Here is a 57,671-nt window from a genome sequence, read left to right on the forward strand (position 1 = left end):
AGCCGGATCGGCTACGGCTCGGCGATCGCCGTGGTCCTGCTGGTCATCTCCCTCGCGGTCATCATCCCCTACCTGATCGCCACCTTCCGGAAGGAGCGGCAGGCATGAGCACCCCGAGCGCCGCCGCGCCCGCCACCACCGCCACGTCGGCCAAGCAGCGCACTCCGCTGCGCCCGGCCCGCGTCCTGCTGCACGTGTTCCTGGCCGGCACCGCGCTGGCCTGGCTCGCCCCGCTGCTGTGGGCCGTCTTCGCGGCCCTGCGCCCCTACAGCGAGACCAGCAACAAGGGCTACGTCTCCTGGCCCGACACCCTCAACTTCGACAACTTCAAGAACGCCTTCACGCAGTCGGACATGCTCCACTACTTCGGCAACACGCTGCTCATCGCGGTCCCGGCCGTGCTGATCACCCTGCTGCTGTCGTCGATGGTCGCGTTCTACGTCTCCCGGTTCGACTTCCGCCTCAACATCGCGCTGCTGCTCGTCTTCACCGCGGGCAACCTGCTGCCGCAGCAGGTCATCATCACGCCGCTGTACCGCATGTACCTGCTCATCGACCTGCCCGGCATCACCATGAGCGGCAAGCTCTACGACTCCGCCCTGGGCCTGGTCCTCATCCACGTCGCCTTCCAGTCCGGGTTCTGCGCCTTCGTCCTGTCCAACTACATGCGCATGCTCCCGCACGAGCTGACCGAGGCCGCCCTGGTCGACGGTGCCTCGGTGTGGCGGATGTACTGGCAGATCGTGCTGCCGCTGTGCAAGCCCGCGATGGCGGCCCTGGGGACGTTGCTGTCCATCTGGATCTACAACGACTTCTTCTGGGCCATCGTGCTGATCTCCACCGGCGAGAACATGCCGATCACCTCGGCGCTGAACAACCTCTCCGGGCAGTACTTCACCGACCCCAACCTGGTAGCCGCAGGCGCCCTGCTCACCGCGATCCCCACCCTGATCGTGTACTTCGTGCTCCAGCGCCAGTTCGTCAGCGGACTGACCCTCGGCGCCAACAAGGGCTGACCGCCCTCACCTGAGAGAGAACCTCCGTGCCCCACCCCTTCACCCCGCTCGCCTCCGTGCCCGTGGACCCCGGCAGGGCCCGCGTCCACGAGGAGGGCTGGCAGTCCTGGAGCCCCAGCGGCGCGTACGCCCTCGGCGACAAGCCGTACCGCCCGACGAACGACAACTGGGCGACGGTCTGCTACCGGCCGGGCGTCACCGTCCCCGAAGGCGCCTTCCAGGGCGAGGGCCTGCTGGCGCTCGACCCGGGCGACGGATCGCCGGTACGGCTGTGGGCGGCGGCGGACCCGCTGCACGAGGTGCCGTCGATCCGGCTGGTCGCCGAGGGCTCCGTGGCGGAGGTCTCCGCCGACGGCGCGGTGAAGGAGTTCACGGGGACGGACATCCAGTCGGTGCTGGCCGAGTGGGCCGCCGGACTCGGGGTCGAGGCCCCCCGTCCGGCGCCCACCGTCTGGTGCTCCTGGTACGAGTACTTCACGAGCGTCACCGAGGACGACATCCACGAGAACCTGCGTGCGATGGACACCCTCGACCTGCCCGTCGACGTCGTCCAGATCGATGACGGCTACCAGAAGGCCCTCGGCGACTGGCTCACCCTCTCCGGCCGCTTCCGCTCCCGCGCGGGCATCGCCGACGCGATCCGCGCGCGGGGCCGCCGCGCCGGCATCTGGACGGCCCCCTTCCTGGTCGACCCGGCCAGTGACCTGGCCGCCGAGCACCCCGACTGGCTGGTCGAGGACCTCGACGGAGGCTTCCTGCACGCCGGCCGCAACTGGGGCCACGACCTGTGCGTCCTGGACACCACCCACCCCGACGCGGCGCAGTACCTCGCGTCGGTCTTCCGGACCCTGGTTTCCGAGGGCTACGACTACTTCAAGGTCGACTTCCTGTACGCGGGAGCGCTGGAAGGCGTACGGCATTCCTCCGCGGACGCGCTCACGGCGTACCGCTCCGGGATCGAACTGATCCGCGAGGCCATCGGCGCGGACGCCTACCTGCTCGGCTGCGGAGCGCCCGTCCTGCCCTCCATCGGCCTGTTCGACGCGATGCGGGTCAGCCCCGACACGGCCCCGCACCGGCGCCCCGAGGCCGACGACTACAGCCAGCCCGGCCAGGACCCGGCCGAGTTCACCGGCGTAGGCCGCCAGTGGCAGCACGGCCGGCTCTGGGTCAACGACCCCGACTGCCTGATGGCCCGCCCGGCCGTGGAGACCCGCGAGCGCTGGGCGGCCCTCGTGGAGGCGACGGGCGGTCTGATGGCCTCCAGCGACCGCCTGCTCTCCCTTGACCAGTGGGGCGTGGAGACAACGCGCCGCCTTCTCACAGGAGTTGACCGATGATCCCGCAGGGCATCGCCTACGGCGGCGACTACAACCCCGAGCAGTGGCCCGAGGAGGTGTGGGCCGAGGACGTACGCCTCATGCGCGAGGCGGGCGTCAACATGGTCAGCGTCAACATCTTCGCGTGGGCGCTCCTCGAACCCCGCGAGGGCGAGTACGACTTCACGCGCCTCGACAAGATCCTCGCCCTGCTCCACGACAACGGCATCGCCGCCGACCTGGCCACCCCGACGGCGGCCCCGCCGGCCTGGTTCTTCCGGGCCCACCCGGAGGCGCTGCCGGTCGACAGGGACGGCAGGAGACTGTCGTACGGCAGCCGCCAGACGTTCTGCCCCTCCAGCCCCGCCTACCGGGAGGCCGCCCTGCGGATCGCCCGGGTGCTGGGGGAGCGGTACGCCGACCACCCGGCCGTGGTGATGTGGCACATCCACAACGAGTACGGCTGCCACAACGCGGAGTGCTACTGCGAGGTGAGCGCGGCATCCTTCCGGCGCTGGCTGCGTGAGCGCTACGGCGACCTGGACGCCCTCAACCACGCCTGGGGCACCACCTTCTGGAGCCAGTGGTACTACGACTGGGACGAGATCATCCCGCCCCGCGCCACCAGTGCCGTGCCCAACCCGACCCACCAGCTGGACTGGCGGCGCTTCTGCAGCGACGAACTGCTGGCGCTGTACAAGGCGGAGCGGGAGGTGCTGCGGGAGGCCGCCCCCTCGGTGCCGGCCACCACCAACTTCATGGTGATGTTCGCCTTCGACGCGCTGGACTACTGGCGCTGGGCGCCGGAGCTGGACATCGTCTCCAACGACCACTACCTGCGCTCCACCGACCCCGAGTCGCAGATCGACATCGCGCTCAGCGGTGATCTGGTGCGTTCGCTGGCGGGCGGCCCGTGGCTGCTCATGGAGCACTCGACGGGCGCGGTGAACTGGCAGCCGGTCAACCGGGCCAAGAATGCCGGTGAGTTGCGCAGGAACGCCTTGGGGCACGTCGCCCGGGGCGCCGACGGCATCGCCTACTTCCAGTGGCGGGCCGCGAAGGCGGGCGCCGAACAGTGGCACTCGGCGATGCTGCCGCACGCGGGCACGGACAGCCAGATCTGGCGTGACGTGGTGGCTTTGGGCGCGGACCTGAAGGCGCTGGCGCAGGTGCGGGGCAGCACCAGCCCCGCCTCGGTCGCCGTCGTCTGGGACTGGAACGCCCGCTGGGCCCTGGAACTCCCCTCCCAGCCCAGCGAGTCGGTCCGCTACCTCGACCAGGTCCGGGCCTGGTACGAGCCGCTGTGGCGCTCCGGCGTGGCCGTGGACTTCGTGCACCCCTCGGCGGACCTGTCGCGGTACCGGCTCGTCCTCGCCCCGGCCCTGTACCTGGTCGACGACGAGGGCGCCGAGAACCTGACCGGCTTCGCCTCGCGCGGCGGAACGCTCGTCGTCGGCTTCCACAGCGGGGCCGTCGACGCCAACTGCCATGTCCGCCTGGGCGGTTACCCGGGCGCCTTCCGCGAGGCACTCGGCGTCAGCACGGACGAACTCTTCCCGCTGCTGCCCGGTGAGACGGTGACCCTCGACGGCGGCGGTACGGCGTCACTGTGGTCGGAGCGAGTGCGCCTGGCCGGCGCGGACGCCGTGACCTCGTACGCCGACGGCCCCCTGACCGGCGTCCCCGCGGTGACCCGGCACACCTACGGCGAGGGCGTGGCCTGGTACCTGGCCACCCACCCGGACCCGGACACCCTCGCCGCCCTGCTGGACCGCGTCCGCGCGGAAGCGGGAGTGGAGCCGGTGCGTCGGACACCGGAGGGCGTGGAGGCGGTGCTGCGCCGGGGCGAGGACGCGGACTACCTCTTCCTGATCAACCACGGTGAACGGCACGCCGAGGTGCAAGTGGCCCCGTCTGCAACCGAGTTGCTGAGCGGGAAGGTCGTCGACGGCGGCCGGGTGACGGTGACGCCGGGCGATGTGGTGGTCGTACGGGAAGCACGCTGACCCGATCAGCCCCGCGGTGAGACCGCAGGGGCGCGGCACCCCCTCCGGATGCCGCGCCCCTTCCCCGTCCCCCCGTTTTCATGGTGGCTACTGGATGCTGTGGACCTCCGGGAGCGTGCCCGTGCGGGCCGCCCGGCTGTACCAGAGGGCGCTGGACTTGGGTGTCCGTTCCAGCGTGGTGTAGTCGACGTAGACCGCGCCGAAGCGCTTCTCGTAGCCGTACGCCCACTCGAAGTTGTCCAGCAGGGACCACAGGTAGTAGCCGCGGACGTCCGCGCCGTCGGCGATCGCGCGGCGGACCGCGGCGAGGTGGCCGTGCAGGTAGGCGATCCGCTCGGGGTCGTGCACACGGCCGTCGGGGTCGGGCTTGTCGTCGTAGGCCGCGCCGTTCTCCGTGATGTACAGCGGCAGGCCCGGTGCCTCGCGCGTGTAGCGCATGATCAGGTCGTGCAGGCCCGTCGGGTCGATCGTCCAGCCCATCTCCGTGCGCTCGCCGGGGGTCTGGTGGAACGTGACGTCGTCCGCCCCGGGCCACGGGGAGTGCGCGCTGCTGCCGTGCCCGTCGGCGCGCGGCCCGCTGGTGTCCGCGTCGGTGGACGACACCAGTGCCGGCGTGTAGTAGTTGAGGCCCAGCGCGTCCAAGGGCTGGTTGATCAGGGCGAGATCGCCGTCCTCGACGAACGACCAGTCCGTGATCAGCTCCGTCGCCGTGAACAGCGTCTGCGGATACGCGCCGTGCAGGATCGGTCCGTGGAAGACCCCGTTGGCCAGGTCGTCGATCTTCTGCGCCGCCGCCAGGTCCGCCGCGTCCTGCGAGAAGGGCCGGACGACCGAGGAGTTGAGGCTGAGGGCCACCGAGTTGCGGGCCGGCATCGACGCGCGTAGGGCCGAAGTGCCCAGGCCGTGCGCGAGGTTGAGCGTGTGCGCCGCCTTCAGGGAGGCCGCGGGGTCGGTACGGCCCGGCGCGTGCACCCCGGAGGCGTAGCCCAGGAAGGCCGCGCACCAGGGCTCGTTGAGGGTGATCCACTGCTCGACCCGGTCGCCGAGCGCCTCCCCGACGATCTGCGCGTACTCGGCGAAGCGGTACGCGGTGTCGCGCTCCGGCCAGCCGCCCGCGTCCTCCAGCTCCTGGGGCAGGTCCCAGTGGTAGAGCGTCACGGCCGGCTTGATGCCGTGCGCGAGGAGCTCGTCCACCAGCCGGCGGTAGAAGTCCAGACCCCGCTGGACCGCGGGGCCCCGGCCGGTCGGCTGCACCCGGGACCAGGAGACCGAGAAGCGGTACGCCGTCAGGCCCAGGTCGGCCATGAGCGCCACGTCGTCGCGGTAGCGGTGGTAGTGGTCGACAGCGATGTCACCGTGGTCGCCGCCGGCCGTCTTGCCCGGGGTATGGCTGAAGGTGTCCCAGATGGAGGGCGTACGGCCGTCCTCCCGCACCGCCCCCTCGATCTGGTAGGCGGAGGTCGCGGCGCCCCACAGGAAGGCGGGGGGAAAGGTCACCGGGGTCACCGGCGTAGCGGACTCAAGCATGGAAGCGCTCCCATTAGGGGTCGTGAGACCTACGGGTAGAGGGGGGAGGGGGTGGGAAGGGCCGAGGCGACGGTGCCCCGGCCCCCTGAAGCGAGATCCCCAAGACGTACGAGGTCAGCCCTTCACGGCACCCTGCATGATGCCGCCCACGATCTGCTTGCCGAAGATCGCGAAGACCAGCAGCAGCGGCAGCGTGCCCAGGAGCGCGCCCGCCATGATCAGGGACTGGTCGGGGGTGTAGCCGCGGCCGAGGCCCGCGACCGCGACCTGCACGGTCGGGTTGCCGTTCTGCGTCAGCACCAGGAACGGCCACAGGAAGTCGTTCCAGGTCTGCACGAACATCAGCATGCCGAGCACGGCCATCGCCGGCCGGGCCGCCGGGAACACCACGTGCCAGATGATCCGCCAGCTGTTCGCGCCGTCCACCCGGGCCGCCTCGATCAGCTCGTCCGGCAGCGCCTGGAGCAGGTACTGCCGCATGAAGAACACGCCGAAGGCGCTCACCAGCGAGGGCAGGATCACCGCCTGGAGCTGGTCGGACCAGTCGAGCTTGGCGACCATCATGTACAGCGGAATCACGCTCAGCTGCGGCGGCACCATCATCGTCCCGATGACGATCAGCATCAGGGCGTTGCGGCCCTTGAAACGCAGCTTGGCGAATGCGAACCCGGCGATCGTCGACAGGACGACGATGGTGATCGCCGAAACACCCGCCACGAACGTGGTGTTGATGAACGCCTCGCCCAGGTTGGCGTCGGTCCAGGCGATCTCGAGCTTGTCGAACAGTCCCGAGCCGAACCAGAAGGGCGGCGGGGTCTCGGCGAGCCGCTGGTTGTCGCGCGAGGCGGCGATCGCCGTCCACACCAGCGGGAACAGCGAGCCGATCGTGAACAGGATCAGGATGAGGTACCCGATCGGCCCGGCGTGCAGGGTGCCGCCGGCGCGGGCGGCCTTGGGGCGCCTGGGACGCTTCGTGTCCTCGGCGGGGGGCTTCGTCAGTGTCGTCGTCACGGCCGGTTCTCCTAACTGCTGGCGCGCAGCCGGCGCGAGATGACGTAGTTGACGATCCCGACGATGATGAGGATCAGGAACATCGTCCAGGCGATCGCGGAGGCGCGGCCCAGGTGCTGGTTGACCCAGCCCTGCTCGTACAGATACAGACCGAGCGTCTGGAACTGGTGCTGGGAACCGCCGGAAGCACCCTTGTTCGCGTCGAACAGCAGGGGCTCGCCGAAGACTTGCGAGGCACCGATGGTCGAGACGACGACGGTGAACAGGATCGTCGGCCGCAGCGACGGCAGCGTCACATGGATGAACTGCTGCCAGCGGTTGGCCCCGTCCAGGGCCGCCGACTCGTACAGGTCCTGCGGGATCGCCTGCATGGCCGCCAGGTAGATCAGCGCGTTGTAGCCGGTCCAGCGCCAGACGACGATCGAGGAGACCGCGACCTGCGAGGCCCACTTGTCGTTCTGCCAGTCGATGTGGTCGATGCCGACCTGGCCGAGGACCCAGTTGATCATGCCGTAGTCACGGCCGAACAGCAGGACGAAGACCAGCGAGGCGGCGGCGATCGAGGTGGCGTACGGGGCGAGCATCGCGACCCGGTAGAACGTCGAGGCGCGCAGCTTGTAGTTGAGGATGTGCGCGAGGCCCATCGCCATCAGCAGCTGCGGGACCGTCGAGATGATCCCGATGGTCAGCGTGTTCTTCGCCGCGTTCCAGAAGAACTCGTCGTCGAAGATCCGCGTGTAGTTCTTCATCCCCACCCAGTGCATGTCGGTGGGGGCAGTCAGTTCCACCTGGTGCAGCGAGGCCCAGCCCGTGTAGATCAGCGGGAACAGGCCGAACGCGAGGAACAGCAGGAAGAACGGCGAGACGAAGGCGTACGGGCTCCAGCGCACGTCCCGCTGCCAGCGCCGGGAGAGCCGGGCCCGGCGGCGCTGCTCGTCCGCGGGCTCCGCGGGCGGGCGGGCCGGGGCCGCACCCCCCTCCTTCACGGGGGGTGCGGCGGCGGTTTCGTGCCCAGTGGTCATACGGGTCACTGGTCCAGTGCGTTGTCGATGGTCTTCACGGCGTTGTTCCACGCGTCCGTGGGCGACTTGCCCTGGGTCACCAGAACCACACCGTTGTCCGTCAGGCCCTGCTGGATGATCTGGTCCTTCGGGCCGATCGTCTGGACCGGGATGTTCTTGGCGGCCTCGGCGAAGATCGTACCGATCGGCGCGTCACCGGTCATGTCGTTCTTCGCGCTCTTCACCTCGGTCGAGTCGTACGCGGCCGGGGTGCTCGGGAAGCTGCCCTGCACGCCGAACAGCTTGGCCTGCTGGGCGGGCGCGGTCAGCCAGGCGGCCAGCTTCGCGGCCTCCTCGGTGTTCTTGCCGGACTTCGGGACGGTCAGGAACGAACCGCCCCAGTTGCCGGACTTCGGCGCCTGGGCGATGTCCCACTTGCCGGCCGCGTCGGGCTTCGACTTGCCCTTGATGTAGCCGAGCATCCACGGCGGGCAGGACATCGCGGCGAACTTGCTGTTGGCGATGGTCGTGTCCCACGCGGGCTGGAACTGGGTCTGGTTGCCGATCAGTCCGGCCTCGGCGGCCTTGGCGGTGAGGTTGAAGGCGGACTTCACGGCCGGGTTGGTCTTGTAGATGACCTTGCCGGAGGCGTCGTAGAACCGGTCCTTCTCACCGCTGAGGATGGCCTGGAGCAGACCGCCGGGGGAGTCCAGGAAGGTGGTGCTCGTGCCGGCCTTGGCCTTGTACCGCTTGCCGACGTCGACGAACTTGTCCCAGCTGCCGGTCCACAGCTTGCCGACTTCCTCGCGGTCGGTGGGCAGACCGGCCTTCTGGAAGAGGTCCTTGCGGTAGCAGATGGCCATCGGGCCGACGTCGGTGCCGAGAGCGACCGTCTGTCCGCTCTCGGTGGTGGCCTGCTTCCACTTCCAGTCCAGGAAGTCGCTCTCCTTGCCGTACTTCGACAGATCGAGCAGCTTGCCGGACTGGGTCCCGACGATCTCGGCGATGTTGCCGACCTCGACCATCTGGATGTCCTGGAGGCCGCTGTTGGTGGTGAGGTGGTTCAGCAGCGCCGGGTAGTAGTTCTCGTTGCGCTCCACGACGGTCTGCTGGATGTCGATGTTCGGGTGGAGCTTCTCGTACTCCTTGTACAGGCCGGACTCCTCGAATCCTGCGGTGCCGAAGAGCCCGAGCGTGATCTTGGTCTTGCCGCCGCCACCGCCGGACGACGAGTTGGAGTTCTTGTCCTTGCCGTCGTCGGCACAGCCGGCCAGCAGCCCGGCGCCCAGCGACGCTACGGCCGCGAGGACAACCACCCTGTTGCGGGCGGTTCGGGTACGTGCTCGCATTGCGTCCTCCTGTTGCCCTGACGTGCCGACCCCCCGGCCAACTGCGTTGTTGGGCCCGTTAGTTCTAAGCTGCGGCTCGGGCGGGGAACGTGCGGGATGTTTATGTGTCAGGTACCGTGGGAGCGCTCCCACCGGTGATGTGTTGAAGGTTCGCGGGTTGGAGCGAGGGTGTCAAGGGAGCGTGCAGGGCGATATCGCTTTGAGATGTTTCCTTCGCTGGGGCCGTGTCTTTGGCCGCTGCGGAGGGTGGCGCCGTCGAAGCGGACGGACGGGGACTGTGTGGTGGCGATCACTCATTCGAGGGAGGCTGATCTGTTCTCATGCGACGTGGCCGTGGCGCCGATAGCTTCCTTGTCGTGAAGCTGGTCGTGCAGGTCAAACTCCTGCCGACGCCTGTTCAGGCGGCGGCTCTCGAGACGACCCTGCGCGCCTGCAACGAAGCCGCCTCATGGGTGGCCGAGGTGGCGTTCGAGACCTCGGTGTACAAGAACTTCACACTGCGCAAGCACTGTTACGCGGAGCTCAAGAGCCGGTGGGGATTGGGCGCGCAGGCTGCCCAGCACGTGATCAAGAAGACTGCCGACGCATACACAGCTCTGCATGCAAACCTGAACGCACACAGTCCCGGCAAGAGAAACCCGAAGCGGAAGCGGAGGGATGTGAAGCGTCCCCTCGCGTTCCGTCCGGAATCTGCGCAACCTCACGACGACCGCATGCTCTCCTGGCAGACGGAAGCATGCACCGTCTCCGTGTGGACGACGCGCGGCAGGATCAAGGACGTCGCCTACGTTTGCGGTCCTGAGCAACTCGCCACACTGTCCCGGTACCGCAGGGGCGAGTCGGACCTGGTGCACCGCGACCCTGTGGACTTCCTCGGAGTCGACCTGGGGATCGTGAACATCGCTACCACCAGTGACGGCGAGATCATGTCCGGGCGTCGGCTCAACCGCTCACGGGCCCGTGACGGCGCGCTGCGGAGGAAGCTTCAGAAGAAGGGCACCAAGTCCGCCAAACGACGCGCGCAGCGTCGACGCCGGAAGGAGGCGCGGCGGACTCGGGACATCAATCACAAGATCGCGAAACATTTGGTGGCCGAGGCTGGGGGCACCTCCCACGCCCTTAAGGCAGTGGGGGAGCACCGGTCGTGGATTGCCCTGGAGGATCTGACGGGCATCCGCGAGCGGGTACGGCTTCGCAAGCCCCAACGGGCCACGCTCCACTCTTGGGCCTTCGCCCAGTTGGGGAGGTTCATCGCGTACAAGGCCCGCCGGGCGGGTGTGCCGGTGGTGCACGTCGATCCGGCGTACACCTCGCGCACCTGCGCCGAGTGCGGCCACGTGGACAAGGCGAACCGGGTCTCCCAGGCGTGGTTCGCCTGCCGGTCCTGCGGATTCGTTGATCACGCGGACCGGAACAGCTCCCGCAACATCCGCGCCCGTGCGTGGGAGTTGTGTCGAAGCGGGGCCCGGTCAGTGGCCCCTGCCGGCCCCGGACGGGGGCGGCTGAACGCGGGCGAAGCATCACCGCCAGTGGTGCCCGCAACGCAAGCTTTGCCGCGCATGCGGCGAGCGGCTGACTTATCAGCCCGTTATCGGCCCACCGAGGCTGTCAGCGTTTGAGGGTCAGGCCGATCAGGTCTGAGCGGGGCACAGTGGTGGCCCCCGCGACCGTCACGCCCACACTCGGGACTGTTAAATTCCAGGCCAGCTTAGAGACACGGTGGGAAGGCGGAGCCCATGGCAAGCCACGGAGCGCGGAGTCGAAGCGGTGGCCGGCCCACCCTCGAAGAGGTCGCCGCGCGCGCCGGCGTGGGCCGGGGCACCGTTTCCCGGGTGATCAACGGTTCGCCCCGGGTCAGTGACGCCACCCGGGCGGCGGTCGAGGCGGCGGTGGCGGAGCTCGGGTACGTCCCGAACACGGCCGCGCGCGCCCTGGCGGCCAACCGCACCGACGCGATCGCGCTGGTCGTGCCCGAACCGGAGACCCGGTTCTTCGCCGAGCCGTACTTCTCCGACATGCTCAAGGGCGTCGGCGCGGAGATCTCGGAGACCGAGATGCAGCTCCTGCTGATCTTCGCGGGCAGTGACCGCGAACGCCGTCGGCTGGCCCAGTACCTGGCCGCGCACCGGGTCGACGGCGTCCTGCTGGTGTCGGTCCACGCCGACGACCCGCTCCCCGACCTGCTGTCCCAGCTGGAGATCCCGGCCGTGATCAGCGGCCCGCGCTCGGCCGCCGAGACGCTCCCGTCGGTGGACTCCGACAACTACGGCGGCGGTCGCTCGGCTGTGGAGCACCTGCTGGCCGGGGGCCGCCGCGCGATCGCACACATCACGGGCCGCCTCGACGTGTACGGTGCCCAGCGGCGCGTCGACGGCTACCGGGACGCGCTGCGCGACGCGGGCCACGAGGTGGACGAGCGGCTGATCGAGCCCGGTGACTTCACCGAGGAGGGCGGCCGCCGGGCGATGACGAAGTTGCTGGCCCGCCGCCCCGACCTGGACGCGGTCTTCGCCGGCTCGGACGTCATGGCGGCCGGCGCCCGCCAGGTCCTGCGCGAGGAGGGCCGCAGCATCCCCTCCGACGTGGCCCTGATCGGCTACGACGACTCGGCCATAGCGCGCCACATGGACCCGCCCCTCACCAGCGTCCGCCAGCCCATCGAGGAGATGGGCCGCCACATGATCGACCTCCTCCTCACGGAGATCGCCGACCGTCGCCCGGCCGTCTCCCGGGGGCTGGAGCGCAGGCAGGTCGTCCTGGCCACGGAACTGGTGGCGCGGGCGTCGTCCTGACCCCCTCCCCTGCTGGAGGCGGAGGGGGCTTAAGGAGGCTGCCCCCTTCCCCTGCTGGGCGAGGAGAGCCTCAGGCCGTCCTGAAGTAGTGGCCGGACTTCAGGTCCGGGATCAGGGCGGGGTGCTCCGGCCGCCAGCCGAGCAGCTTTCGTGTGAGCGCGCCCGAGGCTCGCATGTCGACGGCGGCGAAGTGGCCGAGCCAGCCGAAGTGCTCCGCCGCCTCCTCGGGGGCCACGCTCGTGACCGGCACATCGAGTCCCCGCCCGATGGTCTCGGCGATCTCGCGGAACGGCACCGCCTCGTCGCCGATCGCGTGCAGCCGTACGCCCGCCGGCGCCGCCTCCAGGGCGAGCCGGAACAGCCGGGCCGCGTCGAGCCGGTGGACGGCGGCCCAGTGGTTGGAGCCGTCGCCCACCATGGCCGAGACGCCCTTGCCGCGCGCGAAGTCGATGAACATGGGCACGAAGCCGGTGTCGCCCTCGCCGTGCACGCTCGGGGGAAGCCTCAGCACCGACGAACTCACCCCGCGCTCGGCGAGCGCGAGCGTCGCGGGCTCCGAGGCGTACCGGTGCTTTCCGGGGGAGTTCGGGTCGGCCGGGTCCTCCTCGGTGCCGATGCGCCCAGGCGTGGTCAGTAGTCCCGAGGTGACCACGAAGGGCTTGCCGGTGCCTTCGAGCACCTCGCCGATGGCCTCGATGGCCTTCAGGTCGGCCTCCCCCGAGGCCGTCAGGTTGGTGAAGTCGTGGATGAACGCCAGGTGGGCGACCCCGTCGGCCGCCTCGGCACCCCGGCGCAGACTGTCGAGGTCGGTCAGGTCCCCGCGGTGCACCTCCGCTCCCGCGGCCTTCAGCGCCTGGACGGACCGCTCCGACCGGGCCAGGCCCACGACCTCGTGCCCGGCGCCGAGCAGTTCGCGGGTGACGGCGGAGCCGACGAAGCCGGTCGCGCCGGTGACAAATACACGCATTGGTGATCCTTCGCTGTGGCGGGTGAGGGATTCAGCGTGCGAAGAAAAGGCCGCCCCAGTCCAAAGCCTGTTTCGCATCACGCAATACACATCAGGCATGACAGCAGGCAGAGGCCGGTTTCACCGAAGAACGGCCGTGCACCCGCCCGTACGCTTCAGGCATGAGCGACCTCGACCTCCGGCTGGTCCGGTACTTCACGGCCGTCGCCGAGCACCGGCACTTCGGGCGGGCCGCCGACGCGCTGCACATCACGCAGCCGTCGCTGAGCCGGCAGATCCGCCGCCTCGAGCAGCAGCTGGGCGCGCGGCTGCTGGAGCGCACCCCGCAGGGGAGCCGGCTGACCGAAGCGGGGGAGGTCTTCCTGCCGCGGGCGAAGGCACTGCTGCGCTCGGCGGCCCAGGCGGCGAGCCTTGCCCGGGCGGCCGCGGAGCCGAGTCGGATCACCGTGGGGTACACGTCGGGGATCATCGTCACCCCGGCGGTGCGCGCACTGCGCGAGCGCTTCCCGGACGCCGACGTCAGGACCGCGCACATCGACTGGGGCGAGCGGACCGCGGCCCTGCCCGAACTCAAGGTCGACGTCCTGGTGACCCGGCTGCCCTTCCCGACCGACGGGGCGCAGGTGACGGTCCTCTACGACGAGCCCCGGGCGCTGGTGCTCCCGGTCGGCCACCGTCTCGCGGGCAAGGAGTCCGTCACTCTCGACGACATCGCCGACGAGCCGCTGGTCCGGGTGGCCGACCCGGTGTGGAACGCGTACTGGCGCATCGACCCCCGCCCGGACGGCCGCCCCGCACCCGACGGGCCCCTGGCCGCCGCCCTGGAGGACAAGTTCGAACTCGTCGCCTCCGGACAGGCCCTGGCCATCACGGCGTTGCCCCGGGCCGGCACGCTCCGCCCCGATGTCACCGCGGTCCCGCTGCACGGTGTCGAGCCGGCCCATGTGGTGCTCGCGACCCGCGCCGAGGAGCGGAGCCGACTGGTCGTGGCCTTCCGCAAGGCCGCGCGGACCCTTCTCAAGGCGTCCGGTTCCTGAAACGGCCTCAGCCGGTGACCTTGTCTCCAAGGTCACCGGCTGAGGTGAATGGGGTGAGTGACGGGACTTGAACCCGCGACTTCCTGGACCACAACCAGGTGCTCTACCAGCTGAGCTACACCCACCATGTTCGGCTGTCCTGGTTTCCCTGACCGGCCGAGAAAAAGTGTACAGGGTCCGAAGGGGTGCTCGCGCACGCCTTTATCGCGAGGGCAGCACGTGCTTCGCGGCGATCGTCTTCGCGGTGTCGGAGTCGGGTCCGGGCTGCGGGACGAAGATCGCCTCGCGGTAGTAGCGCAGCTCCACGATGGACTCGCGGATGTCGGCGAGGGCGCGGTGGTTGCCGTTCTTGTCCGGGCTGTTGAAGTAGGCCCGCGGGTACCAGCGCCGGGCGAGCTCCTTGACGGAGCTGACGTCCACGATCCGGTAGTGGAGGTAGTCCTCCAGGGTGGGCATGTCCCGGAGCAGGAAACCGCGGTCGGTGCCCACGGAGTTGCCGCACAGCGGGGCCTTGCCGGGTTCCTTGACGTGCTCGCGGATGTAGGAGAGGACCTGCTCCTCGGCGTCGGCGAGGGTCGTGCCGCCGGACAGCTCCTCGAGCAGCCCGGACGCGGTGTGCATCTGACGCACCACCTCCGGCATCGTCTCCAGCGCCTGGTCCGGCGGGCGGATGACGATGTCCACACCGTCGCCGAGCACATTGAGCTCGGAGTCGGTGACGAGGGCGGCAACCTCGATGAGCGCGTCGTCGGACAGCGAGAGGCCGGTCATCTCGCAGTCGATCCACACCATGCGATCGTTCATGCGAACACCCTACGGCTGACGTCTGTGTTTGTGGTCCCCGCGTCGACGCCGGGCGTCGGTGCCGGGCGACCGGGAACGCCGGGCGCGGCCTTCACAGGCCGCGCCCGGCGTCAGGACGTCACGTGCCGCTGCGCTGGCCCGGCAGGCTCGCCCGGCCTCCGCCGACGTACAGCTCGCGGCCGTTCTCGGAGTGCGGACCCACCGGGGCCGGGGTGCGGCGGCTCTGGATCGGCACCGGACCGCTCTCCGGGTGCAGCTGCACCGGCGCGCCGGGCGCGGGGCCCGTCGGGCCCCCCACCGGACCGTCGCTGTCCACCGGCTTGTCGCCCTGCGGACGGCGGGCCCGGTACGCGGCCCGGTAGGCGGCCGGGGACGAGCCCAGCTGCCGCCGGAAGTGCCCGCGCAGCGCCACCGGCGAGCGGAAGCCGCAGCGCCCCGCGACCTCGTCCACCGAGTAGTCCGACGTCTCCAGCAGCCGCTGCGCCTGCAGCACCCGCTGCGTGATCAGCCACTGCAGCGGGGCCGAACCCGTCAGCGAGCGGAACCGGCGGTCGAACGTACGACGGCTCATGTACGCCCGTGCCGCCAGCGTCTCCACGTCGAACTGCTCGTGGAGGTGCTCCAGCGCCCAGGCGACGACCTCGGCGAGCGGGTCGGCGCCGATCTCCTCTGGTAAAGACCTGTCGAGGTAGCGCTCCTGACCGCCCGAGCGGCGCGGCGGGACCACCAGTCGGCGGGCCAGCGCGCCGGCCGCCTCGTTGCCGTGGTCCGTCCGCACGATGTGGAGACAGAGGTCGATTCCGGCCGCGGTACCGGCCGAGGTCAGTACGTCGCCGTCGTCCACGAAGAGTTCTCGTGGATCCACATGCACCGACGGGTAGCGCTTGGCCAGCGTCGGCGCGTACATCCAGTGTGTCGTCGCGGGGCGGCCGTCCAGCAGGCCCGCGGCCGCCAGCACGAAGGCGCCGGTGCACAGACCGACTATGCGGGCGCCTTCCTCGTGCGCCCGGCGCAGCGCGTCGAGCGCATCATCCGGCGGCGGTGAAGTGATCGAGCGCCAGGCCGGTACGACGACCGTGCCCGCTCGTGAGATCGCTTCCAGGCCATGCGGTGCGGTGAGTTCCAGGCCCCCTGTGGTCCGCAGTGGGCCTTCCTCGCCGCCGCACACCAACAGTCGGTAGCGCGGTACGCCGGCGTCCTGGCGGTCAATCCCGAACACCGACAAAGGTATGGAACTCTCGAAGATGGGGCCGCCGCTGAACAGCAGCACCGCGACGATCTCCTTGCGGCGTCGCCCGGAGAGTTTCCGGGCCGCGGCTTCCGGCGCGGCGGTGGAGTCGTGGCTCATACTGCTAAGCCCCCCTCGGTGGTCGCGGCTCCTCGGTTGTGTCGCTCCTGCACGTTTCCCCTCGGTCCTGCACGAGTCCCCCGCCGTAAGACGTCAAGATCGAATCTACTGTGTTGCGTGGTGTCGGCGTGACCAGTTCGTCATCCGGCACATTGTCGACATGGCAACTTGGCGTAAAGCATTCGATCACGAAGCGTTGCACTCGTGGGCCGTGCAGGGAAGTGCGCCTTGTGGCAGTGGCTAATCCACGTAGGGTGCGCCGGGCTCCGGAGACCCTATCCGTGCAGGTGGAACGGGGGTTGGGGGGTGGTTGGACCAAGGGACACGCCCACCGCGGAAGTTGGCTGAAAAGAATCGTCGCGGTGTATGGAAACCGGTCAGCCGCCCGGTGTATTTCCTCCGGTGTGACGACCGCCTCGACGGGCCCCGGCACCGCTCCTGTGGTGACGGCCGCGACGGGGCTCGGGCTCCTCGGCGTGCAGGCGGGCCGCGCCGCGCTCCGACTGGCGCAGGAGGATACGGCAGACGGCCGTGACGGCGGCGAGACCGAGGGCGGTGCCCGTCGCGCCGGCCAGTGAGGTGCCGTACCAGACGAGCACCACGGGGACGAGGACGCAGCTGAAGACCGCCCAGCGGACCACGTCCGTGGCGGAGTCGTCGGAGGGCGGTCGGTGTCCGGTCATCGCGTGCTCCCTGTGGCGTCTCCCCGAGGCGAGGCTCACGGGTTCAACGCCTGTTCGACCCTTCGGTCACTGTGTCGAGGGGCCGTCCGGGGGTCCGGGGCGGGGGCCGGAGCGTGAATCCCGTGCAAACCGCCTGTACAGGACAGCAACCATTGCGTTACGGGCGCCCCCTCGTGCATGCTCCCTGGAACCCCCACGGACGGTGTGCGGGCTCTGGGCGAAGGAGGCTTCGCGCCGTACCCTTGGGGGTATGGGGTTGGGAAGATGATTCCCGGACACAGCTCCGCCGCACACTGTCGTCCCTCCCACACAAGGATCACAACGCCGAGACAGCCATGGCCGGTCACGAATTCTTCGAACACGCGGACCGCAAGCGGCCCGTCGCCGACCCCACGGCGGCCGAGCCCCTGGCGGCGGAAGAGCCACGCCACTCCTGCGACCCCGCCTTCAAGCACGGCGTCGTGGTCGGCTTCGACGGCTCCACATCCAGCGAGCGCGCCCTCGCGTACGCGATCGGCATGGCCCATCGCTCCGGCTCGGGCCTGATCATCGTGCATGTCGCCAACCGGCTTCCCACCACCGTGTGGGCCGGCTGCGAGCCACCGGTCTTCGTCGACGTGCCGGACCACCGCACCGAGGTGCTCGGCCTGGAACTCGCTTGTGCGGACTACCTGTCCGAGGTCCCCTGGATCCTCGTCGAGCGCGGCGGAGACATCTGCCACGAACTCGAGGAGGTGGGGCGGGAGTACGAGGCGGACGCGATCGTCGTCGGCTCCACCCACGGCCTCGTCGGGCGCATCTTCGGCTCCGTCGCGGGGCGGCTCGCCAAGCGGGCGAAGCGGCCCGTCATCGTGATCCCGTAACTCTTCACTCTTCGAGCAGAGACGGACCCCCCGTGCGTCACGGAGGGTCCGTCCTCGTTGTGCGGCCCGAACGACTGCTACTCGACGGTGACCGACTTCGCGAGGTTCCTCGGCTTGTCGATGTCCCGGCCGAGGGCAAGTGCCGTGTGGTAGGCGAGGAGTTGGAGGGGGATGCCCATCAGGATGGGGTCCAGTTCGTCCTCGTTCTTGGGGACCACGATCGTCTCGTCGGCCTTCTCCTGGTGCTGGTGGGCGACCGCCAGGATCCTGCCGCTGCGGGCCTTGATCTCCTCCAGGGCGGCGCGGTTCTTCTCCAGGAGGTCGTCGTCGGGGACGATCGCGACCGTGGGCAGGGCCGGCTCGATCAGGGCCAGCGGGCCGTGCTTGAGCTCGGAGGCGGGGTAGGCCTCGGCGTGGATGTAGGAGACCTCCTTGAGCTTCAGGGAGGCCTCGCGGGCCACCGGGTAGCCCCGCACCCGGCCGATGAAGAGCATCGAGCGGGCCTCGGCGTACTCCTCGGCCAGCTTCTTGATGTGCTCCTCCTGCTCCAGCATCTCGGTGATTTGGGCGGGCAGCTTGCGCAGGCCCTCGATGATCCGCTTGCCGTCGCGGACCGAGAGGTCGCGGGTGCGGCCGAGGTGCAGGGCGAGCAGGGCGAAGGCCACCGTGGTGTTGGTGAAGCACTTCGTGGAGACGACGCAGACCTCGGGGCCGGCGTGCACGTAGATGCCGCCGTCGGCCTCGCGGGCGATCGCCGAGCCGACGACGTTCACCACGCCGAGGACCCGCGCGCCCTTGCGCTTCAGCTCCTGGACGGCCGCCAGCACGTCGTAGGTCTCACCGGACTGGGAGACGGCGATGTAGAGGGTGTCGGGGTCGACGACCGCGTTGCGGTAGCGGAACTCGGAGGCCGGTTCGGCGTCGGCGGGGATACGGGCCAGCTCCTCGATCATCTGGGCGCCGATCATGCCCGCGTGGTACGAGGTGCCGCAGCCGAGGATCTTCACGCGGCGGATCTGCCGGGCCTCGCGGGCGTCCAGGTTGAGGCCGCCGAGGTGCACGGTGGAGAACCGGTCGTCGATGCGGCCGCGCAGCACGCGGTCCACGGCGTCGGCCTGCTCGTGGATCTCCTTGTGCATGTAGGTGTCGTGGCCGCCCATGTCGTAGGAGGCGGCCTCCCACTCGACGGTGGTGGGCTCCGCCGTCGTACGGGTGCCCTCCGTGGTGTAGGTGCGGAAGTCGTCGGCCTTGAGGGTGGCCATCTCGCCGTCGTCCAGCGTCACGATCTGCCGGGTGTGGGCGACCAGCGCGGCGATGTCCGAGGCGACGAACATCTCCTTCTCGCCGATGCCGAGGACGACCGGGGAGCCGTTGCGGGCCACCACGATGCGGTCGTTGAAGTCGGCGTGCATCACGGCGATGCCGTAGGTGCCCTCGATCACCCGCAGGGTGTCGCGGACCTTGTCCTCCAGCTTCTCCGCCTGGGAGCGTGCGATGAGGTGGACGAGGACCTCGGTGTCGGTCTCGGAGAGGAACTCGACACCGTCCGCCTCCAGCTTGCGGCGCAGGTCGGAGGCGTTGTCGATGATGCCGTTGTGGACGACGGCGACCTTGCTGTCGGCCGACATGTGCGGGTGGGCGTTCACGTCGGAGGGGGCGCCGTGGGTGGCCCAGCGGGTGTGGGCGATGCCGGTCGTGCCCTTGAAGCGGGCCGGGACCTTGGCCTCCAGGTCACGCACCCGGCCCTTGGCCTTGACCATCTTCAGCCCGGCCGTCTTCGGCGAGGTGACGACGATGCCCGCCGAGTCGTAGCCGCGGTATTCGAGGCGCTGCAGGCCCTCCAGGAGCAGCGGGGCGACATCACGCTTCCCGATATATCCGACAATTCCGCACATATAGCTGTGTCCCCTAGCCGTAGACCATGCGGCGCAGCTGCCTCAGCGTCAGCTCCGGCGGCGCCACCGCTCGGTATTTGAGATCCGCCTCGATCCGTTCGAAGATCTCCGCGTTCACCAGGCCCTGGGCCTGGAGTTCGCGGTGGCGGCGACGGACGTAGTCCTCCGTCGTCTCGTCGAAGAAGGCGAGCACGTCCTGGATCACGCGCAGTGCCTCGCCCCGGCTGAGGGGCGTGGACCGCGTCAGGTGATCAACAAGTTCGTCGTGCACCCGGTAGATCCTGGGGGACCGGAAGCCGTTTCGCAAGAATTCTGCCCGATATCGGGCAAGTGGCTGTTGATGTTCTTATGAACGTCTGTTCGCGAGCTGTCCATCCTGTGTCCTACACCCCGTTGCCCCGACAGACGAGTTTCAGACGCCATGGACATTCCTCGCATGGGAGTACCCGACGAGCTCGCCGAGCGCATGAGCATGGCCGAGCAGCACGAGTACCTGCACACCAAGTTCTCCCGGCGCAACATGATCAGGGGCGGCGCCGTCACGCTGGGCGCCGTCGTGGGTGGCGCATTCGTGCCGGGTGCCGTCGCCCAGGCCGCCACGCCGACCCGGACTTTTCCCGCCACCGAGAGCGTCGACGGCGCCCTCGTCGCCCCCTTCGGCCGTCACCTCGCCTACGGCAACGACGCGCGCACCGAGATGACCGTCTCCTGGCAGGTGCCGGTCGCGGTCAAGAAGCCGTTCATCCGGATCGGCGCCCGCCCCTGGGACCTCTCCCGCAAGATCGAGGCCGAGGTGCGCACCCTGTACACCCCGGCCGGCGTCGGCGCGAGCGCCGACCACACGCAGTACTACCTGCACGCAAAGCTGAGCCACCTGCGTCCTGGCCAGACCTACTACTACGGTGTCGGCCACCAGGGCTTCGACCCCGCCGAGCCGCATCTGACCGGCACCCTGGGCACCTTCACCACCGCGCCCGCCCACAAGAAGCCGTTCACCTTCACGGCCTTCGGCGACCAGGGCGTCGGCTACCACGGCCTGGCCAACGACAGCCTGCTGCTCGGCCAGAACCCGGCCTTCCACCTGCACGCCGGCGACATCGCCTACGCCGACCCGGCCGGCCAGGGCAAGTCCGCCGACACCGGCTTCGACTCGCGGGTGTGGGACCAGTTCCTCGCCCAGACCGAGTCGGTCGCCAAGTCCGTGCCGTGGATGGTCAGTTACGGCAACCACGACATGGAGGCCTGGTACTCGCCCAACGGCTACGGCGGCGAGGAGGCCCGCTTCACCCTCCCGGACAACGGGCCGGACAAGAAGCACCTGCCGGGCGTCTACTCCTTCGTCCACGGCAACACGGCGATCATCTCGCTGGACCCGAACGACGTCTCCTTCGAGATCCCGGCCAACCTCGGCATCTCCGGCGGCACCCAGACCACCTGGTTCGAGGGGCAGCTGAAGAAGTACCGGGCCGCGAAGGACATCGACTTCATCATCGTGTTCTTCCACCACTGCGCCTACTGCACCTCCACCGCGCACGCCTCGGAGGGGGGCGTGCGCCAGGAGTGGGTGCCGCTGTTCGAGAAGTACACGGTGGACCTGATCATCAACGGCCACAACCACCAGTACGAGCGCACCGACGTCATCAAGGGCGACAAGGTCGCCAAGAAGCTCCCGATCGGCGGGACCGCGTACCCCGAGACCGAGGGGGTCGTCTACGTCACCGCGGGCGCCGCGGGCCGCAGCCTGTACGCGTTCTCCGCGCCGGACTCCTACGAGGGGCACCTCGACGAGCAGGAGTCGGTCGCCTCGTTCATCAACACCAAGGACGGCAAGGTCAACGAGACCGTCGCCTGGTCCCGGGTGCGCTACCTGAACTACTCGTTCCTGCGCGTGGACGTCGAGCCCGCGGCGAAGGGCCACTACGCCAAGCTGAAGGTGTCGGGCATCGCCGAGACCGGTGACCGCATCGACCACTTCACGGTGGCACGCCGGGCCAAGTAGTCGGGGACGGGGCCCGGGAGGACCGTACTCCCGGGCCCCGCCTGTCAGTTGGGGCCTCCTACAGGCCCGCGATGGGGTTGTGCAGCGTGCCGACCAGCTGGAGCGCGCCGGACGGGTCCGCGAGGTCGACCATCTGCCGGTTGTTCCGCAGCTGGAGGCGGTTGAGGCAGGACAGGGCGAACTCGGGCGCGAACATGTCGTACTGCGCGAACTTGTCCGCCAGTTCCGGCACCGCCCGCTGGTAGTCGCGGGTGACCTCGGCGACCGTGCGCCAGAAGTCCTCCTCCTCCAGGATTCCCTCGGTGGCGAGGTTCGCGGCGAGGAAGCGGAAGAAGCAGTCGAAGACGTCCGTGAAGATCGACAGCAGCTTCTTGTCCTCGGGGACCTCCACGCGCAGCCGCTCGACCGCCGGCGGCAGTACCGCCTCCGGGTCCATGACGGCGATCTCCTCGGCGATGTCCTTGTAGATCGCCCGCTCGACGACGCCGTCCTTCAGGACCAGGATGACGTTCTCGCCGTGCGGCATGAACACCAGGTCGTAGGCGTAGAAGCTGTGCAGCAACGGGGTGTAGTAGGCGCGGAGGTAGCGGCGCAGCCAGTCGGCCGGGGTGAGTCCCGACTCCTCGATGAGGACGCCCGCGAAGGACCGGCCCTCGTGGTCGACGTGGACCAGCGAGGCCATGGTGGCGAGCGACTCGCCGTCCTGGAGGGACTGGACCGGGCTCTCGCGCCACAGCGCGGCCAGCATCTTGCGGTACGGCGAGTAGCGGTCGGTCGCCTGCTCGTACTCCAGGTGCCGGTAGCCGACGGCCGCCCGCTCACGGATGATCGTCAGGCCCGTCGACTTCAGTACCGGGTCGCCCTCGATCAGCCCGGCGAGCCAGTCGTTGATGGCCGGGGTCGCCTCCATGTACGCGGCCGACAGTCCGCGCATGAAGCCCATGTTGAGGACGGACAGGGCCGTCTTCACGTAGTGCTTCTCGGGGTGGGACCGGTTGAAGAAGGTCCGGATGGACTGCTGGGCCAGGTACTCGTCGTCGCCCTCGCCGAGACAGACCAGCAGGCCGCGGGCGACCTCGGCGGCGAAGGTGACGGTGAGCTTGTTCCACCACTGCCAGGGGTGGACCGGTATGAGGAGGTAGTCGGCCGGGTCCAGGCCCTTGTCGCGCAGGACGCCGTGGAAGCGCTCGACGGTGTCCTCGCCCAGCTCCTGGCGGACGAAGGACTCGTACTCGATGCCGACCCCGGCCGTGAACGCGGCGCGCGAGCGGTGCGCGGCGAGCCAGACCAGGCGGACCGGGCTCGCGGTCTCGGGGGCGTACGAGAGGTACTCGTGGATGCCGAAGCCGAGCCGTCCGTTGTTGGCGACGAAGCAGGGGTGGCCCTCGGTCATGCCGGTCTCGATGTCCTGGAAGCCGCTCTTCGCGAGCTCGGCGACCGGGATCTGCGGCTTGGTGAGCTTGTAGCAGGTGCCCGAGAGGGTGGAGGAGATCTCCTCCAGGTAGACCGGCAGGATCTCGTCGCTCAGGCCCAAGGTCTGCTTCAACTCGATGAAGAAGTCCAGGGCGGCGAGGGGGAGTTCGGTGCCGTCGCGGTGCCGGGTGATGGAGTCGGCGTCCACCTGCCAGTGGTCCAGGGCGCGGCGGACGGCCGTGAAGTCGTAGCGGGTCTTGCCGTCGTCGCTGCGGACGACGTACTGGTCCTTGTCGGTCTCCTCGGGCTCGATCAGCCGCTCGTGCGCGAACTCGGCGAGGGCCTTGCGGACCAGCAGGCGGTTGGCCACGTCCCAGTGCGCGGGGGAGAGGTGGGCCACGGCGTCGGCGAGGCTCATGCGGTCACCCCCGTCGCGGCCACGCTGTGTTGAATTTCAAAGAAGCGCTCCCGCGTGCAGAAGCTCAACAGGGCCTTCTTCTCCGGCTTCTGGATCTCGCGCTCGGACACGAACCCGACCGCCTCGTTCAGGGCGTGGACGGCCTTGTTGGAGACGTCCGGCTCCACGACGACCCGCTCGACGGCCGGGTCCTCGAAGAGGTGGGCCATCACGGCGGTGATGACGGACCGCGTGAACCCGTGGACGGGCCGGTCGGTCGCCGGGGTCAGGAAGTGCATGCCGATGTCACCGGGCCGAGGCTCGTACAGCCCGACGAGTTCGCGGTGGGCGGGGTCGTACTTCTCCATCAGGAACGCGGGCTCGCCGTCCTCGTCGAGGCCCAGCAGCGCGTGGTGGTGCTCGTCGGCCGCGATGTCCATGTACGCGCGCTCGACGTCCTCCAGTTTCGCGTCCTGCATCATCCAGAACGCGGCCTTGGGGTGGGTGACCCAGCCGTGCAGCAGCTCGGCGTCCTTCAGGGGGTCGAGGGGGCGGAAGGTGAAGGTCGTCCTGCTCATACGGAAAACTCCTGGAACGCGATCGTCTTCTCGACCGGGTAGTACTCGGTGCCGAGCAGCTCTCGGATGATGCAGCTGTTGCGGTAGGCGCCCATGCCCAGGTCGGGGCTGGTGATGCTGTGGGTGTGGACACCGGCGTTCTGGAGGAAGACGCCTCTGCCCGTGACGTCGATCGCGTAGGTGCGGGACACGTCGAAGTTGCCGTGGGAGTCGTACACCAGGCGGTCCTTGACCGGGGTCAGGAAGTCCGGCTCGGCGTACTTGTAGCCGGTCGCGAGGACGAGGCCCTGCGACTCGATCTCGAAGTCCTTCTCCTGCTCCTCCTGGCGGAAGGCGAGCGTGTACGTGCCGTTCTCGTACCGCGCGCTGTTCAGCGAGGAGTTGGTGAGCAGCCGGGTGGGGACCGGGCCGCCGAGGTTCTTCTGGTAGAGCAGGTCGAAGATCTCGTTGATGAGGTCGCCGTCGATGCCCTTGAACAGCCCCTTCTGCTCGGCGGTGAGCCGGTAGCGGGTGGCCTCGGGCAGCTCGCGGTAGTAGTCGACGTACTCCGGGGAGGTCATCTCCAGCGTGAGCTTGGTGTATTCGAGGGGGAAGAAGCGCGGGGAGCGGGTCACCCAGTTCAGCCGGTAGCCGTGGACGTCGATCTCGCCGAGCAGGTCGTAGTAGATCTCGGCGGCGGACTGACCCGAGCCGACGAGGGTGATCGACTCCTTCTTCACCAGCTCGCTTCTGTGCTGCACATAGCGGGAGTTGTGGATGAAGTCGCCGCCCAGTCCCTGGCAGGCATCCGGGATGTACGGCGGGGTACCGGTGCCGAGAACCAGGTGGCGGGCGCGGAACTCCTCACCGGCCGCGGACTTCACGACGTAGAGGTCGTTCTCGTATGTCACCTCGGTGACCGTCGTGCTGAAGCGGACGTTGCTCAGCTTGTTCGCGGCCCAGCGGCAGTAGTCGTCGTACTCCACCCGCAGCGGGTAGAAGTTCTCTCGGATGTAGAACGAGTACAGCCGGCCCTTCTCCTTCAGGTAGTTGAGGAAGGAGTACGGCGAGGTCGGGTCGGCGAGGGTGACCAGGTCCGACATGAACGGGGTCTGGAGGTGGGCGCCGTCCAGGAACATGCCGGCGTGCCACTCGAAGTCGGGCTTCGAGTCGAGGAAGATGCCGTCGAGTTCGGGGATGGGCTCGGTGAGGCAGGCCAGGCCGAGGTTGAAGGGGCCCAGCCCGATGCCCACGAAGTCGTAGGTCTTGGACGGGGTTTCAGGACGCGCGGTCAAGGGACTCTCCCAGGTACTGCTCGGCGTGGCCGGCGATCAGGTCGAGGACGGCCGAGATGTCCTCGGCCGTCGTCTCGGGGTTGAGCAGGGTGAACTTCAGGTAGTGGCGGCCCTGGACCTTGGTGCCCGCGACCACCGCGTCGCCGGAGGCGAACAGGGCCTTGCGGGCGTACAGGTTGGCGCGGTCGATCTCCGCCGGGTCGGTGACCGAGGCCGGGATGTAGCGGAAGACGAGCGTGGACAGACTCGGTGCGACGACCACGTCGTAGCGCGGGTCGGCGGCGAGCAGTTTCCAGCCCTCGACGGCCAGGTCGCAGACCTCGTCGAAGAGCTGCCCGATGCCGTCGGCGCCCATCACGCGCAGGGTCATCCACAGCTTGAGCGCGTCGAAGCGACGGGTGGTCTGGAGGGACTTGTCCACCTGATTGGGGATACGTTCCTGCACCATGCGGCGCGGGTTGAGGTACTCCGCGTGGTAGGTGGCGTGGCGCAGGGTCGAGGAGTCGCGGACCAGCACGGCGGACGAACTCACCGGCTGGAAGAAGGACTTGTGGTAGTCGACGGTGACCGAGTCGGCACGCTCGATGCCGTCGATGCGGTCCCGGTACTTGACCGAGGCGAGCAGCCCGCAGCCGTACGCGGCGTCCACGTGCATCCAGGCGCCGTACTGCTCGCACAGCTCGGCGATCTCGGGCAGCGGGTCGATGGAGCCGAAGTCGGTGGTGCCGGCGGTGGCGACGACGGCCATCGGGACCAGGCCGTCGCGACGGCAGCGCTCCAGTTCACGGGCGAGGGCGACGGTCTGCATCCGCTTGTCGTGGTCGACGGGGATCGAGACCACGGCGTCCTGGCCGAGGCCGAGCAGTTTCGCCGACTTCTTGACGCTGAAGTGGCTGACCTCCGAGGCGAAGACGCGCAGTTTCGCCAGGGAGTCGGTCTTCGCCTCCTCGCGGGCCAGCAGCAGCGCCTGGAGGTTGGACTGCGTCCCGCCCGAGGTGAACACGCCGTCGGCGACCGGGCCCAGTCCGATGCGCGCGGTCGTCCAGTCGATCAGTTTGCGCTCGATGAGGGTGCCGCCGGCCGACTGGTCCCAGGTGTCCAGGGAGGAATTGACGGCGGAGAGGATGGCCTCGCCGAGCACGGCCGGGATGACGACCGGGCAGTTGAGGTGGGCGAGGTAGCGGGGATGGTGAAAGTAGACCGCGTCCCGGAGGTAGACGTCCTCCAGCTCGTCGAGCACCGCCGTCGTGTCCAGCAGGGGCTTGTCGAGGTCGATCTCGTCGATGCGGGGGGTGAGGGCGTCGACGGTGATGCCGGTGAACGGCCTTGTGGTGGTGGCGAGTTTGGCCGCCACCCGCTCGATTCCTTCGGTCACGGAGCGGCGGTAGCTCTCCGCGGTCGTGTCATTGAGCAGGTGCGAGCGCATGTGGGGGCCCTCCGGTGGGGAAATCCATGCGGGACGGGGCAGGAGCGGGGCGGGTGCCCGGTTCAACTTAGGTAAGCCTAACCTAATTAACCTGAGCCAAAACCTGCCCCACCCGTGACCGGCGTCACGTCGCGGGCAATTACTCGGCCGCCCGCAGCTGCTCCTCGGTCATCCCCTGCCGCCAGTACCCGACGAAGGTGACCCCGCGCCGGTCGATCCCGCGCTCCCGCACGAAGTGCCGGCGCAGCTCCTTCACGCACCCGGACTCGCCCGCGATCCAGACGTACGGCCGCTCGGCGTGCGGGAGTTGGGCGGCGCGGAGGGCGTCGAGGGCCAGGGGGGAGCACGGGGCGCCGGCCGGGTCGGTCACCAGCCAGGTGATCTCCGCGTCCGCCTCGGTCGCGAGGTCCTGGATGTCCCCGGCATCGTGCACCTCCAGCCAGACGCGGGCGCGCTGTCCGGCGGGGAGGGCTTCGAGGATCGCGCAGACCGCGGGCAGGGCGGTCTCGTCCCCCCAGAGCAGCACCAGGTCGGTGTCCTCGGGCGGCCGGAACCGGATCGCCCGGTTGTCGGCGACGGCGGGCCCGAGCAACTGGACCCGGTCGCCCGCGGCGGCCCGCGCGGCCCACCGGGAGGCGGGTCCGGCGGGCTCGTGCAGCACGAAGTCGATGTCGATCTCGTCGGGGTCCCGGCGGAGCCCTCGCAGGGTGTACGACCGCATCACGGCCCGTACATCGTCGGGGAGTTCACGCCAGGCCTGCCACCACCCGTCCCCGAGCTCGACGGGAACCCCGGGCTCGGTCCGGCCCTCGGCGGGGAGGAACAGGGACAGCGACTGGTCGCGCCCGTCGGAGAAGAAGTGCTGGAGATCCTCCCCGGTGAAGCTGACCCGGACCAGAGACGGACCGAGCCGCCTCGTCCGTACGACCTGGAGGGAGAAGAAACGGAACGGGGCGGCTACGGCCGTCGTCATGTCGGGCTCCTGGGGTTCAGGAAGTGCTACGGGGTCAGCTGACCTTCTTCGCGGTCTCGATCGCCTTGGCGAGGTTCTCCACCATCGCCACGCACTTGTCGTACGACAGGATCGGCTCCGGCGACCGCGCGATGACCTGCCCCGCCTTGACCGCGGGCAGCTTCTTCCAGGTCGCCTCGGTGATGTCGGCCGGCTGGATCGTGGCCGTACGGTCGTCCATCATGATGATGTCGGCCGCGTACTTGTCGACGTTCTCCCAGCTCAGCGACTCGTACCAGCCGCCGGAGGCCTTGAGCACGGACGCCGGGGGCTCCACGAAGTTCACGCCGAGCGCCTTGAAGTACTCGAGGTCGATGGACAGGTTGGAGCCGGAGACGTAGAAGACGTCCTGGGCCGCGGATCCGGCGAGCACCTTGATGTCGGGGTGGGCCTTGGCGGCGGCACGCAGCCGCTCCGAGGCCGACTCGAACCGCTTCTTCGCGTCGGTGACCTTCGCCGCCGTCATGTCGGCACCGAGGGACTCGGCCAGCTCCCACACCCGCTGCAGGGGCGTGGTGATCTGACGGTCGTACACGGAGACCGCCACGCTCGGCGCCAGCTTGGCGATCTTGGACGCGGAGGCCGCGGGGACGTACCAGAGGGTGCCGGCGCTGTCGAAGGTCGTGGTGATGAGGACCTCGGGCGCGAAGGCCGCGTACTGCTCGACGTTGAACTGGTCCCAGACGTTGCCGAAGACGGTCAGCTTGCTGACGTCCATGTCGCCGGCCTGGACGTCGGCCTTCCCGTCCTTGGTCTTTGTGGGGCCGAAGACGCCCTTGACCTCGATGCCGTAGTCGTGGAGCGCGGCGGCGACGCCGACGAAGGCGACGATCTTCGTGGGGACCTTGTCGAGCTTCACGGTCGTACCGCGGTCGTCCTTGAAGGTCCACGCCCCGGACTTCGCGGCCGTGGTCCCCTTGCCAGAGCCCTCGCTGCTGGAGTCGTCGTCACCACAGGCCGCGAGCACGGCGCCGAGGCCGAGTGCGCCGCCCGCGGCGAGGATGCCACGGCGGGTGAGGTGGGCGGCTCGTGCGTTGGACATGTATGGCTGCTTTCGAACGGGGCGAAGCGCCCGCCGGACAAGTTCGAAGGTAGGTTAGCCTAACCTCATCAATTGTCCAGAGGGCGGGGCGCCGCCCCGTCGAAACGGTGAGTGCCCGGTGGGCTCCGGTCTAACCGGTAAGCCCCAACTCGCGTGCGATCAGCATCCGCTGGACCTCGCTCGTGCCCTCGCCGATCTCCAGGATCTTGGAGTCGCGCCACATACGGGCGACCGGGTACTCGTTCATGAAGCCGTAGCCGCCGTGGATCTGCGTGGCGTCGCGGGCGTTGTCCACGGCGATCGTGGAGGAGTACAGCTTGGCGAGGGCCGCCTCCTTCTTGAAGGGCTCACCGGCGACCAGGCGCGAGGCCGCGTCCCGCCAGGAGAGGCGGGCTGTGTGGGCCCTCATCTCCATGTCGGCGATCTTGAACTGGATCGCCTGGTTGGCGCCGATGGGCCGCCCGAAGGCTTCCCGCTCCTTCGCGTACTTCACCGACTCGTCCACACAGCCCTGCGCGAGCCCGGTCGCGAGGGCGGCGATGGCGATGCGGCCCTCGTCGAGGATGCGCAGGAACTGGGCGTAGCCGCGGCCCTGTTCACCCAGCAGGTTCGCCGCCGGGACCCGGACGTCGGAGAAGGACAGCTCACGGGTGTCGGAGGCGTTCCAGCCGACCTTCGAGTACGGCGCCGCGACCGAGAAGCCCGGTGTGCCGGACGGCACGATGATCGAGGAGATCAGGGGCTTGCCGTCCGGCTTGCGCCCGGTGACGGCGGTGACGGTGACCAGGCCGGTGATGTCGGTGCCGGAGTTGGTGATGAAGCACTTGGTGCCGTTGATGACCCACTCGTCGGTGTCCGGGTCCAGGCGGGCCGTCGTCCGGGTCGCCCCGGCGTCGCTGCCGCCGTCCGGTTCCGTGAGGCCGAACGCGCCCAGGATCTCGCCCGAGCACAGCCGGGGGAGCCACTCGCGCTTCTGCTCCTCGGTGCCGAACAGATGGATGGGCATGGCGCCCAGGGAGACGCCGGCCTCCAGGGTGATCGCCACCGAGGAGTCCACGCGCGCGAGTTCCTCCAGCACGAGGCCGAGCGCCAGGTAGTCGCCGCCCATACCGCCGTACTCCTCGGGGAACGGCAGCCCGAACAGGCCCATGCGGCCCATCTCGCGGACGATCTCGTACGGGAACTCGTGGTGTTCGTAGTACTCGCCGATCTTCGGCGCCACTACGTCATGGGCGAACTCCTCGACGGTACGGCGGAGTTCTTCCAGCTCGGGGGAGAGGCGGTGGTCCATCGGGGGTTCACTCCTGGTGGGAGAGGGCGCGGACGGTGCGGGAGGGGCTGGGTCGGCCCAGGTGTTCGGCCATCCAGGCGCTGGTGGCGACGAGACGGCCGAGGTCGACACCGGTGTCGATGCCGAGGCCCTGGAGCATCCACACGAGGTCTTCGGTGGCGAGGTTGCCGGTGGCGGACTTGGCGTACGGGCAGCCGCCGAGGCCGCCCGCGGAGGCGTCGACCGTCGTGACGCCGTGTTGCAGGGCCGCGTAGGTGTTGGCGAGGGCCTGGCCGTAGGTGTCGTGGAAGTGCACGCCCACCTTCTCGACGGGGACGTCGAGTTCGGTCAGCAGCGCGCGTACGTGCCCCGGCGTCGCCACTCCGATGGTGTCGCCGAGGCTCAGCTCGTCGCAGCCCATGTCGAGCAGGGCGCGGCAGACCCTGGTGACCTGGGGGACCGGGACGGCGCCCTCCCACGGGTCGCCGAAGCACATCGACAGGTAGCCGCGCACGTGCACACCCTCGGCCTTCGCCCGCGCGACGACCGGCTCGAGCATCGCCAGGGCCTCGTCGACCGTGCGGTTGAGGTTGGCCTTGGCGAAGGACTCGGTGGCGCTGGCGAACACGGCGACCCGACGGGCTCCGAGGGCCAGCGCGCGGTCCAGGCCCCGTTCGTTCGGGACGAGGACGGGCAGGTCCACGGGCAGGTCGGCGATCTGCGGGAACAGCTGCTCCGCGTCGGCGAGTTGGGGTACCCACTTGGGATGGACGAAGCTCGTCGCCTCGATCGTGGTGAGCCCCGCGTCGGCCAGGCGGCGCACGAACTCGGCCTTGACCTCGGTGGGCACGGTCGACTTCTCGTTCTGCAGGCCGTCGCGGGCGCCGACCTCGTGGATGCGGACGCGGGCCGGAAGCCCGCTCTCCGGTACGACCATGGGGAGTGTCATCGCTCGTCCTCCACGGGGGTGATGTCCACGGGGGTGATGACCGCCAGCACCTGGTCCATGGCGACCGTGGTGCCCGGCGTGACGTCCAGCTCGGCGACCGTGCCGGCGTGCGGGGCGGAGATGACGTGCTCCATCTTCATCGCCTCGACGACGAGCAGACTCTGCCCCGCAGCCACCTCCTCGCCGACGGCCACCTTCACCACGGTCACCGTGCCGGGCATGGGGGCGGTCAGGGATTCGGCACCGGCGTGCCCGCCGCCGGTGAGGGACGCGGCCACCGGGTCGTGGTCGCGGACGTGCCAGGCGTCGGCGTCCCGGCCCACCCAGTCGCCGGCCCGGTGGAAGGTGTGCCGGACGCCGTCGAGGGTGACGGTGACCTGGTAGTCAGTGACGGTGTGGGTGCCGCGCGGGACGTACTCCACGGGCTCCTGCACGCTCAGCGGGAAGCCGACGGCCTTCGTGAACCCGGAGCCCCCGAGCCGCCAGCCGCTCGGCACCGAGAACGGATCGGTCCAGCCCTCTCCGCGCGGACGCAGCGCCTCGAGCCGTACGGCGGCCGCCGCCTCGTACACCTCGTCCGGTACGTCCGTGGAGACCAGGTCGTCCACCACGCGCTCGACCAGACCGGTGTCCAACTCGCCCGCGACCACCGCTGGATGGGCCAGCAGCCGGCGCAGGAACCCCGCGTTGGTCTGCACGCCCAGGGTGACCGTCTGTGCGAGGGCCGCCCGGAGCTTCCTGAGCGCGGTCGCGCGGTCCGGGCCGTAGGCGATGACCTTGGACAGCATCGGGTCGTACAGGCTGCCGACCTCGGTGCCCTCGCTGAGCCCGGAGTCGGTGCGGACTCCGTCGCCCTGGGGTTCGTGGAGGCGGAGCACGGTGCCGCCGGAGGGGAGGAAGCCCTTCGACGGGACCTCGGCGCAGATCCGGGCCTCGATCGCGTGCCCGGTCAGCCGGACCTCCTCCTGCCCGAACGGCAGCCGCTCGCCCGCCGCCACCCGCAGCTGCCACTCCACCAGGTCCAGTCCGGTGATCAGCTCGGTGACCGGGTGCTCCACCTGGAGACGGGTGTTCATCTCCATGAAGTAGTACGACGACGGGTCGTCGCCCGGCACGATGAACTCCACGGTGCCCGCGCCCCGGTAGCCGCAGGAGCGGGCCGCCTCGACCGCCGCCTCGCCCATCGCCGCGCGCGTGTCCTCGTCGAGGAGGACGCTGGGCGCCTCCTCGATGATCTTCTGGTGCCGGCGCTGCAGGGAGCACTCGCGCTCGCCGAGGTGGATCACGTTCCCGTGGCCGTCGGCCAGCACCTGGATCTCGATGTGCCGGGGCCGGTCGACCCACCGCTCCACGAGCAGGGTGTCGTCACCGAAGGAGGTGCGGGCCTCGCGGCGGGCGGCGGCGATTTCCTCCTCCAGGACGGTGAGGTCCCGGACCAGCCGCATGCCCTTGCCGCCACCGCCCGCGCTCGGCTTCAGCAGTACCGGGGCGCCCAACGCGCGCGCGGCCTCGGCGAGTTCGGGGTCACGGCCGCCGGGCACGACCGGCACTCCGGCCGCCTCGACCGTCTCCTTGGCGCGGATCTTGTCACCCATCAGGGCGATGGAGTCCGCCGTCGGCCCGATGAAGACCAGCCCTGCTGCTTCGCAGGCGCGCGCGAAGGCCGCGTTCTCGGCGAGGAAGCCGTACCCGGGGTGGACGGCCTGGGCGCCGGTGCGGGCGGCCGCCTCCAGGAGGCGCTCGGCGGACAGATAGCTCTCCGAGGCCGGCGCCGGTCCCAGCCGTACGGCGGTGTCGGCCTCCCGGACGTGCCGCGCGTCGGCGTCCGCGTCGGAGAAGACGGCCACCGACCGCACGCCCAGGGCGCGCAGGGTGCGGATGACGCGGACCGCGATCTCGCCCCGGTTGGCGACAAGCACTGTGTCAAACATGGGTCCTCACATCCGGAAGACGCCGAACTGGGGGTCGCCCAGCGGCGCGTTGGCGCATGCGGTCAGGGCCAGGCCGAGCACCTGACGGGTGTCGAGCGGGTCGATGACCCCGTCGTCCCAGAGGCGGGCGGTGGCGTAGTAGGCGTTGCCCTGACGCTCGTACTGGGCGCGGATCGGGTCCTTGAAGGCTTCCTCGTCCTCGGCGGACCAGCTCTCGCCCCGCTGCTCCAACTGGTCCCGCTTGACGGTCGCGAGGACCGACGCGGCCTGCTCGCCGCCCATCACGGAGATCTTGGCGTTGGGCCACATCCACAGGAAGCGCGGGGAGTAGGCCCGGCCGCACATGGAGTAGTTCCCGGCGCCGTACGACCCGCCGACGACCACGGTCAGCTTGGGCACGCGCGTGCAGGCGACCGCGGTCACCATCTTGGCGCCGTGCTTGGCGATGCCGCCCGCCTCGTAGTCCTTGCCGACCATGAAACCCGAGATGTTCTGGAGGAACAGCAGCGGGATGCCGCGCTGGTCGCACAGCTCGATGAAGTGGGCGCCCTTCTGGGCCGACTCGGAGAACAGGATGCCGTTGTTGGCGACGATCCCCACCGGGTGGCCGTGGATCCGGGCGAAGCCGGTGACCAGGGTCTGCCCGAACTCGGCCTTGAACTCGGCGAAGCGGGAGCCGTCCGTGATGCGCGCGATGATCTCGCGGACGTCGTAGGGGGTGCGGGAGTCCACCGGCACCGCGCCGTAGAGACCGTAGGGGTCGACCTTGGGCTCCACCGCGGGCTCGACGGACCACGGCAGCGGCCCGCGCGCGGGAAGGGTGGCGGCGATGTTCCGCACGATCCTCAGCGCGTGGGCGTCGTCCTCGGCGAGGTGGTCGGTGACGCCGGAGATCCGGGAGTGCACCTCGCCGCCTCCGAGCTCCTCCGCGGTGACGACCTCGCCGGTGGCGGCCTTCACCAGCGGAGGACCGCCGAGGAAGATCGTGCCCTGGTTGCGGACGATCACGGCCTCGTCGCTCATGGCGGGCACGTATGCGCCCCCGGCCGTGCACGAGCCGAGCACGGCGGCGATCTGCGGAATGCCCGCGCCGGACATCCGGGCCTGGTTGTAGAAGATCCGCCCGAAGTGCTCGCGGTCCGGGAAGACCTCGTCCTGCATGGGCAGGAAGGCGCCGCCGGAGTCCACGAGGTAGATGCAGGGCAGGCGGTTGTCGAGGGCGACCTCCTGCGCGCGCAGGTGCTTCTTCACCGTCATCGGGTAGTACGTGCCGCCCTTGACGGTGGCGTCGTTGGCGACGATCACGCACTCGCGCCCGCTCACCCGCCCGATCCCGGCGATGACCCCGGCGGCCGGGGCCTGTCCGTCGTACATCCCGTCGGCGGCCAGCGGGGCCAGCTCCAGGAAGGGCGAGCCGGGGTCGAGGAGGGTGTCGACCCGGTCCCGGGGCAACAGCTTCCCGCGCGCGGTGTGCCGCTCACGCGCCCTGTCCCCGCCGCCCAGCCCGGCCGCCGCGAGCTTGTCCCGCAGCTCGTCCACGAGGGCCCGATGGGCCTCCTCGTTGGCCTTCCAGGCCGGAGACGCGGGGTCCGCCGCGCTCGTCAGCTCGGGTGCCTGATCCATGTCCTCGCGGTCCCCTCACCCAGTGATCGCCTGTTAATGAGCGTTAACCATTTCCTTCAGGTTAACGACCGCTAACCTCCCTGTCTAGAATTGCTTGCATGGCCACGAGAACCGACGCCCCCACCCGCCGCGAGCAGATCCTCAAGGAGGCCGCGCGGCTGTTCGCCGAGCGTGGGTTCCACGGCGTGGGCGTGGACGAGATAGGCGCGGCGGTCGGGATCAGCGGCCCCGGGCTCTACCGGCACTTCGCGGGCAAGGACGCGATGCTGGCGGAGCTGCTGGTCGGCATCAGCGGCCGGCTGCTGACGGGCGGCAAGCGGCGGGTCGCCGAGTCGGGCGGCCGGGACCCCGGGGCGCTGCTGGACTCGCTGATCGAGGGCCACATCGACTTCGCACTCGACGACCGCCCCCTGATCACCCTGCACGACCGAGAGCTGGACCGCCTCCGGGACAGCGACCGCAAGCTGGTGCGGCAGCTGCAGCGGCAGTACGTCGAGCTGTGGGTGGAGATCCTGCGCGAGGTCTACCCCGGCCTCGCGGAACCCGCCGCCCGCTCGGCCGTGCACTCCGTCTTCGGGCTCCTGAACTCCACCCCGCACCTGGGTCGCCCCGGCTCCCTCCCGGGTCGCGGCGCCACCGCGGAGCTGCTGCACCGCATGGCCAGGGGGGCGTTCGCTGCCGCGGCGGCGTGACGAGCGTTACGGGATCACCTCTGGACGGCTCTCCTTACCGGCCGGTACGGTATCTGAGCAAGCGCTTAGCCATGGGACCGCAACCATCAATTGAGGAACCCCCACGGCGAGCAACCACATCCGCGAGAGCGGCGCCGGTTTAGGCGCAAAGAAGGGTGGCGGCGGTGCGCCGTACTGTGTTCAACGAGGACCACGAGGCGTTCCGGGAGACCCTGCGCGCCTTCATCGAGGCCGAGGTCGTCCCCGTCTACGACGAGTGGTTCGCAGCCGGCCAGGCGCCGCGCGACTTCTACTACAAGCTCGCCGAGCTCGGCATCTTCGGCATCCGCGTGGACGAGGAGTTCGGCGGCGCCGGCATCGACTCGTACAAGTTCGAAGCAGTGATGTACGAGGAGACCGCACGCGCGGGCGTGCAGTTCGGTGGCTCCGGTGTGCACGTCCTGCTGGGCCTGCCGTACATCAAGATGCTCGCCACCGACGAGCAGAAGAAGCGGTTCCTGCCGAAGTTCGTCACCGGCGAGGAGATGTGGGCCCTCGCGATGACCGAGCCGGGCACCGGCTCCGACCTCGCGGGCATGAAGACCACCGCCAAGCTCTCCGAGGACGGCACGCACTACGTCCTCAACGGCGCCAAGACCTTCATCACCGGTGGCGTCCACGCCGACCGCGTGATCGTCTGCGCCCGCACCTCCGCGCCCACCGCCGAGGACCGCCGCTTCGGCATCTCGCTGTTCGCCGTGGACACCAAGTCCGAGGGCTACTCCGTCGGCCGCAAGCTCGACAAGCTCGGCCTGAAGACCTCCGACACCGCCGAGCTCGCGTTCGTCGACGTCAAGGTGCCCGTCGAGGACCTCCTCGGCGAGGAGAACAAGGGCTTCTACTACCTCGGCCACAACCTCGCCTCCGAGCGCTGGGGCATCGCCTTCGGCGCCTACGCGCAGGCCAAGGCCGCCGTCCGGTTCGCCAAGCAGTACGTCCAGGACCGCACCGTCTTCGGCAAGACGGTCGCCTCCTTCCAGAACACCAAGTTCGAGCTGGCCGCCTGCCAGGCCGAGGTCGACGCGGCCGAGGCCGTCGCCGACCGCGCGCTCGAAGCCCTCGACGCCGGCGAGCTCACCCCCGCCGAGGCCGCCTCCGCCAAGCTGTTCTGCACCGAGGTCGCCCACCGTGTGATCGACCGCTGCCTCCAGCTGCACGGCGGCTACGGCTTCATGAACGAGTACCCGATCGCCCGCCTGTACGCGGACAACCGCGTCAACCGCATCTACGGCGGCACCAGCGAGATCATGAAGACGATCATCGCGAAGGACATGGGTCTGTAAGCCGCCCGCAATCACCGGCCGGTACAAAAGAACCCCATGAGCCAGGCACTTCAGGACCTCCTCGATCTGCTCGACATCGAGCAGATCGAGGAGGACATCTTCCGCGGCGACTCCCGTCCCGCCGTCGTCCCCCGCGTCTTCGGCGGGCAGGTCGCGGCGCAGGCGCTGGTCGCCGCCGGGCGCACGGTCCCCGAGGACCGGCTCGCCCACTCCCTGCACGCGTACTTCCTGCGCCCCGGCGACCCGGGCGCGCCGATCGTCTACACCGTCGACCGCATGAACGACGGCCGGTCCTTCACGGCCCGCCGTGTCCTCGCGGTCCAGCACGGCCAGCCGATCTTCGCCCTCTCCGCCTCCTTCCAGCGGTACGAGGAGGGCTTCGACCACCAGGCCGCCATGCCGGCCGCCCCCGACCCGGCGACGCTGCCCACCTCCGCGGACCGGCTGCGCGGCTACGACCACCTGGACCCGGCGGTCGTCGAGCGGTTCCTCGAGGCCCGCGAGGCGATCGACCTGCGGTACGTCGACGAACCGCCGTTCGGAAAGTTCGGCGAGCCGCGCGAACCGCACTCCCAGGTCTGGTTCCGCACCAACGGCAAGCTCGCGGACGACCCGCTGCTGCACGTCGTCCTCGCCACCTACGTCTCCGACATGACGCTCCTCGACTCGATCCTGCTCGCGCACGGCCGCGGCGGCTGGGCGGTCGGTGACGTCGTCGGGGCCTCGCTGGACCACGCGATGTGGTTCCACCGCCCCTTCCGCGCCGACGAATGGCTCCTGTACGACCAGGAGTCCCCGTCGGCCTCCGGCGGCCGGGGCCTGGGCCAGGCCCGCATCTACACCCAGGACGGCCGGTTGGCCGTCTCGGTGATCCAGGAGGGCGTGGTCCGCGCGCCCAGGTGACCGACGCCTACGACAGTCCGGCCTCGCTCAGCAGATACGCCGTCATCGGGTCGTAGTAGCGCGGGCTCACCACGTGGTCGTCGAGGGGGACGGTCACCTGGACCGTGCCCTCGGCCTCGCCCACGAAGAGTGCCGGGTCGTTGGAGTCGGCGTAGCCCACCGCGTCCACGCCGTGCTGAGCGGCGTATCCCGCCCAGCCGTGGTCGGCGACGACCAGGTCGGGCAGCGGGCGGCCCTCGCGCTCCAGGGCCGTGAGGATGGCCTTCATCGGGTCGCCGGAGTGGGTGTGCCACAGCGTCGCGCCGTGCTCCAGGACCGCCACGTCCGCGAACTGCATGACGTATCCCTCGTCCGTCTGCAGCCCGTCCGGGATGACGACGATCTCGCAGCCGGCGGCGCGCAGCGCGGCACCGGTGGCGTGGTGGACGTCGAGGAGCCCGCCGGGGTGGCCGGTGGCGAGGAGCACCCGCTGCTGCCCGTCCGCCGCCTTGCGCAGCCGGGCCGCCATCCGCTCCAGACCTCCGACGGTCAGCTCCGGGTCGATGGTGTCCTGCCCGTACCGGTACTCCGGGTCGTCGTTGACGCCCACCCGCTCCGCCATCACCGCGAGCACGTCCTGCTCGTCGCTCCAGCGGTCCCCGAGCTCCAGACCGAACCAGTAGTGGCGGTTGCCGTTCGCCAGCTGGCGGTAGTGCGAGAGGTTGTTCTCCCGCGGGGTGGCCACCTCGCCCGCGATACGGGTCTTCACAAGGTGGTCGACGAGCTCGGCGCGGCTGGGTGTCCCGGGTATCGGCATGCCTCCCATTCTGAGGTACGCCCTCACGGGACCGCCTCGCATCCCGCCCGCTGGGACGCGGGTCACGCGCTCATGACCGGCGCAGCGCGAACCACAGCTCCATCCGTACGTCCGGGTCGTCCAGGTCCAGCTCCAGCAGCGCCGCGCACTTCGCGATCCGCTGCCGCACGGTGTTGCGGTGCACGTCGAGCGCGACCGCCGTACGGTCCCAACTGCCGTGCAGGGACAGCCAGGTGCGCAGGGTCTCCGGGAGGGCGGGGCTGCCTTGGAGGCAGGTCAGCAGGGCCCGGGCGTGCGCCTCGGCGTCCGTCTCCGGCACCAGGTCGGCGAGCGCCGGCCGGGCCCGGTACCGGACCAGCCCGGCGCGGGTCGCGCGGGCGCGGGCCAGCGCACGGGCCGCCTGGGTGTCGGCGACGGGCCACTCCCGCGGACCGGCGACGGCACTGACCCCCAGCGTCCACCCCGGCTGCGGAGCCGGTTCCCGGTCGGCGGGCAGCAGCACCCGGACGACCTCCCGCGCCACGTCGACGAGCGGCGACCCGAGCGCGGCGCCGAGCGCGGAGGCGGCGACCGGGTCGGGAGCGGCGAGCGTGTCGGGCCGGGCGTGCACGACGACCCACCGCTCGCCCCCGAGGAGCGGGGCCACGTCCTGGGCGGGGGCGCCCAGCAGCAGCCGTACCAGGGCGGACGACCGCGCCGCCCCCGACCCGCTCTGATGCTCACCGGTGAGCAAGGACAGCAGCACGGCGGCGACGGAGGCGATGGTGTGGTCACCGGGATCGCGGTGCGGGGCGGCGACGCCGAGGACGAAGCCGTGTCCGGCACCGAGGGAGTAGGCGGCGAGGTGGGCCTCGGCGGTCACGTGACTGGCGGAGGCCGGGGTGCCGGGACCGGCAGGGCGTACGACCTCGGCGAGTCCGGTCAGCGCCTGCCGGGCGGCCGCCCCCACCGGTCGCCCGGCGGCCGCGACCTCCGCCCCGTCCGGCCCGTACAGCACCGCCCACCCCCCGAGCCGCTGCGCGAGTTGCCGCAGCACGGACGGCACCGGGTCCGGGCGGGACGCGGCCGCCGCCAGGCTCTGCTGGGCCTCGGTCACCCGGCGCAGTTCCGTGTGGCGGGCCTGGGCCATCAACTGCCAGACCGCACGGGCCACGGCGGAGAACGTGGTCCGGGGAGGAACCTCCAGCAGTGGGAGTCCGTACGCCTCGCAGGCCGCCACCAGCGCGCGCGGGACCGTGTCGTGCACCGGCGCCACGCCGAAGCCGAGGGCCGCGCCGCCCGCCGCGACGATCCTCGACACATAGTCGTCGAAGTACGTCCCCGAATCCGCCGCCTCCGGAATGTGCACCCCGGCCGTCAGCAGCAGCTCACCGCCCAGCAGATACGGGTACGGGTCCGCCATCTCGGAGGTGTGCGCCCAGTGGATCACCGCCGCGGGCTCCGAGGGCCCCGCGATCTGCCGCAGCGCCAGGTCCTCACGGGCCAGCAGCGCCGCCAGCGGGACCGGTGGGGTGGGTGGGACCGACGGGTCCGGCATGGTGGACGTTCCCTCCATCCAGTACCGCACGAATGGATGAAACGTACACTTCGCAGCGGGTTTCCGGCCACCTAGTGTCGACGGCAGACGACAGAAGGAAGGCATACGACCATGAGCGCCCCCGAGACCCCCCGCGGCCCCGTCGACTCCTCCCGCATCCCGCGCTACGCCGGACCCGCGACCTTCGCCCGGCTGCCGCGCCTCGACGAGGTCGGGCGGGCCGACGTCGCCGTCGTGGGCGTGCCCTTCGACTCGGGTGTCTCCTACCGGCCCGGCGCCCGCTTCGGCGGCAACGCGATCCGTGAGGCGTCCCGGCTGCTCAGGCCCTACAACCCGGCGCAGGACGCGTCCCCCTTCGCGCTGGCGCAGGTCGCGGACGGCGGGGACATCGCCGTGAACCCGTTCAACATCAACGAGGCCGTCGAGACGATCGAGGCGGCGGCGGACGACCTTCTCGGCACCGGCGCCCGCCTGATGACCCTGGGCGGCGACCACACCATCGCCCTCCCGCTGCTCAGGTCCGTCGCTAAGAAGCACGGCCCGGTCGCCCTGCTGCACTTCGACGCCCACCTCGACACCTGGGACACCTACTTCGGCGCCGAGTACACGCACGGGACCCCGTTCCGGCGGGCGGTGGAGGAGGGCATCCTCGACACCTCCGCCCTCTCCCACGTGGGCACCCGCGGGCCGCTGTACGGCAAGCAGGACCTGGACGACGACGCCAAGCTGGGCTTCGGCATCGTCACGTCCGCCGATGTCATGCGGCGCGGCGTGGACGAGGTCGCCGACCAGCTCCGGCAGCGCATCGGGGACCGCCCCCTCTACATCTCCATCGACATCGACTGCCTGGACCCGGCCCACGCGCCCGGCACGGGCACCCCCGAGGCGGGCGGCATGACCTCCCGCGAGCTGCTGGAGATCCTGCGGGGTCTGGCATCGTGCAACCTGGTGTCGGCGGACGTCGTCGAGGTGGCCCCCGCGTACGACCACGCGGAGATCACGTCGGTGGCGGCCTCCCACACCGCCTACGAACTGACCACGATCATGTCCCGCCAGATTGCAGAGGCCCGCGCGCAGTGACTCACGACCACGACCTGGTACTCCGTCCGACGGAGGCGCAGATGTCCGCTGCGCTCAACCCTCCTCCCGGCCGCAACGGCGGAGACCTGGTCGTGGAGACGCTGGCCGCGCTCGGCGCGACGACCGTCTTCGGCCTGCCCGGCCAGCACGCGCTCGGCGTCTTCGACGCGCTACGGCGCTCAGACCTGCGGTACATCGGCCTGCGGGTGGAGAACAACGCGGGCTTCGCGGCGGACGCGTACGGCAGGATCACGGGGGAGGCGGCGCCGCTGCTGCTGTCGACGGGGCCCGGGGCGCTGACCTCCCTGGCGGCCCTCCAGGAGGCTGCCGCCGCGTCGGCCCCGGTGCTGGCGATCAGCAGCCAGATCCCCACGGCCGGTCTCGGCGGCGGCCGCCACGGCTATCTGCACGAACTCCCGGACCAGGCCGCCTCGTTCCGGGGCGTGGTCAAGTCGGTCCACACCGTCCGCGCCCAGTCCCAGATCCCCTCCGCGATCGAGGCGGCCTGGAAGTCGGCGCTGACCGCCCCGCACGGCCCGGTGTGGGTGGAGATCCCGCAGGACGTGCTGCTGTCCCCGACCCTGATCCCCGTGGTGACGGGCGGCGACGCCTTCCCCGAGGAGCTGCCGCCGCGCCCCGAACTCACCGCGGTGGCGGCCGACCTGCTGTCGAACGCGGCCCGGCCGGCGATCATCGCGGGCGGGGGAGTCGTACGGGCGGACGCCTCCCGCAAGCTGCGACAGCTGGCGGAGACGCTTCAGGCGCCGGTGGTCACCACGCCCGGCGGCAAGGGCGCCTTCCCCTGGACGCACCCCCTGTCCCTCCAGTCCTGGATCGAGGACCGCCACACCACGGACTTCCTGGAGGACGCGGACGTACTCCTGGTGGTGGGTTCGGGCCTGGGCGAACTCTCCTCGAACTACCACACGTTCAGGCCGCGGGGCCGGGTCGTCCAGATCGAGGCCGACCTCGGCAAGCTGGAGTCCAACCATCCCGCGCTCGGCATCCACGCGGACGCGCGACTGGCGTTGCAGGCGCTGCTGGAGACGGTGTCCCCGCGGGAGGACGCGCAGGCCGCGGAGCGTGTACGTGATGTGCTGGCCCGCGTTTCGGCCCGTATCGCCGCCCAGGAACTCACCCTGGAGCAGGACGTGTTGGCGTCGGTCCGCAGGGCGCTGCCCGCCGACTCCCCGTCCTTCTGGGACATGACGATCCTCGCGTACTGGGCCTGGTCGGCCTTCGACGCGAAGGGCCCCAACCACATGCACTCGGCCCAGGGTGCCGGCGGCCTCGGCTACGGCTTCCCCGCGGCGCTCGGCGCGGCGGTGGCCGACCCGACCCGCCCGGTTCTGGCGGTGTCCGGTGACGGAGGGGCGCTGTACTCGATCGCCGAGCTGGCCACGGCCCGCCAGTACGCCCTGAACGTCACCTGGCTGATCGTCGACGACGGCGGCTACGGCATCCTGCGCGAGTACATGACGGACGCCTTCGGCCAGGCCACGGCGACGGAACTGTCCCGTCCCAACTACGTGGCACTGGCCGAGTCCTTCGGCGTCCCCGGGGTCCGTACGACCCCGGAGAGCCTCGCGGACGACCTGTCCAAGGCGATCGGCTCACCGGGGCCGTCGGTGGTCGTGCTTCCGGCGGTGCTGCGGATGTTCGCGCCGACGCACCTGTAGCCGGGTCCTACCAGATCGCCTCGACCCACTCCGGGTGGTCGATGAACGGGTTGCGGTTGTGCTGGTAGGTGCCGTAGATGACCTGGTTGCGCTTCTCCTCGAAGGCGCTCGGCGGGTCCGCCGCGTTCCACGCCTTGAGGACGGAGAGCTTGCCGATGTACGGGTTGGAGCCGTTGCCGACCTTCTCGTTGGGCTCCAGGTCGGCGAAGCCGTCGCCGCCGTCGTAGCGCACGGCCATGAAGAGGATCATGCGGGCCACGTCACCCCGGTCCGCGGCGCGCGGCGCGAAGGAGTCGGAGTCGACGGTGCTGCCGCCGCCGTTGGTGACGGCGCTGCCGCCGTTGTCGAAGTCCAGGTTGCCGCGGATGCTGTTGATCTGCACGTCCGCGGGACGCAGGTGGTGCAGGTCGGTGCCGGGCCCGGTCACCTCGCCGAAGTCGCCGTGGGACTTGGCCCACACGTGCTCACGGTTCCAGTCGCCGACGTCTCCGCCGTCGAGGGACTTGCTGCGGGAGACGCCGCTGTACAGCAGGATCACGTTGCTGCTGTTGTTCGGGTCCTGGTCGGTGACCTTGAGCGCGTCCCAGACCGCGGAGTACGAGATCTTCGAGACGTTGGCGCTGATGATCGTGTGCAGGGAGGACTTCAGGCTCGTGCCCGTCTTGCCGACCGCGTTCTTGTAGTACGTCGCGTCGTACGCGGTCGTCGTGGCGGCGGCCGGGGTCGTGGTCACGACCGGGGCGGCGAGCCCGACCAGCACGGCGGCGGTGGTGAGCGCCACCGACTTCCAGCTGCGGATGCGTGTCGCCAGCATAAAGGGGGTCCCATCTACGCGGGTTGAATGGAGGCGGCACTTGGGAGCGTGACATGGACATGCGGCGGTGTAAATGGATGCTGCGTGTCCATTGGGTGACCTGAAACGGCAAACCAGGCCTTGTCTACGCGAGTTGACACGCCGACGCCCCCAGGGGCACAAGGGCTCCTGGGGGCGTTGTGACGGCAGTGCCTAGTCGGCGAAGAGTGCGCCGAACTGGGCGGAGCCCGAGGTGGAGACTCCGACCGAGGTCACGGAGAGGGCGCGGGCGCCGGTCGTGCCGATCTTCGTGCCGGTGGAGGGCAGGTAGGTCACCGCTCCGTCGCCGCCGTCCTCGTACGACCCGATGACCAGGTCGGCCCTGCCGTCGCCGTTGACGTCGTCGAGCTTGACGTCGGCGCCGAACAGGTCGCTCTTCTCGTCGGTGCCGGGGACGCCCGCCGTGCTCTGCGCGAAGGACTGCAGGCCGGTGGAGGTGTTGATGCCGCTCGCGGAGCCGTACATGACGGTGACCATGCCGGCGTTGGTGACGCTGCCGAGGTCCTCGTTCGGGGTGGAGACGACCAGGTCCTGGTAGCCGTCGCCGTTGACGTCGCCCAGGTCCAGGTCCCAGCCGAAGGCGTCACCCTTCTCCGAACTGCCGGGTACGTTCCCGGTGTTCTGGGTGATGCCGGTGGTCGAGGCGGGGCCGGACGCGGAGCCGTAGGTGATGCTGACCTTGCCACCGTTCGCGGAGTCCGGGATGGTCTGGCCGTCGCCGGAGGTGGCGTCCCAGCCGGCGCCGGTGACGATGTCGCCGTAGCCGTCGCCGTTGATGTCACCGATGCCGGTGACGATGCCCGGCTTGAGGGTCTTGACGCCCGCGACGCTCAGACCGCCCGCGGTGCCCGGCACCCAGTAGTTGGTGTTCCAGCCGTTGTCCGTCTGCGTCTCGTAGCCGTCGACCACCAGGTCGGTGCGGCCGTCGCCGTTGACGTCGCCGGCGGTGAGCTGCTGCGGGCCGTAGGGGAAGCCGGACGAGCCGGGCATGATCGGCGGCTTGACGGTGTAGCGGCCGCCGGGCAGGCCGGTGGAGCTGCTGAAGCCGCCCTTGTAGACGTAGAGGGTGGCGGAGGAGTTGCCGACGGCCAGGTCGGCCTTGCCGTCGCCGTCGAAGTCGCCGGCGGCCAGGGACAGGCCCCAGTTGTCGTGCGAGGAGACAGCCGGGTCCGGCACGTCACTGGCCTTGCCGGTGAGGCCGCTCGCCGAGCCCCACAGGATCGCGAGGGCGCCGCCGTCGGTGTCGGTGCCGACCTTCTCGTACGGCGAGGCCACGGCGAGGTCGTCGTAGCCGTCGCCGTTGAAGTCGGCGTAGGCCGTCGCGCCGCCGAACAGGTCTCCCGTCTCGGCGTTGCCGGGCACGGTGCCGGAGTTCTGGCTGAGGACCGTGCGCTTGGCCGAGGTCACGCCGGAGCCGGTGCTGCCGTAGAGGGCGACGACCTGGCCGGCGTCGGCGTGCCCGCTGACGGAGGCGGTGGCGGCCGTGGCCAGGACGTCGCCGATGCCGTCGCCGTTGAAGTCGGCCTTGGCGACCTTGAACGAGTCGGCGGCGGTGGCCGTCGTCGCCGAGACAGCGAGCAGACCGCCCGTCAGCGCGGCAGCGGCGGCCGTCGCGAGGGCGAGTCTGAGGTGCGGGTGGTGCTTCTGGTGCATGCGGGATTCTCCTGCTGCATGCGGGGGATGCCTGCGGGCATCCGCGTCGATGGGGTGCGGACCGTCCGTGTTTGCCTGGTGTTGTCCTGCGGGACACGGGCGGTCGGCGATCAGGAGACTTCTTGTGGGGCCCGAGGGTTGTACGGGACGCCGGTGGCTCTTCACCGGCGCCGGCCGGGCGTACGACGATGTCCCGCGCCCCTTTCCGGAAGGGCGCGGGACATCGTCGTAGGGCGGACAGCCGGTGTCGTGGTCAGCCGACGTCCGAGGGGTCCAGCCGGTAGATGGTCGAGGTGCTGTTCGACTGGCTGCTCTGCGAAGAGGAGCCGCCCGTGCTGTAGTCGCTCTCCTTCACCGCCGTGCCGTTCTTCTGCACCCAGCTGGTGATCTCCTGGCTGAGACTGCTGTTGCCGCCCATGCCCCCGCCGCCGAGCTGGATGTAGTGCAACTCGCCTTCCTTGACCAGCTTTTTGAGCCTGGCGAGGGTCATCGCCTGGTCGGTGCCGGTGAAGCCCCACATGGAGATGACGGGCTCGTGCGTGCTGAGGATCAGCTGGCCGGCACCCTGCGAATTGGACACCGCCAGCAGCCACTTGGCGCCGTCCTGGTGCTTCTCCAGGTACGAGATCAGGGCGCTGTCGACGTTGCCGCCCATACCGCCACCGCCACCGCCCGTGCCCGCGCCGGGCCTACCGGTCGTGCCGCCGGTCCCGCCGGGAGCCGTACCGCCGGCCGGGAACTCCCCGCTGGTGCCGCCCGGCGCCCCGCCCTGCGGGAGCTCACCGGTGCCGCCGCCGGGCTGCATCTGGCCGCCGCCATCGCCGTTGCTGCCGCCGTTGCCGCCAGGGAGCTCCCCGCCCGCCTGGCCGCTGCCCTGCTGGGTGCCGCCCGGCATCCGGTCGCCGGGACCGCCGTTGCCGCCGCCGAAGCCGCCCCGGCCGGCACCGCCCCCCGGACCGCCCATGCCGCCCCCGGTCGACGGCCCCGCCGTCGGGTTGGTGCCGCCCATGCCGCCGGAGGCGGAGGAGAGGGCCGGTGAGGCGGCGTACGCCGTCGGACCCGCGAGGGCCGCCACGATCGCCGCCGCGACGGACACCCCGAGCAGCCGCAGCCGCGTCCCCGAGCCCGCCGTACGGAAGACGAACAGGCCCACGATCGCCAGGACCATGAGGACGCCGACGACCGGCCACAGCCAGGTGTTCCAGCCGGTGGCCCGGCGCAGCAGCACGATCGCCCAGATTCCGGTGACCGCGAGCCCGGCCGGCAGCACCCAGGACCAGCGGGCGTCACCGCCGCGGAAGGCGCGCCACAGCATGACGCCGCCCGCGCCGGTCAGCGCCGCGATGCCGGGGGCGAGCGCGGTCGTGTAGTACGGGTGCATGGTGCCCTCGGCCATCGCGAAGGTCAGGTAGTGCAGCACCAGCCAGCCGCCCCACAGGACGAGCGCGGCCCGTGTCCTGTCGGTGCGCGGGGCCCGGCCGCACAGCACCAGGCCGGCGACGAGCGCGAGGAACGCGAAGGGGATCAGCCAGGAGATCTGGCCGCCGAGGATGTCGTTGAACATCCGGCCGATGCCCGCGGTACCGGCGAACGTGCCGCCACCGCCGCCCCCACCGCCGCCCCCACCGCCGCCCCCGCCGTTGCCCTCGCCGCCGAGGACCCGGCCCAGGCCGTTGTAGCCCATGATCAGGTCCCAGGCGGAGCCGTCGGTCGAACCGCCGATGTAGGGCCGGTCGTCGGCCGGGACGAGGGACACCGCCGTCGCCCACCAGAAGCTGGAGACCGCCAACGCCACCGCCGCGAGGGCCAGGTTGACGGCCTTCTTCCGCCAGCCGAGCCGCGACGCGTACACGTACACCGCGAAGACGGCCGGCAGGGCGATGTACCCCTGGAGCATCTTGGTGTTGAAGGCGAGCCCGAACAGGACCGCCGAGCCGATCAGCGGCAGCAGCCTGTCGGTGCGCACCGCGCGCAGCGCGAGGGCCGCGCCGCCGACCATGAGCAGGACGAGGACGGTGTCGGGGTTGTTGTCCCGGTCGATCGCGACGGTGATCGGGGTCAGCGCGAGGACGATCGCGGCGATCGCGGCCGCCATGTGCCCGAACACCCGCTTCACGGAGGTGTGCAGGATCCAGATGGTGCCGAGGGCGGCCGCGATCTCGGGCGCCATCATCTGCCAGGTGCCGAAGCCGAAGACCCGGCACGACAGCCCCATGATCATCAGCGCGAAGGGCGGCTTGTCGACGGTGAGGAAGTTCCCCGCGTCGAGCGAGCCGAAGAACCAGGCCTTCCAGCTCTGCGTACCGCTGTAGATCGCGGCGCTGTAGAAGCTGTTGAGGCTGTTCCCGCTCAGGTTCCAGCCGTACAGGACCCCGGCCAGGACCAGGATCGCGAGCAGGACGGGCAGCGACCAGCGCGGGGCCTTGTCCGGGGGAACCGCGGGCGGGGCCGGGGGTGGCCAGTCGGCGGACACGGTCTCGGCGTGGGGGTGGGGATCGGTGGCAGATGTCACCCGGGCATCGTGCGAAGGGCGGTTGGGTGAGGGCTGTGACGTAGCTGGCGCCATCCTGTGAAAAAGCCACGGGTTGGGTAACGACTCGCACAACCATTCCCCATGCGTACAACCATTCGCCCCCGTACGAGAGTCAACAGGGCATGACACGGGGGATATTCAGACACAGGAAATGGATCGCGGCGGGCGCGCTGGCCGCGTGCGTCGCCGTCGCCACGCCGGCCGCCGCCGCGACCGCACCGGCCGTCAGCTGCACGTCCGCCAAGGCGGGCCTCGCCGACAAACTCAAGCGGGACATCACGTCCGCCCTCTCCAACCGCTCCGGCACCGTCGCCGTGGGCCTCTACGACCGTACGACCAAGACCACCTGCACCCTGCGCTCCTCGACCGCCTACGACTCGGCGAGCGTGGTCAAGGTGACCGTCCTCGCCACGCTCCTGTGGGACGCGAAGAAGCACAACCGGTATCTGACCGACCGCGAGAACACCCTCGCCAAGGCCATGATCACCAAGTCGGACAACGACGCGACCAGCAAGCTGTGGCGTCAGCTCGGCCTGACCAAGATCAAGGGCTTCCTCACCGCGGCCGGCATGACCCAGACCAAGCCGGGGGCGAACGGCTACTGGGGCCTGACCCAGATCACCGTCACCGACGAGCAGAAGCTGCTCAAGCTGGTCACCGCGAGCAACACGGTCCTGAGCGACAACGCGCGTGCCTACATCCTGAAGCTGATGGGCCAGGTCATCTCCTCGCAGCGCTGGGGGACACCGTACGGCGCCGGATCGGGCATCGCCTGGCACGTCAAGAACGGCTGGCTCCAGCGCTCCACGCACGGCTGGCGGGTGCACAGCGTCGGCACCTTCAAGGGCGGCGGCCACGACTACATGATCACGGTGCTCACGCACGGCAACAGCTCCATGAACTACGGCATCACCACGATCCAGGGTGTCGCCAAGGTCATCCACCGGGATCTCGCGGCGAGCTGACGCCTGCCGGACTCCCGCACGTCACCGGCCCGTCCTACGGTGACGCCCATGCAGCTGAGAACCGTACTCGCGACCACCACCGCGGCCCTGGCGGCGGCGGCCTGCCTCGCGGCCACAGGCCCGGCGCAGGCCGCCGCGCCGGTGAGCCACGCCTGCTCCCCGTCCGTCTCCCTCGACCGCTTCTCCGACGCGCTCGACAAGACGACGTACGACGGCACCTTCGTCGGCAATCTCTCCGCGCTCGCGGTGGACCGGGACGGCTCGCTGGCCGCCCTCTCGGACCGCTCCTCGCTGTTCTCCCTGGACGCGAAGACCCTGGCGCCGAGGTCGGTCGTCCCGCTCGCCGACGAGAACGGCGCCGCGCTGGACTCCGAGGGCCTGGCGATCGACAAGGACGGAACCCGGCTGATCACCTCGGAGACCGAGCCGTCGATCCGCCGCTACGGCGCGGACGGCACGATTCTCGACCGCCTCCCCGTCCCGGCCTCCCTCCAGGTCGCCCCGGCGGGCCGCGCCACCTCGAACCAGACCTTCGAGGGCCTGACCCTCCTGAACGGCGGCCGCACCCTGCTCGCCTCCATGGAGTACTCGCTCTCCGGCGACACGGCCGGCACCGTCCGCTTCCAGACCTGGCAGCGGCAGCGGCACGGAAAGGGCTGGAAGCCCGGAGCCCAGTACGCCTACCGCACCGACGCCGCCTTCCTCGGCGTCCCCGAGGTCCAGGCCCTCCCCGACGGCCGCCTCCTCGTCCTGGAACGCGGCTTCACCCCGGGCGTCGGCAACACGGTCCGCCTGTACCTGGCCGACCCCCGCCACGCGACGGACACCAGCGGCGTCGAGAACCTGACGGGCCAGTCCGACGTACGCCTGATCAAAAAGACCCTGCTCACGGACATCGCGAGCTGCCCGACCCTGGGCGCGACGGCCAAGCAGCCCCAGCCGAACCCCCTCCTCGACAACATCGAGGGCATGGCGGTCACCGGCCACGACAAGGGCCGCCTCAAGGTGCTGCTGGTCAGCGACGACAACCAGAACGCCGTACAGACGACGCGGTTCTACTACCTCGGCGTGCGGGTCTGACCCTCGGGAATATTGCGGAGGGATGAAATCCGCTTACTTCGGCGTTGGTGCCTTCCGGTAGATCAGGACGACCGACAGACACACCGGAGGGCACCGCGTGGAACCGCAACGGGGCTGGGCACGACGACTGGCCGGGTACGCCTGGCGCTACCCGAAGGACGTCGTCCTCGCTCTCGGCTCCTCCCTCGGCGGCATGGCCGTCATGGCGCTCGTCCCCCTGGTCACCAAGGTGATCATCGACGACGTCATCGGCGATCACACCAGGGACATGGCGCCCTGGGCCGGTGCCCTGATCGTCGCGGCGCTCCTCGTCTACGTCTTCACCTACGTCCGCCGCTACTACGGCGGACGTCTCGCCCTCGACGTCCAGCACGACCTGCGCACGGAGATGTTCGGCACGATCACCCGCCTCGACGGCCGCCGCCAGGACGAGCTGTCCACCGGCCAGGTCGTCGGCCGGGCCACCAGCGACCTCCAGCTGATCCAGGGCCTGCTCTTCATGCTGCCCATGACGATCGGCAACGTCGCCCTCTTCGTGATCTCCCTGGTCGTGATGGCCTGGCTGTCGATCCCGCTCACCCTGGTCGCCCTGGCGGTGGCCCCGGCCCTGTGGTGGATCGCGAAGCGCTCCCGCTCCAAGCTGCACCCCGCCACCTGGTACGCCCAGGCCCAGGCCGCCGCCGTCGCGGGCGTGGTCGACGGCGCGGTCAGCGGCGTCCGCGTGGTGAAGGGATTCGGCCAGGAGGACCAGGAGACCGGCAAGCTGCGGGAGGTCGGCCGCCGCCTGTACGCGGGCCGGCTGCGCACGATCCGCTTCAACTCGAAGTACACCCCGGCCCTCCAGGCCGTCCCCGCCCTCGGCCAGGTCGCGATGCTGGCCGTCGGCGGCTGGCTCGCCGTCCGCGGTCACATCACGCTGGGCACCTTCGTCGCCTTCTCCACCTACCTCGCCCAGCTCGTCGGCCCGGTCCGCATGCTCGCCTTGGTCCTCACGGTCGGCCAGCAGGCCCGCGCCGGCACCGAGCGCGTCCTGGAGCTGATCGACACCGAGCCGTACCTGAAGGACGGCACCAAGGAGCTGCCCGCCGACGCGCCGGCCACCGTCGAGTTCGACGACGTGTCCTTCGGTTACGACCACGAGCGCCCGGTTCTCGACGGGCTCAGCTTCGAGATCCGTGCCGGCGAGACCCTCGCGGTCGTCGGCTCCTCCGGCTCGGGCAAGTCCACGGTCTCGCTCCTGCTCCCGCGCTTCTACGACGTCACCCACGGGGCCGTCCTCATCGGCGGCCACGACGTCCGCGAGCTCACCCTGGACTCCCTGCGGGCCGCGATCGGCCTGGTCCCCGAGGACTCCTTCCTGTTCTCGGACACGGTCCGCAACAACATCGCCTACGGCCGCCCCGACGCCACGTGGGAGGAGGTCGAGAAGGCCGCCCGCGCCGCCCAGGCGGACCGTTTCATCGCCGAGCTCCCCGAGGGCTACGACACCAAGGTCGGCGAGCACGGCCTCACCCTCTCCGGCGGCCAGCGCCAGCGCGTCGCGCTCGCCCGGGCGATCCTCACCGATCCGCGCCTGCTCGTCCTGGACGACGCCACCTCCGCCGTGGACGCGCAGGTCGAGCACGAGATCCACGAGGCCCTGAAGCAGGTCATGGAGGGCCGCACGACCCTCCTCATCGCCCACCGCCGCTCCACCCTGAACCTGGCCGACCGCATCGCCGTCCTGGACGACGGCCGCCTCGCCGACGTGGGCACCCACGAGGAGCTGGAGCAGCGCTCCGCCCTCTACCGCCGGCTGCTCACCGACCCCGACGGCCTCGGCGGCGTCTCCCCGGGCCACGCCCGGCCGGCCGCCGTACAGGAGGACACCTCCGTACGCGACGAGCTGGACGCCGAGTTCGACGCCGAGCGCGGAGTCACCCCCCGCCTGTGGACCGGCGACCGCGAGCGCAAGGACACAGCTTTGGCCGGCACCCCGGCCACTCCCGAACTCCTCGCCGAGGTCGACGCGTTGCCCCCGGCGACGGACGCCCCGGACATCGACGAGGCACGCGCGGTCACGCCCGAGGAGTCGTACGGCCTGCGGCGGCTGCTGCGCGGCTTCGGACGCCCGCTGCTGATCAGCCTGGGCCTGGTCGCCGTGGACGCCGGCATGGGCCTGCTGCTGCCGGTGATGATCCGGCACGGCATCGACGACGGTGTCTCGCGGATGGCCATGGGAGCGGTCTGGACGGCGACCCTGCTCGCCCTGCTCTCGGTCCTCGTCCAGTGGACGGCCCAGATCGGCGAGACCCGGATGACCGGACGCACCGGTGAACGGGTCCTGTACTCCCTGCGCCTGAAGATCTTCGCCCAGCTGCAGCGGCTCGGACTCGACTACTACGAACGGGAGCTGACGGGCCGGATCATGACGAGGATGACGACGGACGTCGACGCCCTCTCCAGCTTCCTGCAGACCGGCCTGGTCACGGCGTTCGTCTCGGTCGTCACCTTCTTCGGCATCATGGGCGCCCTGCTGGTGCTCGACGTACAGCTGGCGCTGGTCGTCTTCGCGACGCTGCCGCCGCTGATCATCGCCACGTACTTCTTCCGCAAGGCGAGCGTGAAGGCGTACGAACTCGCCCGGGAACGCGTCTCGCTGGTCAACGCCGACCTCCAGGAGTCGGTGTCGGGGCTGCGGATCGTGCAGGCGTTCCGGCGGGAGCGGGACGGCGGGGCGCTGTTCGCCGAGCGCAGCGACAGCTACCGCCAGGCCCGCATCCGGGGCCAGTGGCTGATCTCGATCTACTTCCCCTTCGTGCAGCTGCTGTCGTCGGTCGCCGCGGCCGCCGTGCTGATCGCGGGCGCGGGCCGGGTGGAAGCGGCGACCCTGACGACCGGCGCGCTGGTCGCCTACCTCCTCTACATCGACCTGTTCTTCGCCCCGGTCCAGCAGCTCTCCCAGGTCTTCGACGGCTACCAGCAGGCGACCGTCTCTTTGGGCCGCATCCAGGAACTGCTCCAGGAGCCGACGTCCACGAAGGCGGCCGAAGAGCCCCTGGAGGTCCTCTCCCTGCGCGGCGAAGTCGCCTTCGAGAACGTGCACTTCGCGTACGGGGACGACGAGGAGGCCCTCGGCGGCATCGACCTGAAGATCCCCGCCGGCCAGACGGTCGCGTTCGTCGGCGAAACGGGCGCGGGCAAGTCCACCGTGGTCAAGCTGGTGGCCCGGTTCTACGACCCGACGGGCGGCCGGGTCACCGTCGACGGCACCGACCTGCGCGCCCTGGACCTGACCTCCTACCGCCACCGCCTCGGCGTGGTCCCGCAGGAGGCGTACCTCTTCCAGGGCACGATCCGGGACGCCATCGCCTACGGCCGCCCCGACGCCACCGACGCCGAGGTCGAGGCCGCGGCCCGCGCGGTCGGCGCCCACGAGATGATCGCCACACTGGAGGGCGGCTACCTCCACGAGGTCGCCGAGCGGGGCCGCAACCTCTCGGCGGGCCAACGCCAGCTGATCGCGCTGGCCCGCGCCGAGCTGGTCGACCCCGACATCCTGCTCCTGGACGAGGCCACGGCATCCCTGGACCTCGCCACCGAGGCCCAGGTCAACCAGGCCACCGACCGTCTCGCGGGCCGTCGTACGACGCTCGTCGTGGCCCACCGCCTGACCACGGCGGCCCGCGCCGACCGGGTCGTGGTCATGGCCCACGGCCGCGTCGTCGAGGACGGCACCCACGAGGAACTGCTCGCCCTGGAGGGGCGGTACGCCGAGTTGTGGCGGACGTTCGTAGGGGAGCCGGTCGAGGTGTCCCGCTGACGGTCGTGCAACCGTCCGACATACGTTGTGCGTCCGTACACCTGTACGCCTGAAAGCTGCGGGAGGGACGGCAGTGAAGAGTGGAGCGATACGGCGGTTGGCGGAGGGGCTGGCCGTGATGGCGGTGGCCGGGATGCTCGCGGTCGCCGCGCCGGGGCACGCGCATGCCGCGGCCACGTCGTGCGAGGGACGCAAGGTCAGGTCGTTTCCGTTCTCCACCGGCACGGTGGAGATCTACAAGCGGCGCGGCTACGTGTGCGCGGTCACGCTTCCCAAGCGCCCCGGGGTCCGGCAGTACATGAAGGTGAGCCTGCGGGCGTACGGGCTGCGTCCGGTCCAGGACGCGGGCCGGTACAAGTACCGGGCCGGCCCCGTCACCGTGCACGCCGGGCAGCGGAAGGTGTGGGTGAAGGGCCAGGTCGGCCGGGGCACCTACGACTCGGACGGCTGGATCCGCCTCTGAGGCACAGGTTTCTCACAGGGTTTTCCCCATCAAGACGCCATCTCCCCTGGTGCCGACCGGACTTGCCCCGCTAGCGTCCGGCGGACATCTGTACTTACAGGGGAGGGTGCATGCGCAAGGCGCTCAGATGGCTTCTCACGCTGGTCGTGCTCATAGGCACGGTCGGCACGGCAGGCGCGGCCACCGCCGCGGAGCCGGAGGCCCACGGCACCGGTGCCACCACCGACATCAAGGATCAGCTCCTCGCCGTCCCGGGGATGAGCCTGATCGAGGAGAAGCCGTACACCGGTTACCGCTTCTTCGTGCTCAACTACACCCAGCCGGTCGACCACCGGCACCCGTCCAAGGGCACGTTCCAGCAGCGGATCACCGTGCTGCACAAGGACGTCAGCCGGCCGACGGTGTTCTACACCGGCGGCTACAACGTCTCCACCACGCCCCGCCGCAGTGAGCCGACCCAGATCGTGGACGGCAACCAGGTCTCCATGGAGTACCGCTTCTTCACGCCCTCCCGGCCCGCCCCGGCGGACTGGACCAAGCTGGACATCTGGCAGGCAGCCAGCGACCAGCACCGCATCTTCACGGCGCTGAAGAAGATCTACTCGAAGAACTGGATCTCCACGGGCGGCTCCAAGGGCGGCATGACGGCCACCTACTACGAGCGCTTCTACCCGCGCGACATGGACGGTGTCGTCGCCTACGTCGCCCCCAACGACGTGGTCAACAACGAGGACTCGGCCTACGACCGCTTCTTCGCGAAGGTCGGCACCGAGGAGTGCCGCGACCGGCTGAACGCGGTGCAGCGCGAGGCCCTGGTCCGGCGCGAGCCCCTGGAGAAGAAGTACGCCGAGTACGCGACGGCCGAGGGCCTCACCTTCACCACCGTCGGCAGCCTCGACAAGGCCTACGAGGCCGTCGTCCTCGACTACGTCTGGGGCTTCTGGCAGTACAACCTGCTCGCCAACTGCGGTGACGACGCACTGATCCCGCCGAACGCGAAGACCGCGACCGACGACCAGATCTGGAACTCCATCGACACCATCTCCGGCTTCTCCGCCTACGCCGACCAGGGCCTGGCGACGTACACGCCGTACTACTACCAGGCGGCCACCCAGCTCGGCGCGCCGACGATCAAGTTCCCGCACATCGAGAAGAAGTACATCCGCTACGGCTACCAGCCGCCGCGCAACTTCGTCCCGCGGGACATCCCGACCAAGTTCCAGCCGTACGCGATGCGGGACGTGGACACCTGGGTGCGGAACAACGCCCGCCACATGCTCTACGTCTACGGCCAGAACGACCCGTGGGGCGCGGAGCGGTTCCGCGTCGACAAGGGGGCGAAGGACGCGTACGTGTTCACCGCGCCCGGTATGAACCACGGGGCGAACGTCGCCGGTCTGGTCGCCGACCAGAAGGCGTTCGCCACGGCCAGGATCCTGGCCTGGGCGGGCGTCCCGGCCACGGCCGTGACCGAGGCGAAGCCGCTCGCGAAGTTCGACAGGAAGCTGGACGTACGGGACGTGGAGCGCGAGCCCACCCTGCGTCCGTAGTCCGCTCGCCGCGCCCGGCCGGGCTCACAACGGCCGGGCGCAGCCCACCGGCTGAGGACCGCCGAGCTGGACGTACAGGGCCGTCGACAGCGGGCACCGAGCCCGCTCGGCGACCGCCTTCACCACCTTGTACTGCGGTTTCCGCGCGCCCCGCCCGTCGCACGCGGTCTCCCTGACCTGACCGCTGCCCGAGCCGTAGACACAGTCGCCGACGATGGTCCGCGGGCCGCCCCCGCCGCCGGGGTCACCGGGATGCGGTGGCTGCAGGTTGCGCATGCAGGCGTATCCCTGGGGCACCGCCCCGTCGCCGTCCTCGTCGGAGATCCGGCTCTGCTCACTGATGTGCAGCACGAAGTCGGTGGTCGCCGGGCACGGCGGCCCGCCGGCCGTGGTGCCGTCGTGCCGGGCCACGACCCGTGCCGCCGCCCGCTCGCTGGTGCAGGGCACCTCGGTGAAGCTGGTCTTGCCGAAGGAACTGCACTCGTCGACCGCGAGGAACACCGCGCCGAACCCGGAGGTCCGGGTGGCGGACGGCGAGACGGAGGCCGGGACACTGGAGTGCTCGTCGCTCTCGCCGCCGGCCGCCGACTGGGTGCACCCCGTGAGCAGGGCGGCGAGCAGAGCCGCCAGTACGTACACCACCCCCGGGAAAAACCTGTCGCGCATCACAATCCCCCCGCACTACCCCCACCGCCCAGCGTGACCGTCGCGGCGGGGCCACGCCAGGGATGTGGGGTCCTTTGCGCCTTTCGGGGGTGATGTACGAGTTGCGAGTCGTACGGGAACTACGCCCCGCGCGCTATCGCCCGTACGACAGCCCGTACCCGACCGGGTACAGCACCTTGGCGGGGTCGTCCGCCCGCTGCACCGGCACCGGCAGCCTCCCTCGCGGTGCCGCCCTCCCGGCGATCACCCGCGCGGCCGCCCGCAGTTCGACGTCGGTCCAGGAGTAGGTCGCCAGGTAGGCCGGCACGGCGGGCAGTTGGGCCACGTCGTAGGGATTGCGGATCGCGATCGCCACGACCGGCCTCCCGGTCGCCACGAGCTGCTCGACGAGCGTCTTCTGGGCGGCCGTGATGTTGTACGTCCCCACGATCACCGTGTCCGCGTCCTGTGCCGCGGCGACGGCCCGGGCCACGACGGCCGCCGTGGGTGCCGTACCGGTCGACAGGGCGGTGGCCGTGAAGCCCAGTTCGGTGAGGGCGGCGGCGAGGACGCCGGTGGGCGGGCCCGTCGTACCCGACGGAGAGGCGGGGTCGGCGCCCACGACGAGCAGCCTGCGGTGGGTGCGGCGGGACAGGGGCAGCAGCCGCCGCTCGTTGACCAGCAGGGTCGTCGTGCGCTCGGCGATCCGGTCGGCCGCGGCGAGGTGGGCCGGGGTGCCGACGGTCCGGGTGACACCGCCCTGGCTGACGTACGGCTCCTCGAACAGCCTCCGCCGGGCCTTGAGCCGCAGGATCCGCAGGACCGACTCGTCCAGCCGTGCCTCGGTGAGCTCGCCGTCCCGTACGGCCCTCAGGACGGCGTTCCATGCCACGTCCAGGGAGGGCGGGTTGAGGAGCTGGTCGACACCGGCCTTGAGGGCGAGGACGGGGACGCGGTCGTCGCCGTACTTCGTGCGGACGCCCTCCATGCCGAGGGAGTCCGTCACCACGACCCCGTCGTAGCCGAGTTCGCCGCGCAGGATGCCGGTCAGGATCGGGCGGGAGAGGGTGGCCGGGTCGCCGGAGGCGTCGAGGGCCGGGAACTGGATGTGCGCGGTCATGATCGAGTCGATGCCGGCGCGGATCGCGGCCCGGAAGGGCACGGCGTCGAGCTTCTCCCACAGCTCCCGGCTGTGGGTGATGACCGGGAAGCCGTAGTGACTGTCGACCGCGGTGTCCCCGTGCCCAGGGAAGTGCTTGGCGGTGGCGGCGACCCCGGCACCCTGGTAGCCGGCGACCTCGGCGGCCACGAGCCCGGCGACTGCCTGAGGATCGGCGCCGAAGGAGCGCACGCCGATGACCGGGTTGGCCGGGTTGACGTTGACGTCGGCGACGGGGGAGTAGTTCTGCCGGATGCCGATGGCGCGCAGTTCCTGCCCCGCGATCCGGCCGAGGGTGCGGGCGTCCTTCCGCGATCCACCCCCACCCATCGCCATCGCGCCCGGGAAGAGGGTCGCGGGCTCACCGACCCGGCAGACGATCCCGTGCTCCTGGTCGGTCGAGATGAGGACCGGCAGTCCGCGCGGC

General features: G+C 70.3%; 45 protein-coding genes, 1 tRNA gene and 1 pseudogene (1 of these 47 running past the window's edge). 19 read left to right on the top strand and 28 right to left on the bottom strand.

Going from position 1 to position 57,671, the window contains the following annotated elements; all coding sequences use genetic code 11:
• From ACZ39I_RS00005 to ACZ39I_RS00020, 4 genes and pseudogenes are all read left to right on the top strand, one after another.
• Positions 1-108 (top strand): annotated as a pseudogene (locus ACZ39I_RS00005) (sugar ABC transporter permease); the annotation flags it as partial.
• On the top strand, positions 105-1,016 hold the full coding sequence (locus tag ACZ39I_RS00010; protein ID WP_467241194.1) for a carbohydrate ABC transporter permease: 912 nt from the start codon (positions 105-107) through the stop codon (positions 1,014-1,016). The pseudogene ACZ39I_RS00005 and the gene ACZ39I_RS00010, both read left to right, overlap by 4 nt.
• A 26-nt stretch (positions 1,017-1,042) precedes the next feature.
• On the top strand, positions 1,043-2,356 hold the full coding sequence (locus ACZ39I_RS00015) for a glycoside hydrolase family 36 protein (RefSeq protein WP_467241196.1): 1,314 nt from the start codon (positions 1,043-1,045) through the stop codon (positions 2,354-2,356).
• A complete protein-coding gene (locus ACZ39I_RS00020) occupies positions 2,353-4,341 on the top strand; it encodes a beta-galactosidase (protein ID WP_467241199.1) in 1,989 nt (662 codons plus the stop codon). Before ACZ39I_RS00015 ends, ACZ39I_RS00020 begins: the two co-directional genes overlap by 4 nt.
• Before the next feature lie 87 nt (positions 4,342-4,428).
• Here ACZ39I_RS00020 and ACZ39I_RS00025 read toward each other — a convergent pair whose 3' ends face one another.
• The 4 genes from ACZ39I_RS00025 to ACZ39I_RS00040 all read right to left on the bottom strand — a co-directional run bounded on the left by ACZ39I_RS00025 (position 4,429) and on the right by ACZ39I_RS00040 (position 9,229).
• Positions 4,429-5,868, bottom strand: a complete 1,440-nt coding sequence (locus ACZ39I_RS00025) for a GH1 family beta-glucosidase (RefSeq protein WP_467241201.1) — start codon at positions 5,866-5,868, stop codon at positions 4,429-4,431.
• 114 nt (positions 5,869-5,982) lie between these two features.
• On the bottom strand, positions 5,983-6,879 hold the full coding sequence (locus ACZ39I_RS00030; protein ID WP_467241202.1) for a carbohydrate ABC transporter permease: 897 nt from the start codon (positions 6,877-6,879) through the stop codon (positions 5,983-5,985).
• Between the two features lie 11 nt (positions 6,880-6,890).
• Positions 6,891-7,901 (bottom strand): carbohydrate ABC transporter permease, encoded by a 1,011-nt coding sequence (locus tag ACZ39I_RS00035; RefSeq protein WP_467241204.1) that lies wholly within the window; start codon positions 7,899-7,901, stop codon positions 6,891-6,893.
• 5 nt (positions 7,902-7,906) lie between these two features.
• Entirely contained in the window at positions 7,907-9,229 is a 1,323-nt protein-coding gene (locus tag ACZ39I_RS00040) for an ABC transporter substrate-binding protein (protein ID WP_467241206.1), read from the bottom strand.
• 356 nt (positions 9,230-9,585) lie between these two features.
• Here ACZ39I_RS00040 and ACZ39I_RS00045 point away from each other — a divergent pair, with 356 nt between their 5' ends.
• On the top strand, positions 9,586-10,848 hold the full coding sequence (locus tag ACZ39I_RS00045) for an RNA-guided endonuclease InsQ/TnpB family protein (protein ID WP_467241208.1): 1,263 nt from the start codon (positions 9,586-9,588) through the stop codon (positions 10,846-10,848).
• 117 nt (positions 10,849-10,965) lie between these two features.
• The gene (locus ACZ39I_RS00050) at positions 10,966-12,021 is read left to right on the top strand and encodes a LacI family DNA-binding transcriptional regulator (protein WP_326668117.1); all 1,056 of its coding nucleotides are present in this window, start codon (positions 10,966-10,968) and stop codon (positions 12,019-12,021) included.
• Positions 12,022-12,091: 70 nt separating this feature from the next.
• Here the strand turns inward: ACZ39I_RS00050 and ACZ39I_RS00055 are convergent, their stop codons facing one another.
• Positions 12,092-12,988, bottom strand: coding sequence for an SDR family oxidoreductase (locus ACZ39I_RS00055; protein WP_467241210.1), 897 nt, complete (start codon positions 12,986-12,988; stop codon positions 12,092-12,094).
• Positions 12,989-13,149: 161 nt separating this feature from the next.
• On the opposite strand from ACZ39I_RS00055, the gene ACZ39I_RS00060 reads away from it, so the two are divergent.
• Complete coding sequence (locus tag ACZ39I_RS00060) at positions 13,150-14,025, top strand: LysR family transcriptional regulator (RefSeq protein WP_467241212.1); 876 nt, start codon at positions 13,150-13,152, stop codon at positions 14,023-14,025.
• A 49-nt stretch (positions 14,026-14,074) separates the two neighbouring features.
• On the opposite strand, the gene ACZ39I_RS00065 is transcribed toward ACZ39I_RS00060, so the two are convergent.
• The 4 genes from ACZ39I_RS00065 to ACZ39I_RS00080 form a co-directional block, all read right to left on the bottom strand.
• A tRNA-His gene (locus ACZ39I_RS00065) sits at positions 14,075-14,150 on the bottom strand.
• Between the two features lie 76 nt (positions 14,151-14,226).
• Positions 14,227-14,829 (bottom strand): oligoribonuclease, encoded by a 603-nt coding sequence (gene orn / locus ACZ39I_RS00070; RefSeq protein WP_467241214.1) that lies wholly within the window; start codon positions 14,827-14,829, stop codon positions 14,227-14,229.
• 118 nt (positions 14,830-14,947) lie between these two features.
• Complete coding sequence (locus tag ACZ39I_RS00075; RefSeq protein ID WP_467241216.1) at positions 14,948-16,177, bottom strand: GlxA family transcriptional regulator; 1,230 nt, start codon at positions 16,175-16,177, stop codon at positions 14,948-14,950.
• Positions 16,178-16,554: 377 nt separating this feature from the next.
• Positions 16,555-16,860 carry a hypothetical protein gene (locus ACZ39I_RS00080; protein ID WP_467241218.1) on the bottom strand — a complete coding sequence of 102 codons (306 nt, stop codon included), beginning with the start codon at positions 16,858-16,860 and terminating at the stop codon, positions 16,555-16,557.
• A gap of 335 nt (positions 16,861-17,195) precedes the next feature.
• Here ACZ39I_RS00080 and ACZ39I_RS00085 point away from each other — a divergent pair, with 335 nt between their 5' ends.
• Positions 17,196-17,723, top strand: a complete 528-nt coding sequence (locus ACZ39I_RS00085; RefSeq protein ID WP_390002681.1) for a universal stress protein — start codon at positions 17,196-17,198, stop codon at positions 17,721-17,723.
• Positions 17,724-17,800: 77 nt separating this feature from the next.
• Here the strand turns inward: ACZ39I_RS00085 and glmS are convergent, their stop codons facing one another.
• Both glmS and ACZ39I_RS00095 read right to left on the bottom strand, forming a co-directional pair.
• Positions 17,801-19,618: a glutamine--fructose-6-phosphate transaminase (isomerizing) gene (gene glmS, locus ACZ39I_RS00090; RefSeq protein WP_467241220.1), complete on the bottom strand. Its 1,818-nt coding sequence runs from the start codon at positions 19,616-19,618 to the stop codon at positions 17,801-17,803.
• Positions 19,619-19,631: 13 nt separating this feature from the next.
• Positions 19,632-19,889, bottom strand: coding sequence for a hypothetical protein (locus tag ACZ39I_RS00095; protein WP_352384276.1), 258 nt, complete (start codon positions 19,887-19,889; stop codon positions 19,632-19,634).
• A gap of 165 nt (positions 19,890-20,054) precedes the next feature.
• On the opposite strand from ACZ39I_RS00095, the gene ACZ39I_RS00100 reads away from it, so the two are divergent.
• Positions 20,055-21,617, top strand: a complete 1,563-nt coding sequence (locus ACZ39I_RS00100; protein ID WP_467241222.1) for a purple acid phosphatase family protein — start codon at positions 20,055-20,057, stop codon at positions 21,615-21,617.
• Positions 21,618-21,675: 58 nt separating this feature from the next.
• Here ACZ39I_RS00100 and ACZ39I_RS00105 read toward each other — a convergent pair whose 3' ends face one another.
• From ACZ39I_RS00105 to ACZ39I_RS00150, 10 genes are all read right to left on the bottom strand, one after another.
• Positions 21,676-23,448 (bottom strand): IucA/IucC family protein, encoded by a 1,773-nt coding sequence (locus tag ACZ39I_RS00105; protein WP_467241224.1) that lies wholly within the window; start codon positions 23,446-23,448, stop codon positions 21,676-21,678.
• Entirely contained in the window at positions 23,445-24,005 is a 561-nt protein-coding gene (locus ACZ39I_RS00110; protein ID WP_467241226.1) for a GNAT family N-acetyltransferase, read from the bottom strand. The genes ACZ39I_RS00105 and ACZ39I_RS00110 overlap by 4 nt, the downstream gene beginning before the upstream one ends.
• Positions 24,002-25,279, bottom strand: coding sequence for a lysine N(6)-hydroxylase/L-ornithine N(5)-oxygenase family protein (locus ACZ39I_RS00115; protein ID WP_467241228.1), 1,278 nt, complete (start codon positions 25,277-25,279; stop codon positions 24,002-24,004). The genes ACZ39I_RS00110 and ACZ39I_RS00115 overlap by 4 nt, the downstream gene beginning before the upstream one ends.
• A complete protein-coding gene (desA, locus tag ACZ39I_RS00120; protein ID WP_467241230.1) occupies positions 25,263-26,705 on the bottom strand; it encodes a lysine decarboxylase DesA in 1,443 nt (480 codons plus the stop codon). The genes ACZ39I_RS00115 and desA overlap by 17 nt, the downstream gene beginning before the upstream one ends.
• 139 nt (positions 26,706-26,844) lie before the next feature.
• Positions 26,845-27,678, bottom strand: a complete 834-nt coding sequence (locus ACZ39I_RS00125; protein ID WP_467241232.1) for a siderophore-interacting protein — start codon at positions 27,676-27,678, stop codon at positions 26,845-26,847.
• A gap of 34 nt (positions 27,679-27,712) precedes the next feature.
• Entirely contained in the window at positions 27,713-28,759 is a 1,047-nt protein-coding gene (locus ACZ39I_RS00130; RefSeq protein ID WP_467241234.1) for an ABC transporter substrate-binding protein, read from the bottom strand.
• A gap of 130 nt (positions 28,760-28,889) precedes the next feature.
• Positions 28,890-30,050 (bottom strand): acyl-CoA dehydrogenase family protein, encoded by a 1,161-nt coding sequence (locus tag ACZ39I_RS00135; RefSeq protein WP_467241236.1) that lies wholly within the window; start codon positions 30,048-30,050, stop codon positions 28,890-28,892.
• 7 nt (positions 30,051-30,057) lie between these two features.
• Positions 30,058-30,978, bottom strand: a complete 921-nt coding sequence (locus ACZ39I_RS00140) for a hydroxymethylglutaryl-CoA lyase (RefSeq protein WP_467241238.1) — start codon at positions 30,976-30,978, stop codon at positions 30,058-30,060.
• Positions 30,975-32,909, bottom strand: coding sequence for an acetyl/propionyl/methylcrotonyl-CoA carboxylase subunit alpha (locus ACZ39I_RS00145; protein WP_467241240.1), 1,935 nt, complete (start codon positions 32,907-32,909; stop codon positions 30,975-30,977). The genes ACZ39I_RS00140 and ACZ39I_RS00145 overlap by 4 nt, the downstream gene beginning before the upstream one ends.
• A 6-nt stretch (positions 32,910-32,915) precedes the next feature.
• The gene (locus ACZ39I_RS00150; RefSeq protein WP_467241241.1) at positions 32,916-34,532 is read right to left on the bottom strand and encodes a carboxyl transferase domain-containing protein; all 1,617 of its coding nucleotides are present in this window, start codon (positions 34,530-34,532) and stop codon (positions 32,916-32,918) included.
• A 98-nt stretch (positions 34,533-34,630) separates the two neighbouring features.
• Between ACZ39I_RS00150 and ACZ39I_RS00155 the strand changes: the two genes are divergently transcribed.
• From ACZ39I_RS00155 to ACZ39I_RS00165, 3 genes are all read left to right on the top strand, one after another.
• Positions 34,631-35,224, top strand: coding sequence for an SACE_7040 family transcriptional regulator (locus ACZ39I_RS00155; protein WP_467241243.1), 594 nt, complete (start codon positions 34,631-34,633; stop codon positions 35,222-35,224).
• 164 nt (positions 35,225-35,388) lie between these two features.
• Positions 35,389-36,546 carry an acyl-CoA dehydrogenase family protein gene (locus ACZ39I_RS00160; protein ID WP_352384389.1) on the top strand — a complete coding sequence of 386 codons (1,158 nt, stop codon included), beginning with the start codon at positions 35,389-35,391 and terminating at the stop codon, positions 36,544-36,546.
• Between the two features lie 36 nt (positions 36,547-36,582).
• Positions 36,583-37,449, top strand: a complete 867-nt coding sequence (locus tag ACZ39I_RS00165) for an acyl-CoA thioesterase (protein WP_467241246.1) — start codon at positions 36,583-36,585, stop codon at positions 37,447-37,449.
• A 7-nt stretch (positions 37,450-37,456) separates the two neighbouring features.
• Here the strand turns inward: ACZ39I_RS00165 and ACZ39I_RS00170 are convergent, their stop codons facing one another.
• Both ACZ39I_RS00170 and ACZ39I_RS00175 read right to left on the bottom strand, forming a co-directional pair.
• Positions 37,457-38,245 (bottom strand): phosphatase, encoded by a 789-nt coding sequence (locus ACZ39I_RS00170; RefSeq protein ID WP_352384251.1) that lies wholly within the window; start codon positions 38,243-38,245, stop codon positions 37,457-37,459.
• Between the two features lie 70 nt (positions 38,246-38,315).
• Positions 38,316-39,782 carry a PucR family transcriptional regulator ligand-binding domain-containing protein gene (locus ACZ39I_RS00175; protein ID WP_467241248.1) on the bottom strand — a complete coding sequence of 489 codons (1,467 nt, stop codon included), beginning with the start codon at positions 39,780-39,782 and terminating at the stop codon, positions 38,316-38,318.
• 111 nt (positions 39,783-39,893) lie between these two features.
• Here ACZ39I_RS00175 and speB point away from each other — a divergent pair, with 111 nt between their 5' ends.
• Complete coding sequence (gene speB, locus ACZ39I_RS00180; RefSeq protein WP_403652538.1) at positions 39,894-40,862, top strand: agmatinase; 969 nt, start codon at positions 39,894-39,896, stop codon at positions 40,860-40,862.
• Entirely contained in the window at positions 40,859-42,541 is a 1,683-nt protein-coding gene (locus tag ACZ39I_RS00185; RefSeq protein ID WP_467241250.1) for a thiamine pyrophosphate-binding protein, read from the top strand. The genes speB and ACZ39I_RS00185 overlap by 4 nt, the downstream gene beginning before the upstream one ends.
• 7 nt (positions 42,542-42,548) lie before the next feature.
• Here ACZ39I_RS00185 and ACZ39I_RS00190 read toward each other — a convergent pair whose 3' ends face one another.
• From ACZ39I_RS00190 to ACZ39I_RS00200, 3 genes are all read right to left on the bottom strand, one after another.
• Positions 42,549-43,355 (bottom strand): endonuclease I family protein, encoded by an 807-nt coding sequence (locus ACZ39I_RS00190; protein WP_467241252.1) that lies wholly within the window; start codon positions 43,353-43,355, stop codon positions 42,549-42,551.
• A gap of 192 nt (positions 43,356-43,547) precedes the next feature.
• Positions 43,548-45,047 carry an FG-GAP-like repeat-containing protein gene (locus ACZ39I_RS00195; protein WP_467241254.1) on the bottom strand — a complete coding sequence of 500 codons (1,500 nt, stop codon included), beginning with the start codon at positions 45,045-45,047 and terminating at the stop codon, positions 43,548-43,550.
• 253 nt (positions 45,048-45,300) lie between these two features.
• The gene (locus ACZ39I_RS00200) at positions 45,301-47,559 is read right to left on the bottom strand and encodes a mannosyltransferase YkcB-related protein (protein ID WP_467241256.1); all 2,259 of its coding nucleotides are present in this window, start codon (positions 47,557-47,559) and stop codon (positions 45,301-45,303) included.
• Positions 47,560-47,702: 143 nt separating this feature from the next.
• Here ACZ39I_RS00200 and ACZ39I_RS00205 point away from each other — a divergent pair, with 143 nt between their 5' ends.
• From ACZ39I_RS00205 to ACZ39I_RS00225, 5 genes are all read left to right on the top strand, one after another.
• Positions 47,703-48,545 (top strand): serine hydrolase, encoded by an 843-nt coding sequence (locus ACZ39I_RS00205; RefSeq protein WP_403652520.1) that lies wholly within the window; start codon positions 47,703-47,705, stop codon positions 48,543-48,545.
• Between the two features lie 48 nt (positions 48,546-48,593).
• A complete protein-coding gene (locus ACZ39I_RS00210) occupies positions 48,594-49,625 on the top strand; it encodes an esterase-like activity of phytase family protein (RefSeq protein ID WP_467241258.1) in 1,032 nt (343 codons plus the stop codon).
• A gap of 97 nt (positions 49,626-49,722) precedes the next feature.
• Positions 49,723-53,427, top strand: coding sequence for an ABC transporter ATP-binding protein (locus ACZ39I_RS00215; RefSeq protein ID WP_467241260.1), 3,705 nt, complete (start codon positions 49,723-49,725; stop codon positions 53,425-53,427).
• Between the two features lie 73 nt (positions 53,428-53,500).
• Positions 53,501-53,890, top strand: a complete 390-nt coding sequence (locus ACZ39I_RS00220) for a hypothetical protein (protein ID WP_467241262.1) — start codon at positions 53,501-53,503, stop codon at positions 53,888-53,890.
• 110 nt (positions 53,891-54,000) lie between these two features.
• The gene (locus tag ACZ39I_RS00225; RefSeq protein ID WP_467241264.1) at positions 54,001-55,440 is read left to right on the top strand and encodes a S28 family serine protease; all 1,440 of its coding nucleotides are present in this window, start codon (positions 54,001-54,003) and stop codon (positions 55,438-55,440) included.
• Between the two features lie 24 nt (positions 55,441-55,464).
• Here the strand turns inward: ACZ39I_RS00225 and ACZ39I_RS00230 are convergent, their stop codons facing one another.
• Together ACZ39I_RS00230 and ACZ39I_RS00235 are read right to left on the bottom strand one after the other, a co-directional pair.
• On the bottom strand, positions 55,465-56,106 hold the full coding sequence (locus ACZ39I_RS00230) for a hypothetical protein (RefSeq protein ID WP_467241266.1): 642 nt from the start codon (positions 56,104-56,106) through the stop codon (positions 55,465-55,467).
• Positions 56,107-56,239: 133 nt separating this feature from the next.
• Positions 56,240-57,671, bottom strand: the 3' portion of a protein-coding gene (locus tag ACZ39I_RS00235; RefSeq protein WP_467241268.1) for a glycoside hydrolase family 3 protein. 365 nt of this gene lie beyond the right edge of the window; the window shows 1,432 of its 1,797 coding nt (coding positions 366-1,797); the start codon falls outside the window, past its right edge — the gene reads right to left on this strand; it ends in the stop codon at positions 56,240-56,242.

Source organism: Streptomyces sp. NPDC024687 (genome assembly GCF_055559055.1).

What these genes read in the sequence shown, in the direction of transcription:
- ACZ39I_RS00025 (WP_467241201.1), bottom strand. Translation starts at nt 5,868, where the DNA reads ATGCTTGAGTCCGCTACGCCGGTGACCCCGGTGACCTTTCCCCCCGCC.
- ACZ39I_RS00060 (WP_467241212.1), top strand. Translation starts at nt 13,150, where the DNA reads ATGAGCGACCTCGACCTCCGGCTGGTCCGGTACTTCACGGCCGTCGCC.
- ACZ39I_RS00020 (WP_467241199.1), top strand. Translation starts at nt 2,353, where the DNA reads ATGATCCCGCAGGGCATCGCCTACGGCGGCGACTACAACCCCGAGCAG.
- ACZ39I_RS00055 (WP_467241210.1), bottom strand. Translation starts at nt 12,988, where the DNA reads ATGCGTGTATTTGTCACCGGCGCGACCGGCTTCGTCGGCTCCGCCGTC.
- ACZ39I_RS00075 (WP_467241216.1), bottom strand. Translation starts at nt 16,177, where the DNA reads ATGAGCCACGACTCCACCGCCGCGCCGGAAGCCGCGGCCCGGAAACTC.
- ACZ39I_RS00230 (WP_467241266.1), bottom strand. Translation starts at nt 56,106, where the DNA reads ATGCGCGACAGGTTTTTCCCGGGGGTGGTGTACGTACTGGCGGCTCTG.
- desA (WP_467241230.1), bottom strand. Translation starts at nt 26,705, where the DNA reads ATGCGCTCGCACCTGCTCAATGACACGACCGCGGAGAGCTACCGCCGC.
- orn (WP_467241214.1), bottom strand. Translation starts at nt 14,829, where the DNA reads ATGAACGATCGCATGGTGTGGATCGACTGCGAGATGACCGGCCTCTCG.
- ACZ39I_RS00125 (WP_467241232.1), bottom strand. Translation starts at nt 27,678, where the DNA reads ATGACGACGGCCGTAGCCGCCCCGTTCCGTTTCTTCTCCCTCCAGGTC.
- ACZ39I_RS00035 (WP_467241204.1), bottom strand. Translation starts at nt 7,901, where the DNA reads ATGACCACTGGGCACGAAACCGCCGCCGCACCCCCCGTGAAGGAGGGG.
- ACZ39I_RS00130 (WP_467241234.1), bottom strand. Translation starts at nt 28,759, where the DNA reads ATGTCCAACGCACGAGCCGCCCACCTCACCCGCCGTGGCATCCTCGCC.
- ACZ39I_RS00225 (WP_467241264.1), top strand. Translation starts at nt 54,001, where the DNA reads ATGCGCAAGGCGCTCAGATGGCTTCTCACGCTGGTCGTGCTCATAGGC.
- ACZ39I_RS00175 (WP_467241248.1), bottom strand. Translation starts at nt 39,782, where the DNA reads ATGCCGGACCCGTCGGTCCCACCCACCCCACCGGTCCCGCTGGCGGCG.
- glmS (WP_467241220.1), bottom strand. Translation starts at nt 19,618, where the DNA reads ATGTGCGGAATTGTCGGATATATCGGGAAGCGTGATGTCGCCCCGCTG.
- ACZ39I_RS00085 (WP_390002681.1), top strand. Translation starts at nt 17,196, where the DNA reads ATGGCCGGTCACGAATTCTTCGAACACGCGGACCGCAAGCGGCCCGTC.
- ACZ39I_RS00110 (WP_467241226.1), bottom strand. Translation starts at nt 24,005, where the DNA reads ATGAGCAGGACGACCTTCACCTTCCGCCCCCTCGACCCCCTGAAGGAC.
- ACZ39I_RS00205 (WP_403652520.1), top strand. Translation starts at nt 47,703, where the DNA reads ATGACACGGGGGATATTCAGACACAGGAAATGGATCGCGGCGGGCGCG.
- speB (WP_403652538.1), top strand. Translation starts at nt 39,894, where the DNA reads ATGAGCGCCCCCGAGACCCCCCGCGGCCCCGTCGACTCCTCCCGCATC.
- ACZ39I_RS00100 (WP_467241222.1), top strand. Translation starts at nt 20,055, where the DNA reads ATGGGAGTACCCGACGAGCTCGCCGAGCGCATGAGCATGGCCGAGCAG.
- ACZ39I_RS00135 (WP_467241236.1), bottom strand. Translation starts at nt 30,050, where the DNA reads ATGGACCACCGCCTCTCCCCCGAGCTGGAAGAACTCCGCCGTACCGTC.
- ACZ39I_RS00155 (WP_467241243.1), top strand. Translation starts at nt 34,631, where the DNA reads ATGGCCACGAGAACCGACGCCCCCACCCGCCGCGAGCAGATCCTCAAG.
- ACZ39I_RS00010 (WP_467241194.1), top strand. Translation starts at nt 105, where the DNA reads ATGAGCACCCCGAGCGCCGCCGCGCCCGCCACCACCGCCACGTCGGCC.
- ACZ39I_RS00040 (WP_467241206.1), bottom strand. Translation starts at nt 9,229, where the DNA reads ATGCGAGCACGTACCCGAACCGCCCGCAACAGGGTGGTTGTCCTCGCG.
- ACZ39I_RS00145 (WP_467241240.1), bottom strand. Translation starts at nt 32,909, where the DNA reads ATGTTTGACACAGTGCTTGTCGCCAACCGGGGCGAGATCGCGGTCCGC.
- ACZ39I_RS00150 (WP_467241241.1), bottom strand. Translation starts at nt 34,532, where the DNA reads ATGGATCAGGCACCCGAGCTGACGAGCGCGGCGGACCCCGCGTCTCCG.
- ACZ39I_RS00195 (WP_467241254.1), bottom strand. Translation starts at nt 45,047, where the DNA reads ATGCACCAGAAGCACCACCCGCACCTCAGACTCGCCCTCGCGACGGCC.
- ACZ39I_RS00165 (WP_467241246.1), top strand. Translation starts at nt 36,583, where the DNA reads ATGAGCCAGGCACTTCAGGACCTCCTCGATCTGCTCGACATCGAGCAG.
- ACZ39I_RS00080 (WP_467241218.1), bottom strand. Translation starts at nt 16,860, where the DNA reads ATGACCGGACACCGACCGCCCTCCGACGACTCCGCCACGGACGTGGTC.
- ACZ39I_RS00210 (WP_467241258.1), top strand. Translation starts at nt 48,594, where the DNA reads ATGCAGCTGAGAACCGTACTCGCGACCACCACCGCGGCCCTGGCGGCG.
- ACZ39I_RS00105 (WP_467241224.1), bottom strand. Translation starts at nt 23,448, where the DNA reads ATGAGCCTCGCCGACGCCGTGGCCCACCTCTCCCCCGCGCACTGGGAC.
- ACZ39I_RS00140 (WP_467241238.1), bottom strand. Translation starts at nt 30,978, where the DNA reads ATGACACTCCCCATGGTCGTACCGGAGAGCGGGCTTCCGGCCCGCGTC.
- ACZ39I_RS00190 (WP_467241252.1), bottom strand. Translation starts at nt 43,355, where the DNA reads ATGCTGGCGACACGCATCCGCAGCTGGAAGTCGGTGGCGCTCACCACC.
- ACZ39I_RS00170 (WP_352384251.1), bottom strand. Translation starts at nt 38,245, where the DNA reads ATGCCGATACCCGGGACACCCAGCCGCGCCGAGCTCGTCGACCACCTT.
- ACZ39I_RS00050 (WP_326668117.1), top strand. Translation starts at nt 10,966, where the DNA reads ATGGCAAGCCACGGAGCGCGGAGTCGAAGCGGTGGCCGGCCCACCCTC.